This window comes from Streptomyces sp. NPDC008163 (assembly GCF_042956885.1).
Classification (GTDB): Bacteria; Actinomycetota; Actinomycetes; order Streptomycetales; family Streptomycetaceae; genus Streptomyces; species Streptomyces drozdowiczii_A.
The window spans coordinates 1-57,671 of sequence record NZ_JBIBHG010000011.1; the positions used below are offsets into that span (position 1 = coordinate 1).

Here is a 57,671-nt window from a genome sequence, read left to right on the forward strand (position 1 = left end):
TCCTCCACACCTACAACCACCACCGAAGCCACACCGCACTGAACGGCAAGCCACCCATCAGCCGGATTAACAACGCTGCGGGTCAATACACCTAGCTGCCGGTGCCGGTCCTGCCCCAGTCCGGGCCGACCGCCGCCCAGGCCCGGTCGATCCGTTCGTACCGCCGCCAGGTCATGCGCCGCAGGATCAGGCGCCGGACGCACTCGATCAGCAGCGCGGACAGTATCGCGGCCCCGAAGCCGGCGAGCGCGGCATGCGTGTGCGCCGTCGGTATGTCCATCGGCCGGAGCGCCGGGGCGCCTGCACGGTCGGTCCAGATCCGGACCCGGGCTCCCGGCGACGCGTTGCGCGAGGCGGTCGTCACCCTGGCCGTGCGGGCCGCGCCGTCCGGGGTGTGCCACCGGGCCACGACCTCGGTCCGCCGCAAGGAGTCGCCGGACATCTCGGGATCGGACGCATAACGGGCGCCGGCCACCCGCCGGACCACGACGGCCGTGGTGAGGTGACGGTCCGCCCGCTGGGCGCGCACCGACGCCTGGAGCGTCGCGTCCGTCCGGGCCCCGCAGAGCCAGCCCACCGCCGGGGCCGCCAGCATCAGCATCAGGAACGCGACCAGCGCCAGCCACGCCTCGCACCGGTCCGTCGCCCGGCGCAGCGGATTGTGGCGCCAGCGCCAGACGCCCGCCATCGCTCGCACAGTCCCCGCACCCCCTTCCGCACCCGTCACCGCCCGGTACGGTGCCGTCCACGCGCGGAGGCCGCACGGTCCGGGCGGCCCACCGTGCTCAACGCGCGGCACGCCCCCATGAGTTCCCGGCTCCCCCGGGCCGGGCACGTGGAGCACACCGAACGGCGCACGGACCCGTGTTGCCGGGGACCCCGCCCCGGGCCGTGCGCCGCCTGATCCGAGGGCCTAGTAGCCCCGGCCGCCCTGGTAGGGACGGCCGTACGGGTCCTCGTACGGGGACTGCGCGGGGGCGGGCCGGGCCGCGGCGGGGCGCATCGACTCGTAGCCGGACGTCGGCGCCGGGCGCTGCTGCTGCGGCGGGGCGGCCTGGTACATGCCGCGGCCACCGGCCGGCTGCTGCGGGATGTACGGCGCCGGCGCGTGCTGGAGCTGCGCGGGCTGCATCGGTGTGTAGCCCTGCTGGGCCGCCGGCTGGGGGTAACCGTAGGCCTGCTGGGGCTGGGAGGGGGCCGCGGGGAGCGCCGGCAGGGCCGACGGGAGCGCCGGCAGATAGCTGTTGCCGGTGTCGTAGGCGGCGGGCACTCGGATCGGAGCGATCTGAGGGGTGCCCCGCTCCGCGACGAGGGAGTCGTAGATCGGGGTGTCGGCAAACGACGGCGCGGCGTAGTAGCCGCCGCCGTAGGTGGAGCGGGGGGAGGTCATGACACCTAAGTTAAGCCCACGATGTGCAGATTGGGGAGTCCCAATTTTGTGGTCATCGGATTTACCCTCGCCCTACCCGTCTGACCTGCCGAAACATCGTTGTCTTCGCGGGCCCGTACCGACAGGAATCAGCCCCTTGATTCACCGCTGATCTACGGGGCTCGCCGTCGCTTCGTGAACCTCGCCGATTTCCCGGGCGCAATTCCGGTGCGCGCGCACCGGGCGCCAATGGGCGGGAGAGGGCAGGGGCCCGGCCCCGAGCCTTACCCGTCGTGGCTCGAAGGCGGCAACGCCGCAATCCCGGACAGCACTTACGGTGGATGATCCGGCGAAAGCCGCGTACACGCCGTTCGTTGACGCCAGGATGACGGCATGAATGAACACGGTGTGCGCCCCGCTGCCCGGCCGGTGCTGGTGAGGATTCCGGTGGAGCCCGTCGAGGCCGCGATCGAGGCGGACGCATTCGACGCGGCTTCCCGTAACGAACTGGCCGTCCGAGGACCGCTGTTCGGGGTAGCCACATGGTCCGAGGGCGACGGGCAGCGGTGGAGGGTGATCGCCCCGATCACGAACGGCTGCCCCCAGCAGGCCAGGGACGACCTGCAGTCCAAGCTGTGGTTCCGCGCCAAGGACGAGGCGGAGACCGAGGCGGAGCGGCGGGCCCTGCTCGGCGCGGTCGCCCGGCTGGAGACCGGGAAACCGTCCGAGGTCAGCGTCCTCGGCACGCGCTACCGCGTGGTGCGTGCCGAGGAGTACGCGGGCCTGGACGCCGACGGAGGCGTCGAACTGCCGCGCCCCACCGACCCCGAGCCCGCCATGCCCGAGTGGGACCGCATCACGGACACCGCCCGGGTCGACGACGGACTGGTCCTGGACCCCGACGCGCCCGTGACGCCCCTCCAGGCGGCGGAGATGCTGACCATGCGTTCCTTCGCGTACCAGGGGAGCCGGTATCCCGGCGGCGTCCTGCGCGACTCCGCGCGCGCCGTGGACAGCCATCCCGACGTCCTGCTCCTGCCGACCACCTTCATGATCGTGGAACGGACCGGCAACGCACGGTGGCAGGTCGGCGGCGGCCCGCACGCCACCCCGCAGGACGCCCGGCGCGCCCTCGACTTCTCGCTGACCTGGTTCAAACCCCGGCAGGCGGGCGTCGTCCCCGTCACCGCCGGGTCGGGCGTGGACGCGCGCAGCCTCGTCGCCGAGGGCACCCACCCCGACCTCGCCGACATGAAGGTCCTGGCCGACGCGGCCGACCGGCTGCGCGCGGGCCGGCTCAACGAGATCCAGGTCGACGGCACCGTGTACCGGGTCGCCCGCTCGCGGCGCCTGCTGCGCTGGGGGCCCGACGGCCCGGAGAGCCAACGGCCGTCCGACGTCACCACGGTGGAGCCGATGGCCCTTCACCCCCGCCTGGACGCGTACGGCGTCATCCACAACGGCGAGGAGGGCACACGGCCGGAGGACACCGACGCCGGCTGACCCGGGCAAGAGGGAGGCGGCGGCGGACGCCGGTACCGCACCTCGGTGGGGCAAGGGGCGGGGCTGGCATTAGGTTGACCCGGAAAGGTCTCGGAAGCGGACTCGTGATGGGGGCGAGCATGACCATGCAAAAGGGAACCAATGTCCCAGTGGCGGCCCAGGCCGTGCGTGTCGAGATGGGGTGGCGCACCGCCCCGGGGACACCCGATGTGGACGCCTCCGCGCTTCTCCTCCTCGGCTCGGGCAAGGTGCGCAACGACGGGGACTTCGTCTTCTACAACCAGGCGTCCCACTCCTCCGGCGCGGTGCGCCACGAGGGCAAGCGCACCGCCGGCGGCACGGCGACCGACACCCTCGCCGTCGACCTGGCACGGGTCGAACCGGCCATCGACCGCGTGGTGCTGGCCGCCTCGGCCGACGGCGGCACCTTCGGCCGGGTCAGCGGACTCCACGTACGCGTCCTGGACGCGATGAACGGCGCCGAGCTGGCCCGCTTCGACAGCTCCGACGCCACCGTGGAGACGGCCTTCATCCTCGGCGAGCTCTACCGGCGTCAGGGCGCCTGGAAGTTCCGTGCGGTCGGCCAGGGCTACGGCTCCGGGCTCGAAGGGCTCGCGACGGACTTCGGGATCTCCGTGGACGAACCCCAGCAGCCGCACACCGCCCCCCAGCCCGCCCCCCGGGTCACCACCCCGCCGGCTCCGCAGTACCCACAGCCGCAGCAGCCGACGCTCGCCGCGCCCATGGCGCCCCCGATGGCCCCTCCGGTTCCCCCGGCCCCTCCGGCACCGCCCGTCACCCAGCCCGTACGGCTGACCAAGGTGACGCTCACGAAGGAGGCGCCGTCCGTCTCGCTCACCAAGCAGGGCGGCACGTCCGGCGCCATGCGCGTCAACCTCAACTGGGAAGTGCGCAAGCAGTTCAAGGGCTGGGGCAGCAAGCTGGGACGCGCCGTGGCGAACCACTCGGACCTGGACCTCGACCTCTGCGCGCTGTACGAGCTGACCGACGGCCGCAAGGGAGTCGTCCAGGCCCTGGGGAACGCCTTCGGCGCGCTCCACCAGCCCCCCTTCATGCAGCTCGACGGCGACGACCGCACCGGAGCCGTCGCCACCGGCGAGAACCTGACGATCAATCTCGACCACAAGGCACAGCTCCGCCGGGTCCTGATCTTCGTCACCATCTACGAGGGCGCCCGCAGCTTCGCCGACCTGCACGCCACCGTCACCCTCCAGCCGCAGCACGGCGCGCCGATCGACTTCTCGCTGGACGAGTGCACGGTCCCCTCGACCGTCTGCGCGCTCGCGCTCATCACCAACACGGGCAACGACCTCACCGTGCAGCGCGAGGCCCGCTATCTGGTGCCGCAGCGCGGCGTCAGCCCGCAGCGCACCATCGACCACGCCTACGGCTGGGGCATGAACTGGACCCCGGGCCGCAAGTGACCGGGCCCGGGCAGCCCTGAGTCACTGATCCGGTGCGGCCTCGGGACGGGCGTACGTACGCCCCTTCCAGGCCGCACCGCGCCCCCGGTAGTGCTGCACCGCCGAATCGACGGTCATCAGCAGATACAGCAGCGCGGTGAACGGCAGCAGCGGAGCCAGCCACAGCGACTGCCGGTAGTAGCCCAGCATCGGCATGTACGTCCCCGCCATGACCGCCCACGCGACGCCCCCGGCCCACGCCGCGACCGCACTCCCGCCCAGCACTCCGGCGACCAGCGTCACCGGCGGCGCGAGATAGACCAGCGCCAGCCCGAGCACCGTGCCGGCCAGCACCAGCGGATGGTGCCGCAGCTGCGCGTACGCGCTGCGCGAGACCATCCGCCACAGATCCGCGAGGCACGGATACGGGCGCACACTGTCCACCCGGTCCGCCAGCCCCAGCCAGATCCGGCCACCCGAGCGGCGCACCGCCCGGGCCAGCGACACATCGTCGATCACCGCCTGCCGGATGGAATCCGGCACCCCCGCCCGCACCGCCGCCTCCGTCCGCAGCAGCACACAGCCCCCCGCCGCGGCGGCCGTCCGCCCCCGCTTCCGGTTGATCCACCGGAACGGATAGAGCTGCGAGAAGAAATAGACGAACGCCGGCACGACGAGCCGCTCCCAGACGCTCTCCACCCGCAGCCGCGCCATCTGCGAGACCAGGTCGAAGCCGCCCGTCTCCGCCGCAGCCACCAGTTCCCGCAGACTGTCCGGCTCATGCGCGATGTCGGCGTCCGTGAGCAGCAGATACTCCGGCTCCCGGGCCCGGGCCAGCGCGATCCCGTGGCGTACGGCCCAGAGCTTGCCCGTCCAGCCGGGCTCGGGCTCGCCCGGCGACACCACGGTCACCGGCAGCCCGCCGTACCGCACCGACAGCGCGCGGGCGACGTCCCCCGTGCCGTCCTTGCTGCAGTCGTCCACGAGGAAGACCTCGGCGGTCCCCGGATAGTCCTGCGCCAGCAGCGACGGCAGGCTCACCGGCAGCATCGCGGCCTCGTCGCGCGCCGGCACGACGACGGCGACCGAGGGCCAGCGCTCCGGGGCCGCCCGGCTCGGCAGCCGCTGGTCGGTGCGCCAGAAGAACCCCTGGCCCAGCAGCAGCCACACCCATGCGACAAGCGAACCCACGGCGATCCAGGCAACGGCGCTCATTGGCGGAAGTCTGCACCACTGAGCGGGGACCGCAAGGGCGGTCGACTATGGTGACCGGGTGAAGATCGCGCTCATGGACTCCGGAATCGGACTGCTCGCCGCCGCCGCCGCAGTACGCCGGCTGAGGCCGGACGCCGATCTGGTGCTCTCGTCCGACCCGGACAACATGCCCTGGGGCCGGGCCCCCGAGGGCGTGAAGGCCCACGCGCTCGCCGTGGCCCGGGCCGCCGCCGCGCACCGGCCCGACGCGCTGATCGTCGCCTGCAACACCGCCTCGGTGCACGCGCTGGAGCTGCTGCGGGCCGAGCTCGAACCGGGCCTGCCCGTCATCGGCACCGTCCCCGCGATCAAGCCCGCCGCCGCGGCCGGCGGCTCCGTCGCGATCTGGGCGACCCCCGCCACCACCGGCAGCCCCTACCAGCGCGGACTGATCGGCGAGTTCGCCGGGTCCGCCGCCGTCACCGAGGTGCCCTGCCCCGGTCTCGCCGACGCCGTGCAGTACGCGGACGAGGACGCCATCGGGAAGGCCATCGCCGCCGCCGCCGCGCTCACCCCGCCCGACGTCCGCGCCGTGGTCCTCGGCTGCACCCACTACGAGCTCGTCGCCGAGCGCATCCGCGCGGCCGTCGGCAGGCCCGGCCGGCCCCCGGTCGCCCTGCACGGCTCCGCCGGGGCCGTCGCCGCCCAGGCGCTGCGCCGGATCGGCGCCGAACCCGCTCCGTCGGCCGAACCCTCCTCGTCCATCGCGGTCATCCTCAGCGGACGCGTCTCGGAGCTGCCGCAGGCCGCCCTGGCCTACTCGGAAGGGCGCGGACTGGTCGCCGTCGGCTCCGTCCGCTGACCTCCCGACGGCCCGGCCGGAGCCTCGGCGCCCTCCCCGGACGCCCGTTCTTCAGTACGCTGCTCGGCATGAGGGAGCACCCCGGAGAACCGAAGCGCACCGGAGCCGGCACCCACTCGCAGGTCTGGGTCGGCCGGGCCACCAACCGCACCCAGTGGGTCCTCGCGGCCCTGGGCGCCGCCTGCCTGGCCCTGGGCATCCAGCTCGCCGTCAGCTCCAACTGGACCTCCGGCATCGCCCCGCTGCTGATGTCGGTGATCGGCTGCGTGGCCGCCGGACTGCTCATGCTGTTCGGCACCCTCGCCTTCGTGAACGTGGCCGTCCGCGTCGACGGCGACGCCCTGGAGGTGCGCTGCGGCCACATGGGGCTCCCGCGCCGCCGCATCCTGCTCACCCATGTGGTGGCCGCCGACTTCGCGCCCCACGTGAACCCCCGGCAGTGGGGCGGCTGGGGCTACCGCTGGCGCCCCGAGAAGGGCACGGCCGTCGTCGTGCGCCGGGGCGAGGGGCTGGTACTGCGGCTCGGTGACGGCCGCACGTTCACCATCACGGTGGACGACGCCGAGGCGGGCGTGCGGTTCATCCGGGCCCGGCTGCACCTGCCGTCCTCGGGCTTCCCGGCCGGGGCCTGACCCCGTCCGCCTCCCCGCCCTCCTTCCCGTCGGGCCCGCCGGGCTCGCCCGTGCCGATCGGCCGCCTGGCCGACGCGAGCCCGGCCAGCAGCCCCGCTCCCGCCGTCACCGGAGTGAAGCTCAGCGCGTTGCCCACGCTCGCCAGCACGGCCAGGGCCGTGAGCGCGGCCCCCGCCGCCAGGACCACCGCCGTGGGCCGGGGCGAGCGCCACAGCGCGTACAGCAGCCAGCCGAACGCGGCGCCCAGCAGCATCACCCCCACGAACCCCTGCTCGGCGGCCTGCTGCCACGGCGCCGAGTGCGGTTTCCCGTCCGAACCGAGGCTCTGCTGCGCCGTCGGGCTCAGCTCGTCGAACCGGCCGGGACCGATCCCGAACACCGGATGCTCCTCGGCCAGCCGCGCGGCGTCCTGCCACAGCTCGACCCGGTTCCGGGTGAGCTGGCCCTCCAGCGAGACCGAGAGCCCCTCGGGCAGCACCTCCTCGGCCATGGCCCACGAGGTACCGACGACCAGACCGGCCACCAGCGCGAGGCCGCCGAGCGCGAGCAGCCGGCGCCGCGTCCGGGCGGCCGCCAACGAGCACACCAGCACCCCGAGCGCCGCCGCGAACCCGGCCGCCGAGTCCAGGGCGAACGAGGCGCCGGCGGTGCCCAGTGCCAGCAGCCGCAGGGCGGTACGCACCCCCCGCCGCCCGGCCCCCGCCGCCGCGCAGCACGCCGCCCCGACGGCGAGGACCAGCAGTGCGGCGGCGCCACCGGTCTGCCCCGGCGTGTGCTCCGCGGTGGCCGTCGCACCCGGCATGCCGTGCCGCCAGAGCAGGGCGAGCAGCAGGCCCGTCAGCGCGGCGCAGGTCGCCGTCGCCACCGGCAGCAGCGTGCCGCAGATGCGCCCGCAGGCGAAGCCCGCCGCGACGGCGAGCAGAGCGAGCAGCACCCCCTCGGGCCGGGTCTCCCGGCCCGCCGCGCTGATCAGCGACCAGACCGCGCAGGCGGCGAGGATCAGCGCCCCGGCGGCATCGGAAGCGTTCCCCCGCTCGGGCCCCCGCCCCACTGATTCAGCCATCACGTCCGTCCCCCGGCCTGTGACCGTCCCGTACGCGAGGGCCGGAGCCGGTCCGTCGGCGGGGGACTGGCGCACAGGTTAACGGCCGCATCGGTCATATGGGCGGAACATGCGGAGAAATGATGCGGTGGTCGGGATTCCGCCATCGGGACGGGGCTCCCGTGCTGCCCGGAGGTCACCGTAGACTCCGCCGGGTGAGCACCACCATCGCCCAGGTCGGCGAACCGCAGAGCCCTGCCCCCGCCTCCCGGACCGGCGGGCTGCCGAAGCGCCTCGCGCGGCCCGCGGCCGCCGTCCTCTCCGGCGTGATGCTGTATCTCAGCTTCCCGCCCCGGCCCCTGTGGTGGCTGGTTCTGCCCGGTTTCGCCCTGCTCGGCTGGGTGTTGTACGAGCGCCGGGCCCGGGCCGCGTTCGGGCTCGGGCTGCTCGCGGGGCTCGGCTTCATGCTGCCCCTGCTGCACTGGACCGGCGAGGAGGTCGGCCCGGTGCCGTGGCTGGCCCTCGCCGCCGCCGAGGCGCTGTTCGTCGCGGTCGGCTGCATCGGCATCTCCGCCGTCTCCCGGCTCCCCGGCGGACCGCTGTGGGCGGCCGCGGTCTGGACGCTGGACGAGGCGGTCCGCGCCCGGGTGCCGTTCGGCGGCTTCCCCTGGGGCAAGATCGCCTTCGGCCAGGCGGACAGCGTTTTCCTGCCGCTCGCCGCGCTCGGCGGCACTCCGCTGCTCTCCTTCGCCGTGGTGCTCTGCGGCTTCGGCCTCTTCGAGGCGGTGCGCCGCTTCGCCCGCCACCGGTCCGCCGGTGAGTTCCGTCGCGGGGCGACCGCCGTCGCCGCGGCGGCCGTCCTCGTCCCCGTGGCGGCGGCCTTCGCGGCGCTGCCGCTCGTGGACGACTCCGCCGAGGACGGCACCGCGACCGTCGCCGCGGTCCAGGGCAACGTGCCCCGCCTCGGCCTCGACTTCAACGCCCAGCGCCGCGCGGTCCTGGACAACCACGCGAAGCGTACGGAGCAGCTGGCCCGGGACGTGAAGGCCGGCAAGGTCCCGCAGCCGGACTTCGTCCTGTGGCCGGAGAACTCCTCCGACCTCGACCCGTACCGCAACCCGGACGCCCGGATCGTCATCGACGACGCCGTCAAGGCGATCGGCGCACCGACCGTCATCGGCGCGGTGGTCGAACCCGACTCGGGCCCCCTGCGCAACACCCTCATCCAGTGGCAGCCGGACAAGGGCCCCGTCGCCACGTACGACAAGCGGCACATCCAGCCGTTCGGCGAGTACATGCCGATGCGTTCCTTCGTCCGCATCTTCAGCTCGGACGTCGACCGGGTGCAGCGCGACTTCGGCCCCGGCAAGAAGGTCGGCGTCTTCGACCTCGCGGGCACCTACACCGGGCTCGTCACCTGCTACGAGGCCGCATTCGACGACGCCGTACGCGACACCGTCGAGCACGGCGCCCAGCTGATCGCCGTCCCCAGCAACAACGCCACCTTCGGCCGCAGCGAGATGACCTACCAGCAGCTCGCCATGTCCCGGGTGCGCGCCGTCGAGCACAGCCGGTCCGTCGTCGTCCCCGTCACCAGCGGCGTGAGCGCGATCATCCGCCCGGACGGCACGGTGGCCGAGAAGACGAAGATGTTCACCCCGGACGCCCTGGTGGACGAGGTGCCGCTGCGCTCCTCGCTGACCCCCGCCACCCGGATGGGACCGCTGCCCGAGGGCATCCTGGTCCTGCTCGCGCTCGGCGCGCTCGGCTGGGCGGGCACCCTCGCGGTGCGCGCCCGGCGGGTCCGCTGAACGGGTGGCACCCCGCGTAGGGTCGTCCCATGGCGATTCCTGACTTCATCCGCGACATCCGTGCCACCGCCGGGCAGCAGCTGCTCCTGCTGCCCGGTGTCACCGCCGTCGTCTTCGACGACGAGGACAGAGTGCTCCTCGGCCGGCGCGCCGACACCGGCGAGTGGTCCGTGATCGGCGGCATCTCCGAGCCGGGCGAACAGCCCGCGACGACGGCGGAGCGCGAGGTGTACGAGGAGACCGCCGTGCGCTGCGTGGCGGAGCGGGTCGTCCTCACGCAGGCGCTGCCGCCCATCCAGTACGAGAACGGCGACCGCTGCCAGTTCCTCGACATCACCTTCCGCTGCCGCGCCACCGGCGGCACCGCCCGGGTCAACGACGACGAGTCGCTGGAGGTGGGCTGGTTCCCCGTGGACGCGCTGCCCGACCTGGCCGAGTTCGCGCTCTTCCGGATCAAGCAGGCGCTGACCGACGGTCCCACCTGGTTCGAGGCCACCGCCCCGCAGCAGTAGACACGAAGCGGGAGCGGGGCGGACCGCCCGGCTCCCGCTCTTTCCCGTGCCTGGATCAGACGGTGTGCGCGGCGTCCCGGGGCGCCTCGGCCTCCGGCCCCGCGACGGACCCCGGACCGACCTCGGCCAGATCCCGGTGGCGGGTCTCCTTCGCGCAGACCAGGGCCAGCACCGTGAGGAGCGCGGCGGCTATCACGTAGAGGGCGATGGGCGTCGAACTGTCGTAGTCGGCGAGCAGGGCCGTGGCGATGAGCGGCGCGGGCGCGCCCGCCGCGACGGACGAGAACTGCGCGCCGATCGACGCGCCCGAGTAGCGCATCCGGGTCGCGAACAGCTCCGAGAAGAACGCCGCCTGCGGCGCGTACATCGCCCCGTGGAAGAACAGCCCGACCGTGACGGCCAGCAGCAGGTTCCCGAAGCCGCGGGTGTCGATCAGCGCGAAGAACGGGAATATCCACAGACCCACGCCGACCGCGCCCACCAGATAGACGGGCTTGCGGCCCACCCGGTCGGAGAGCGCGCCCCACAGCGGGATCACGGCGAAGTGGAAGGCCGACGCGATGAGCACGGCGTTGAGCGCCGTCTGCTTGCTCAGGTCCGCCGCGGTCGTCGCGTAGACGAGGATGAACGCGGTGATCACGTAGTAGCTGATGTTCTCCGCCATCCGCGCCCCCATGGCGACCAGCACATCGCGCCAGTGGTGCCGCAATACGGCCACGACGGGCATCTTCTCGGCGGCCCCGGAAGCGGCCTTCCGCTCGTCGGCGCGGGCCAGGGCCTCCTTGAACAGAGGCGATTCATCGACAGAGAGACGAATCCACAGACCGAGGATCACGAGCACCCCGGACAGCAGGAACGGAATGCGCCACCCCCACGACTCGAACGCCGCGTCCGAGGTCAGCGCGGTGAGCGCGGAGAGCACCCCGGTGGCCAGCAACTGCCCGGCCGGCGCACCGGTCTGCGGCCACGACGCCCAGAACCCGCGCCGCTCGGCGTCCCCGTGCTCCGACACCAGCAGGACGGCCCCGCCCCACTCACCGCCGAGCGCGAACCCCTGCACCAGCCGGAGCAGGGTGAGCAGCACGGGCGCGGCCACACCGACGGTGGCGTGCGTCGGCAGCAGCCCGATCGCGAAGGTGGCCCCGCCCATCATCAGCAGGCTCAGAACCAGCAGCTTCTTGCGCCCGAGCCGGTCGCCGTAGTGGCCGAACACCAGCGCCCCGATGGGCCGTGCGGCGAAGCCGACCGCGTACGTCAGGAAGGACAGCAGTGTTCCGACGAGCGGTTCGGAGTCCGGGAAGAACAGCTTGTTGAAGACCAGCGCGGCCGCCGAGCCGTACAGGAAGAAGTCGTACCACTCGATGGTCGTGCCGATGAGGCTGGCGGCGACGATGCGCCGGAGGTGCGAGGGGGGCGGGGGAGCGGATGCTGCGTCGGCCATGGGTACCACTTCCGGGCGGGGACGGGGACGTGTCGCCACACCGTAGGAAGGGGCAGGTCAGGGGCGTATGTGGCGGGACACCACAGTTCTCGGGCGGGGTGTGCGTGGGGCCACTACGACAGATGCGTCCGGGCCGTTCCGGGAGCCGTGATGAAAGCGGGCCGGCTCCGCGAAACCCGGCGCGGCAGGGGCGTTGGTGAAGCGAGGAGGCATGTGGCCCATGGGAAACACGCGGCCTACGGGAAAGGTAATTCGTCCAATGCGCCCCCGCCGCGCATGGTCTGCTGGGATGCGACGGATGCGCCCGGAGGCGGTGCATCGCTCCCTCTGGCCCGCACGTGCTCCTCGCCGATGGGCTGGGCATGCGTGCCCGGCACCGCTGTCCTCTCTCGTGTGAAGGTGGGTGACCTGCCGCGATGCCGCTCCCGCCGACTCCGGCGCACCGAGCCGACTCCATTCTCGTCGGCAGGGGCGAGGAGCTTCGCCGGCTGACCGAGGCGGTGCTCCGGGCACCCGGCGTCGCCGTGGTCGAGGGAGAGGCGGGGATCGGCAAGACCCGCCTGGTCTCCGAACTCCTCGCCGACCCGCGTCTGGCCGGGCATCGCATCCTCACCGGTGCGGGCCGCCGCATTCGCGAACCCTTTCCCCTCGGACCGATCCTCGACGCCCTGCGCTCGGTCGGTGAACTCCTCGACGCCCACGACCTGTCACCCGTCACCGGTGCCCTGCGCCCGCTGCTCCCCGAACTGGCTCACCGGCTTCCGCCGGCACCCGAGCCGCTGGACGACCGCGCGGCCGCACGCCACCGAGTCTTCCGCGGTCTCACCGACCTGCTCGGCGCACTGGGCGACACCCTCCTGGTCATCGATGACGCCCACTGGGCCGACGAACAGACCGTCGACTTCCTCAGCTACCTCCTGGACGACGCCCCGCGCGGGCTTTCCGTGATCGTGACCTACCGTTCCGAGGAGGCCGACGCCACGCTGCGCACCGTGACCGCCCGCGTTCCCGACGGTCTCTTCCACGTCCATCTGGGGCTGCCTCCCCTGACCGCCGACGAGACCGGCGCGCTGGCCACCGCCCTGCTCGGTGCCGACCGGCCCATCACCGACGAGTTCGCCGCTTATCTGTGTGTACGTACGTCCGGCCTTCCCTTCGCGATCCGTGAGCTGATCGCTCTGCTCAGCGAACGCGGCACCCTCGTCCGGCGGGGCAGCGGCTGGGCCCGCCGCACCCTGGACGCCCTCGATGTTCCCGTGGGCGTGCGCGACTCGGTCCTGGAACGCACGGGGCGCCTCTCGCAGACGGCCCGCACCGTCGCGGAGGTCGCCGCGGTCCTGGGCGTGCCGGTTCCTCTGCGCACCCTGACCGCCGCCAGCCCGCTTCCGGCCGACGCGACGGCGGACGGGCTCACCGAAGCTCTGGCGGCCGGCCTGATAAGGGAGCAGGGTCCCCAGATCGCCTTCCGCCACTCGCTGGCCCTGCAGGCCGTCTACGACCAGATACCCCTGCCGCGTCGCCAGACCCTGCACGGCCGGGCCGCAGACGCGGTGGCCGAGCAATCGCCCACTCCTCTCGGTCAGTTGGCCCACCATCTGCGTGAGGCGCACCGGTACGACGTCTGGAGCGAGGTCGCCGAGCGCGCCGCCGACCAGGCAGCCGCGCTGGGCGACCACACGGCGGCGGCCCAGCTGCTGGAGGACGTGCTGCGCACCGCAGATCCCGAATCGGAGCGGCGTGGTGCGCTCACGGACAAGCTGGGGCAGTTCGCCATCATCGCGCGGCGCCCGCCCGACGTTCTCGACCTGCTTCAGCAGGCACAGGCTCTCGACCTGCCACGCGACGTACGAGGCCGCCTGCATTTCTGGGCCGCCCTCCAGCACGAGGCGGCCGGAGCCGCTCCGGAACTTCTCCGAGGAGAGCTGAAGGCGGCGGTGGAGAATCTCGGGGACCGCTCGGAGCAGGCCGCACACGCCATGGCCGGCCTGGGATTCCCGATCGGCGCCGACGTACCCGCCACTGAGCACGCCGCCTGGCTGGACCGGGCGTTGGCGTCGGCAGCGGTACTGGACGATCCGCGCGCCGCCACCCTGGTCCGCGGGAAGACGGCGATGCAGCTGGTGCTGCTGGGCGACCCGCGCTGGCGGGAGACCGCCGACCTGGTCCTGGCCCGCATTGACGGCTCTCCTGCCCATCCTGCCGAGGGCAGCGCACTGTATTCCCTGGGCGAGGCATGTCTGGCCGGCCACGACGATTTCGCGCGCCGGGTCCTGGCGATCGTGCCCGATGCCCGTATCGGCCCCCAGGCCGAACTGGCCCGACGGGCCATCACGCTGCTCCTGGACTACGCGTCGGGCACGTGGCAGGGCATTGACGACGAGGCCGCCGCACTGCTGGAGGACCTGCGCGGCCGCCGCTACATGTGGGTGGCGGCCGAGTCCGTGGCCGCAAGCCTGCGACTGGCCCGCTGCGGGTCGAGCGAGGTGCGGCCCCGCCTCGTGGAGGCGCTGGGCACGGCACTGTCCGCCAACGCCTTCGAGGTGGTCCCGCCGATAGTGACGGACCTGCTGCGCCTGGATGTGCTCCGACAGCGACCGCAACAGGGCGTGGACGACACCGCTGGGGCCTTCCGGCTCTGGGAAGTGAAGGCCCTGTGGCCGCTGGCGGTGCAGTCACTGCCCGCGCTGGTGCGCGCGCTGATCGCCGCGGACCGGACGGCGGAGGCGGATCGGCGGCTGCGTCGGTTCGCCACGGCCCTACGGCCTCTCCAGGCGCCCCTCGCCGACGCGGCGATCCAGCACGCCCGTGGCCTGCTGACCGCTCATGGCGGCGATCTCGCGACCGCGGCCCGTCTCTTGGACGAGGCGGCCCGGAGCTACGACGGATTCCCGAGACCGTACGCGGCCGCGCAGGTCCGGGAGGAGGCGGCCCGGATGTATCTGGCGACGGGCGATCCGGCGGGTCCGGCCCGGCTGGGGGAGGCGATCGCCGCCTTCGAAGCACTGGGCGCGCACTGGGACCACGACCGCGCCACGCAAGTGGCCCGCGATAACGGGCTGACCACGCCCCCGCGCCCCCGCCGCACCCGGCGTGGTTACGGCGACGGGCTGTCCCCGCGCGAGCAGCAGGTCGCCGAGCTCGCCACGACGGGCCGGACCAATCGGGAGATCAGCGAGGCGCTGTTCGTGTCGGTGCGCACGGTGGAGGGCCATCTGCGTTCCGTGCTCCGTAAGTTGGGCCTGCGCTCGCGCACCGAACTCGCCCATCACCTGGGCCGGACCGACGACGGCGGCGCGCGCACGGGAGCCGGCACGGCTACGAGCACGTAGCGCGGCACCAACAACACGTATTTTCGCGCGTGTTCGCACCCCCACGTGCGCTGCGACGCTGCAAGGCGTGAGCGATTCCACCACACCGTCCGAGGCATCCGGCCCTCGGAGCGGGACGACGACGGCCGCCTCCGCCGATCCGCCGGACGTCGCACCCGCCGACCACGGCCACACCATGGGCGACGCGTATGACCACGACGATCCGCCGGACGACGACGGCTGGGTGCCCGCCTGAACGGCGTCACCACCACTTCCCCCGAACCGTCTCCCCGCACCACGCACTCCGCGCAGGAAGGCAGGTACACCCACATGACCCGTCCCACCCGCTCCGCCCCGAGCGATCGTCATCGACCGGGACCGCACCGGCGGCTGATGGCCGGTGCGGTCACGCTCGCGGCCCTCGTCGCCGGGCTCCTCGCACCGCCCGCCGCGGGAGCCGGTGCGCCGACCCCGTCCCCGGGCGACGATGTGAAGACCTTCACCGGGGGACAGGCACCCAGAACCTGGAACGTCACCCTGATCACCGGCGACACCGTCCGCCTCACGCGTGATGCGACCGGGAAGTACGCCGTGACCGGCACGGAGAGACCTGGCGGCGGGATGCCGCTCTTCCGCACCCAGGCAGGTCCCGACGGAATCTTCGTCATCCCCGCCGGGGCCCAGCCGGCCGTCGACGCCGGAATCGTGGAGCGCCGGCTGTTCGACGTGCAGTACCTGGCCGAGCACGGGTACGCCGACAGCGCGACCGGTGAACTGCCGCTGATCGTCCGGTACTCGGGCAGGACCCCGCAGGCGACCGTCACCGCCAACGCGCGTGCACTGCCGTCCTCCACCGAGGAGAGGTCGCTGTCCAGCATCAACGGCGCCGCCCTGCGCCTGGACAAGGACGGGGCACAGGACTTCTGGAAGGCACTGGACGCCGGCACGGCTGCGTCCACCGGCCGCGACCTGCTTCCGAAGACCTTGAAGGGGGGCATCCGCAAGGTCGAGCTGGACGCCGAGGTCACGGTGAACCTCGCCGAGAGCGTCCCGCTGATCGGCGCGCCGGAAGCCTGGGGCAAGGGCCTGGACGGCTCCGGCACCACCGTCGCCGTGCTGGACACGGGGGTCGACGCCGGCCATCCCGACCTGGCCGGGAAGATCACCGCCAGCCGCAGTTTCGTGCCGGGCGAGGAGGTCGCCGACGGTCATGGCCACGGCACCCATGTCGCCTCCACCATCGCCGGCTCCGGGGCCGCCTCCGGCGGTTCCCGCAAGGGTGTCGCCCCCGGAGCGAAACTGGCCGTCGGCAAGGTCCTCGACAACTCCGGCTCCGGTGACACCTCGGGCATCATCGAAGGCATGCAGTGGGCCGTCCGCGACGCCGGCGCCAAGATCGTCTCGATGAGCCTCGGCGGCCAGCCGTCCGACGGCACCGATGCGCTCTCCGCGGCCGTGAACGAGCTGAGCGACTCCACCGGCGCACTGTTCGTGATCGCCGCCGGCAACGACGGTCCCGCCGCGGGCACCATCAACGCCCCCGGCGCCGCAGACGCCGCCCTCACCGTGGCCGCCACCGACAAGTCCGACCGGCTCGCCGACTTCTCCGGTCGCGGACCGCGCGTCGACGGCGCCCTGAAGCCGGACATCGCCGCTCCGGGCGTGAACATCACGGCGGCCCGCGCCCAGGGCACCGCGATGGGCGCCGTCGTCGACGAGAACTACACCACCGCCTCCGGTACCTCCATGGCCACCCCGCACGTCGCCGGTGCCGCGGCGATCCTGGCCCAGCAGCATCCGGACTGGACCGGCGCCCGGCTCAAGGCCACGCTGATGTCGACGTCCAAGGACGACGGCTTCACCGTGTACGAGCAGGGTGCGGGGCGGGTGGACGTGGCCCGCGCCACCGCGCAGCAGTTCGTCGCCACCACCGCCAACGTCGACTTCCGGTCCATCCCGGTCGGCGAGGGAGGTCCGGTCGAGAAACAGGTCGACTTCGCCAACAACGGGGACAAGGACGTCACCGTCACCCTCGCGCCGGAGCTGCGCAGGGTCGGCGGCGGCGCCGCACAGGGCGCGCTGACCGTCGCCGACCCCCGGCTGACCGTTCCCGCCGGCGGCACGGCCGGGACGACCGTCACCCTCGACCCGGCGGAGCTGCCCCAGGGGCGCTACACCGGCAGCCTGGTCGCCACGGACGACTCCGGCAGCCGGGCGGCCGTTCCGGTCGGCCTGGACCGCGGACCGAAGAAGGTGCCGCTCACCGTCCACGTCCTGGACCGCGACGGTGAACCCGCTGATCCGGCCCTGACCGGCATCGGCGCCTCAGCGGTCGACGTACCCGATGTGTACGGAGTGGTGGACTACACCTACGAAGGTGACGGCACCTACGTCATGCGGGCGCCGGCGGGCACGTACAGCGTCACCGGGTCGGTCATCATGAACTCCTCGGACGGCGGCCCCTTCGACGACTTCTCGATGCTCGCTCCCGAGGTCACCCTCCGCGACGGCGGTACCGAGATCACCCTCGACGCGCGCAAGGCCGCGCGGGTCGCCTACCGCACACCCCGTCCCGTCAACAAGGACTGGGTGCCCTACTCGACGACCACCGTGCGCACCGCCTGGGACGGCACGTCGATCCTGAGCGGCACCCTGGGTACCTCGTCGAGTCGCGAGTACGTCACGCCCACCCGCCGCGTGACCAAGGGTGAGTTCCTCTACTCGCGGCACATGATGTTCCTCAACCCGACGCTGTCCCTGACGGTGACCGGCCCCGAACGCACGAAGCTCCACACGTTCGACGGGACGACCCCGCCGTTTCCGGCGGGCAAGCAGAAGCGCGAACTGGCCTACGTCGGCCTCGGCAGCCCCGAGGAGATCGCCCGGGCCGACCTCAAGGGCCGGATCGCCCTGCTCGCCATGAGCCCCGACCCGGACGACGGGCCCTACTGGGGCTGCACCGTCGACAACGACCGGGTGGTGGCCGAGCTCAAGAGAGCCGGAGCTGTCGGGGTCGTTCTCTTCCCCAAGGTCGTCCACCCGGGCTGCACCCTGCCCACGTGGGAGGCGCACGGCAAGCCGACCGCGCTGCCGCTCACCCAGGTGCTGCCCGCCGAGGGCAACAGACTGCGGACCCGGCTGAAGTCCGGTCCCGTCAGGATCGAGATCGACAGCGACCCGGGCGTCGACTACCTCTACAAGCTGCTCGACTACGAGGAGGGCCGGATCCCCGAGGACCTCACGTACACGGTCCGCGACAAGGACCTCGCCCGCGTGCGCACCACCATCCATTCCTCCGAAGGGGTGAGTGAGAAGGGTGTGGTCTGGACGAGCTTCCACCCGCTGGAACCGGCGACGTTCGGCTCCGGGGTGCTGCTGCCGACCCCGGCGTCCTACACCGAATACCGAGGCGGTCTCTATCGCGACGTGCTGCGCGAGGAGACCGTGGGGGATCGGCGGGTGGCCCACGTCCTCGACCGTCCGGAACGCTCCTCCTTCGACTGGTATCTGCCCGGAGTCACCCCGGGCGTCCAGCGGGCACCGGACGTCCCGGGCGTGCGGCAGCGGTACCTGTGCTCCTTCTGCCGGCAGGGCGACATCTTCACGACCGGCTACACGCTGGTGACGGGTGACGGAACCGAGGCGGACCCGGGCGGCTACTACAACGCCGACGCCCGGTTGTTCGGCGCCGACGGCACCGAGATCGAACGCGTCACCACGCCCTATCCCGGTCTGCCGGCCTTCCGGTTGCCCGAAGAGGACGGTGCCTACCGCCTGGTCCAGAGCGGTGCGGGCAACACCAGTGACTGGACGTTCCACTCCCGCGGCCGGGACAAGCCGACCGTTCCCCGGCAATACCTGTGCATGACGGGGAACGACTCCGGCGCGTGCAACCCGCAGCCGCTGCTCTACGTCGGCTACGACCTGAGGGGCACGGTCGACACCTTCAACAAGGCTCAGGCCGGAAGAACACAACACTTCACGGTCAGCGTCGGCCACCCCCCGTCGACCGGGAGGATGCCGGCGGTCGCCGGTCTGAAGCTCGACTACAGCACCGACGGCGGCACCACTTGGAAGCGCGCCGCCCTGGCGAAGGGCAAGGCCGGCACGTACCGGGCCACGATCGACGTCCCCGGGCTCGACAAGACCTCGGGCTCCGTGGACCTGCGGGCCCAGGCGTGGGACACCGACGGCAACCGGGTCAAGCAGACCACGACGGGAGTCATCGCCCTCCGCTGACGTACGGCAAGTGAACCGCGTGTGCCCGGCCCGACACGTCGTCGCGCCGGGCACACGCGCGGGTGGGTTCTGCAGCCGCGCAGATGGTCGCCCCGAGGAAGCGGGCCGCCGCCGTCTCCGGGCGCGCCCCTCAGAAGCCCGCCGGGGAAGGGCTCTTCACCAGGTCCTCGTCGGCCGGCCGCCGGGGGCCCGCGCCGTGCATGAAGACCGAGGTGACGGCGGCGGCAGCGGGCTCCACGCCCAGCTTCGCGTGCAGGGCCTGACCCAGGGCGCCCTGGAGGAGCGCGCTGTAGAGGTCGAGGAGGGTCTCGGGGCCGAGGTCCGTGCGCCAGGTACCGTCGGCGGAGCCGCGGACGAACAGGGCGGTGAGGGGCGCCATGAGCCGGCGGGCGGTCTCGTCGGGCATGGCGGGCTTGCCGTGGATGCGCATCAGGGCCTGGTACTTGGCGGCCTGGCTCATCGCGATCCGGCTCACCCGCGCCACACCCTCGGGCACGGCGACGCGGTCCAGGCCGGCGTCCGCCAGCTTGCCGATCAGTTCGGCGCACGCCTCCTGGGACAGGGCGTCCAACAGGGTCTCGCGGCTGGGGAAGTGGCGGTACAGAGTGGTGCGGCCCACGCCGGCGGCCGCCGCGACGTCCGCCATGCTGACGCTCTCGCCCCGTCGGGCGAGCAGCATCGCCGCAGCGTCGAGGATCGCGACCGCAACGCGATCGCGCAGGTGCACGTTTCTTGTCATCAATCCAAAAGATACTGGCCTACCGGCGCTGGTACATTCATGTTCCACAACGGATCGCATGAATCCCGCCCGGTGAGTCGTCCGTCGTGGACCATGCCCCGGTGGAGCTCCGGCCGCCCGATGGAAGGGCGGATTCCGCATCCACGCCCGCCGGAGCGCACCGTTGCCACCAGCCGGAGGTCGCGGGGGGTGGACAGATCGAGCGGGCCCGGGTGGCCCCGCAGCTTCTCCGAAAGGTGAGTCATGACCACGTTGCAGAAGAATGAGTCGAGCCCTCCGGGGGGAGGTGGTGGCGCCTCCAGCGACAAGCTGGACAGCAAGGTCCTCCTCGTGGCCGGAGTGGTCGTGCTCGGCGGGATCATGTCGATCCTGGACATCACCGTGGTCTCGGTCGGACTGCAGACGTTCCAGAAGGAGTTCGAGGCGACCTCGGCCCAGGTCGCCTGGACGATGACCGGTTACACGCTGGCCCTGGCGAGCGTCATCCCGCTCACCGGCTGGGCGGCCGACAGGTTCGGGACGAAACGTCTCTATCTGCTCGCGGTCGCGCTCTTCGCGGCCGGGTCGGCGCTCTGCGCCGCGGCCAACTCGCTGGAGATGCTGGTCGCCTTCCGGGTGATCCAGGGCCTGGGCGGCGGCATGCTGATGCCGCTCGGTATGACGATCCTGACGCGTGCGGCCGGCCCCGAGCGGGTCGGCCGGGTGATGGCCGTGCTCGGCATTCCGATGCTCCTCGGCCCCATCTTCGGTCCCATCCTCGGCGGTTGGCTGATCGACATCGCCTCCTGGCACTGGATCTTCCTGATCAACCTGCCGATCGGCGCGATAGCGCTCGTGTACGCGGCGCTCGTGCTGCCCAAGGACCATGTCGAGCCGTCCGAGACCTTCGACTGGGTCGGCGTGCTGCTGCTCTCGCCGGGCCTCGCGTCCTTCCTGTACGGCGTCTCCTCCATCCCGGAGACCGGGACCGTCTGGGCCACCAAGGTCCTCGTACCCGCGATCATCGGTCTGGTGCTCGTCGCGGCGTTCGTGCCGTGGGCGCTGCGGCCCGCCAACATCCACCCGCTGATCGATCTGCGGCTCTTCCAGAACCGCGACCTGAGCGTCGCCGTCATCGCCATGTCGCTGTTCGCGATGGCGTTCTTCGGTGCCAGCCTGCTCTTCCCGCTCTACTTCCAGCAGGTGCGCGGGGAGTCGGCGCTCGACTCGGGCGTGCTGCTCGCCCCGCAGGGCATCGGCGCGATGATCACCATGCCGATCGCCGGCATGCTCGCCGACCGCATCGGCCCCGGCAAGATCGTCATCACCGGCATCGTGGTCATCACCGCCGGCATGGGCATGTTCACGCAGCTCACCGCCGACACGTCCTACGCGTACATCATCACCGCGCTCTTCATCATGGGCCTCGGCATGGGTGCCTCGATGATGCCGATCATGGCCTCGGCGCTGGCCACCCTGAGGGAGCACACGGTCGCCCGTGGCTCGACTCTGATGAACATCGTCCAGCAGGTCGCCGCCTCCATCGGCACCGCCCTGTTCTCGGTGCTCCTCACCAACGGCCTCAAGGACATCACCGCGCGGACCCCGGACGGCATCAAGGACCAGATGGGCGACGCGTTCGCCTCGGTGTTCCTGGTGGCGGCCGTCCTCATCGCGGTCTGCCTCGTCCCCGCCCTGCTGCTGCCCCGCAGGAAGGTCAAGGCGGCGGACCCGACCGCGATGGTCGGCCACTGAGCGAACGGCACAGCCCGGCGGACGCCGCCGGGCCGGAACGGCCTCGTGCCGTCTCCGGCCCGGCGGCGTTCCCGTGTGGCGGGGGAGACGCCCCCGGTGTCGCTTGATCGTCCCGGGGCGGGGTAGCGAAGTGGCATGGGCACTGAGAACACATTCGCCGGTGGGGGATACGTACAGCCCGAGGTCGACGTTCAGGCGTTGACCCGGGTGCTCGACGGGGAGTACGCCGGGATCCGCGATCTGGTCCGGAGCAATCTGGTGGCGTGCGCCTCCGTGCTGGAGGAGGCCGAGGAGCTCGGGACCGACGCCTACCGCGAGCGGGTGCGGGAGATCGTGGTCGAGATGGCCGCGACCGGGCAGACCGGGATGGGGTTCCCGAAGGAGTACGGCGGGGGCGGGGACGTCGGGGCGTCCATCGCCGCGTTCGAGACGCTTGCCTTCGGGGACCTGTCCGTGCTGGTCAAGGTGGGGGTGCAGTTCGGGCTGTTCGGCGGGGCGGTCCTCCAGCTGGGCACGGAGCGCCACCACGAGGCGTATCTGCCGGACCTGATCACCGGCCGCCTGATGGGGTCCTTCGCGATGACCGAGACCGGGCACGGCTCCGACGTGCAGTCGCTCGGGACGGTCGCGCGCTACGACCCCGGCACCCGGGAGTTCGTGCTGACCACCCCGGACGACGCGGCGTGCAAGGACTACATCGGCAACGCCGCCCGGCACGCGGAACTCGCGGTCGTCTTCGCCCAGCTGGAGGTCGGCGGACAGGCCGAGGGCGTGCACGCCTTCGTCGTTCGGGTCCGGCAGGACGGCGACGTCGTGCCCGGCGTCCGGATCGAGGACGACGGGCGCAAGATGGGCCTCAACGGCGTCGACAACGGCCGCATCCGCTTCGACGGGGTGCGCGTGCCACGCGAGGCGCTGCTCAACCGGTTCGCGGACGTGACCGCCGAGGGCGTCTACGAGAGCCCCATCGAGAACCCCGGGCGGCGGTTCTTCACCATGCTCGGCACCCTCGTGCAGGGCCGGGTCAGCGTCGCCGGAGCCGGGGTCGGCGCCGCCAAGGTGGCGCTCGCCGTCGCCACCAAGTACGCGCTGCGGCGGCGGCAGTTCGCGGCCGCCCCGGACACGGAGGAGCAGCTGCTCCTCGACTACGGACTGCACCAGCGCCGCCTGCTGCCGCTCCTCGCCCGTACCTACGCGCTGCACTTCGCGCAGGACGTCGTACGCACCCAGCTGCACGAGGTCTTCTCCGGCACCGGGGACGAACCGCAGGCCCGGCGCCTCCTGGAGTCCCGGGCCGCCGGCACCAAGGCGCTCGCCACCTGGCACGCGACCCGGGTCGTCCAGGAGTGCCGCGAGGCGTGCGGCGGCGCCGGCTACCTGAGCGTCAACCGGTTCGCCGCGCTCAAGGCCGACAGCGACATCTTCACCACGTTCGAGGGCGACAACCACGTCCTGCTCCAGCTCGTCGCCAAGGGCCTGCTCACCCATTACGCGAGTGAGTTCGAGGACCTCGACCAGCTCGGCACCGTCCGCCATGTCGCCGGGCTCGCCGTCGAGACGGTCCTGGAGAAGACCTCCGCCCACAAGCTCCTCGAACGAGTGCGGGACCTGCTGCCGGGCGGCGACGAGTGGGACCGCGAGGCCGGGCTGCTCGACCCGGAGTACCAGCTCGCCATGGTCCGCTTCCGCGAGGAGCACATGCTCGCCGGGGTGGCCCGCAGGCTCAAGCGCGGAATGGACGAGCACGAGGACCCGGGCGCCGTCTTCTCCCGGGTCCAGGACCACGTCATCGCCGTCGCCCGCGCGCACGTCGAACGGCTCGTCCTGGAGGCGTTCACGGACCGGGTGCGCGCCCTGCCCGAAGGCGGGAACAAGGAGGCGCTGCGGCTGCTCTGCGACCTCTTCGCCCTCTCCGTCATCGAGGCGGACCGGGCCTGGTTCATGGAGCACGGCCGGCTCACCGTCCAGCGCTCCAAGGCGATCAGCCGCGAGGTGAACGACCTCTGCCGCAAGGTCCGCCCGCTCGCGGCCGGCCTCGTGGACGCCTGGGGCATCCCGGACGAGATGCTGCGCGCCCCGGACCTGGTCGGCTAGGGGGTGTCTTGTCGATCAGGGCCGGATCAGGCCGCGGCGTCTGGTGCGGTGCATCGCAAGGCGCCGGAGCGTCTTGATAGCGGAGCTATTGGGGCGTTTCGGTAACGCCGCGAGGTGCCGTGCCAGGCGTCGCGGACCCGGCCATGATCGGCAAGACACCCCCTAGGGCCTTTCGTTCGGATCATGCTGGGCTCGCGGGGCGTGGCACGCGAGCCCAGCATGATCCAAACGAAAACGAGAGGGCCCGACGCGCACGGCGGTCGTCGCCAGGGTGACATACCGCATGGTGAAGCGGCCGCCCAGCGCGTCGATGGCCCCGCCCACCGCCGTCAGGATCTCCGCCAGTTGCTCGGGGCGGAGCCGGGTGAGGCCTCCGGTGGTCGGCAGCAGGTCCAGCCACTGGTCCCGGGTGTACGGGCGCTCCCAGTCGAACCGCCACTGCTCCGGTTCGTGGAACTGCCCGGTCGCGCGCATCTGTTCGGCGATCTTCGCGTACCCCGCCCGGTACGCCTCCAGCGGGCGCCGGGCCGGCTGACCGCTGAACGGCGAGTCCGGGGCCACCCGGCGGAAGGCCGCCGCGAACGGCTCCGCCACCTCGGCGGGCGGTTCGAAGACGTGGCCGAAGACCGCAAGGCGCCCGCCCGGCCGCAGCACCCGGGCCGCCTTGGCGGCGCCCACCGCCGGGTCCACCCAGTGCCACGACTGGGCGGCGGTCACCGCGTCGAACATCCGGCCCGCCGGGTCCCACGCCTCGAAGGTCGCCACCTCCACCCCGACACCGTGCGCGCGCGCCCACTCCGCCATCCGGGCGTCCGGTTCGACACCGAGCACCACGCAGCCGGCCGCCCGGAACTGGCGGGCCGCGATCCCGGTACCGCAGCCGACGTCGAGCACATCCGGCCCGGGGCTCCCGGCGGCGACGCGGGCCACCAGGTCGTCGGGATAGGCGGGGCGGGCCCCGTCGTACCGCCGTGCGTCCGCGCCGAAGGACTCGGCGGTCCGGCGGGCGTGATGAGGTTCTCGCGGTAGAGTGGGCATGCGTTCACCTTAGTGGGCAAGTGCCCACACGCCAAGGTGCGGCAGGGACGCGGACGACGTGAGGAGTGGGTACGTGCCGACCGGAGTGCACCTTCGCGACGCCCGGCAGCAGTTGTTCGACGCCGCCGAGCGCGTCCTGCTGCGGGACGGCGCGAACGGCCTGACCAGCAGGGCCGTCACCGACGAGGCGGGCTGCGCCAAGGGCGTCCTGCACCGGCACTTCGCCGACTTCGACGCCTTCCTCACCGATCTCGTGCTCGACCGGGCGGCGGACCTCGACGCGCGGGCGCGGACGCTGGGCGAGAGTGCCGGCACCGGCACCGTGGCGGGCAATCTCACCGACGCGCTGACCGCCCTCTTCGGGCCGGTGCCGGTGGCGATCATCCCCCTCATCACCTTCCGGGACGAGCTGCGGGCGCGGCTCAGGGAGGCGACACCCGGGGGCGGCATCGCGATTCTCGCCCAGATCACGACCGCCGTCTCCGGCTACCTCGCGCAGGAGCGCGCGCGGGGCCGGGTGTCGGAGGGCGCCGACATCGACTCGCTCACCCTGTCCCTGGTCGGGGGCGGGCATCTGCTCTTCGCGGACCGCGATCCCGGTCCGCCGGACGCGGCGGCGGTCGGCAAACTGGTGACCACGGTGCTCGCCGACGTCGTACGGCGGTGAGGTGCGGGCGGCGGGACCGTCCGGGTACCCACGGCGGATGAGTACCACCGCTCAGCCGGGCGGCCGTCCGGCGCGGAACGATGGAACTCCGCCCGAGCGAACCGGAGATCCCCATGCTCAGCCGTCTTGCCGGTCAACTGGTGCCCGCCTTCGGGCGGTTGACGCTCACCACCGACACGGACGCCGTGCTGCCCCCGGCCGGCATCATCGCCGCCAACCACACCTCGCTCGCGGACCCCGCGATCGTCCTGGCGGCACTGCGCCGCCTCGGTGCCCGGCCCGTCGTCATGGCGGCCGCCGGGCTCTGGCGCGTCCCGGTGCTCGGCCGCGCCCTCGCGCGTGAGGGCCACATCCCGGTGCACCGCGGCGACCCCCGCGCCGGCCGGGCCGTCGTCCTCGCCCAGGAGGCGCTGGAGCAGGGCCGGCACATCCTCATCTACGCGGAGGGCGGCCTGCCGGATCGCGGGGACGCGGCCGAGGCGGCGCCCGGCGCCTTCCACCGCGGGCTCGCCCGGCTCGCGCACCGCACCGGCGCGCCGGTGATCCCGGTGGGCCAGGCCGGGGCCCGCCGCGTCGTCTCCGGTCCGGCCGCCAAGCAGCTCGCGGGCCTGGCCACCGCCCCGCTGCGCCGGCCCCGGCTGCACGTCCACGTCGGGCCGCCGCTGCGACTCGACGGCGACGGCCCGGCGGCCACCGCCCAGGCCCGGCACGCGGTCACCGCCGCCTGGCGTACGGCGGCCGCCCGGCTGGGCGAACCCGCCGCCCCGACCGCGTGAACGGGCCCGGAAACGGGCGGCTCAGAGCTCGGTGCCCACCGCGCTGAGGAAGGTGCGGAACTTCGCTGCGGTCTCGGCGGTCTCGGCCTCGGGTTCGGACGCCGCGACGACGCCCGCGCCGGCGTACAGGCGCAGCGTGCGCTCCTCCGCCTCGGCGCAGCGGATGGTGACGACCCATTCCCCGTCGCCGTTCGCGTCGCCCCAGCCGACCATGCCCGTGAAGTAGCCCCGGTCGAACGGCTCGGTCTCGGTCAGCACCTGCCGGGCCGTCGCCGTCGGCGTGCCGCACACCGCCGGGGTGGGGTGCAGGGCGCAGGCCAGGGTGAGCGCGGAGGTGTCCGGGCCGGTGAGCGTGCCCGTGACCGTGGTGGACAGGTGCCACATGGTCGCGGTGCGGATCAGCGTCGGCCGGGGCGGCACGGTCATCCCGGAGCAGTACGGGGCGAGCGCCTGGTGCACGGCGTCCACGACGACGGCGTGCTCGTGGAGGTCCTTCGCGGACTCCAGGAGCGCGGCGGCCCGGCGGACGTCCTCGGCGAGGTCGTCGCTGCGCGGGGCGGACCCGGCGAGGGGATTGGCGACCAGCCGGCGGCCCCGGCGGGAGACCAGGAGTTCGGGGCTGGCGCCGATCAGGGTGCGGCCGGGGCCGGTGGGCAGCGCGAACGTGTAGCCGGAAGGGTCGCGGCGGGCCAGGCGCTGAAGCATGGCGGGCACGTCCAGCGGTGCGGGCGAGGTGAGTTCGAGGGTGCGCGCGAGGACGACCTTGCTGAACTCGCCGCGCCACATCCGCTCCACGGCCGCGGCCACGCCCTTGGCGTAGACCTCCGGCTCCGGGACCGGCCGGATCTCCCAGCCGGGCGAGTCCGCACCCGGCGAGGGCAGGGCGATGAGGGGGTCGGAGGCGAGCGGCGGCGCGGTGCGCAGCGCGGTGGGCACGCTCAGCGCGGCAGGCTCCGTGTGGTCGAACGGGATCGCGCCCATCACGACCGGCGCCCGCTGCCCGGCGTCGGCGGCCTGCGCCAGGGTGTCCGCCACGCGCCGGTCCACCGGCTGTGCGCCGTGCGGCACTTGGAGCGCGGCGCCCCGGGCGAGGAGGGTGCGTCTGGGGGTGGCGAGGAAGCGGGCGCCGGGCGCGTAGGCGTCCAGCAGAGAGGTGGCCGCCCCGGTGGCCGGATGGGCCGTGGGTATGGGCGTGGCGACTCGGGATGCCGTCGACACGGGGACTCCGTTCTCGATGGCCCCATGGGCGGGGCCAGGGATGAGGATGCGCTGAGGAGCTGCGCCGGGTTCGGCGCGGCGGCATGCCTGCGGCGGGTCTTCACCCGGAGCAGCACCTACGATAGGTTAGGTAAGGGTAACCTAAGTTAAGATGGTCGCGCAGGGAGGCGGTGGGGGTTCGGGTCATGGATCCGGGATCCGAACTTCCCTTTCCGGCGGGCTGGTTGATGGGGTGGGTGCTCCCGTCGTCCATGTCGATGTTAGGTTAGCCTTGCCTCACAAGGGGGGGCGGTGGTCGACTCCATCAGTCTTCGCCGCGGTCCGCCGTGCCCGCCGGTGGGCCGAGCCGCGCCCTCGCGCGCCCCGTGAACGGACCCGCTCCGGGCGGGTCCTCACGCGTGCGCATCAGCCGCGCCGCGCCCCGTAAGCACCGTCACCTTCGCTCCGACCCGTCGTCGGCGCTCACCCACTGAGGAGTACTCCGATGAGTCAGACCTTGTCGCCCGACCGTGTCAGGGCCGACATCGCCGAACTGCTGGGCTGCGAGCCCGGCGAGATCGCGCCCGACGAGAACCTGGTCGACCTCGGTCTCGACTCGATGCGGATCATGGTCCTGGTGGAGCGCTGGCGCGCGGCGGGGGCGACCGCGCTGGAGTTCCCGGACCTCTTCGAGCTGCCCGAACTCGGGCGCTGGCAGGCGCTGCTGGCGGGTGAGGCCGCATGAGCCGCACCGGCCACCGCGAGCGCCACCTGGACCGGATCGCCGAGGTGCGGGCCGGGCTGCACGCCGAGAAGGTCGGCTATCCGATCGGCATCCGGGAGGCCGAGGTCGTGCGCACGGCCGCCGTCGGCGCGGGCCTGGTCCGGGTGACGCTCGGCGGGTCCGGCACCGAGGGCTTCGAGGCCCACGCGCCCGACGAGCACGTGAAGCTGATCTTCCGGGAAGCGGACGGCTCTCTGCGTCTCCCGGAGCGGGACGGCGCGATGCTGCGCTGGCCGAGGCCCCTGCCCACCTCGCGCGAATACACCGTGCGCCGCTACGACTCCGTCACGGGCGAGCTCGACATCGACATCGCCGTCCACGAGGGCGGGCTCGCTTCCGACTGGGCCGGCAAGGCGCGGCCCGGTGACGTCATCCACGTCGCCGGACCGCCCGGCGGGCTGATCGTCCCGCACACCTACGACCGCTATCTGCTCGTCGGCGACCTCACCGCCCTGCCCGCCGTCGCGCGATGGCTGGAGGAGCTGCCGAGGACCGCCAGGGGCTGGGTGTTCATCGAAGTCGCGGACGCCGCCGAGGAGATCGAGCTCTCCGCGCCGGAGGGTGTCGAGGTGCGCTGGCTGCACCGCGACGGCGTGCCCGCCGGCTCCGGTGACGCGCTGCCCCGGGCCGCGATGTCCGTCACCGTGCCCGAGGGGGAGCGGGCGTATGTCTGGGTGGCCGGCGAGGCCGGTCAGATCAAGCCGCTGCGTCGCTGGGTCCGGGACGAACTGCGCCTGGACAAGGCCGATTACGACATCACCGGCTACTGGAAGCGCGGCGTCGCGGACTTCGACGAGGACCACGAGCACGGTCACGACCACAGCGACGACCACTGACCCATCGCGGAACCAGGGGGCGGACTACCTGCGAGTTGTCCCCCCGAAAGGCCATCAAGTAAGGTGAGCCTTACCTAAGTAGCAAGGAGCTTCGGAATGTCCATACGCAGATCGTCCGGCCTGGTCGGCGCCGTCGCGCTGGCCCTCGTCCTGGCCGGATGCGGGTCATCCTCGGACGGCGGATCGGACTCCGCCTCGGAGAAGACCAAGACCCGGGTGTTCACCGCGGACAACGGCAAGATCACGATCCCGGCGAACCCGAAGCGTGTGGTGGCCACCGGCTACGCCGTGCCCGCGCTGATCGAGGCCGACGCACCGCTGGTCGGCATCTCGTCGTGGAAGCGCGGCGAGCCGATGATGACCAAGGACGACCTCGCCACCTACAAGAAGCTCAAGAAGATCGCGGGCGAGCAGGCGACCGAGACCAACTACGAGGCCATCGCCGAGGCCGAGCCCGACCTGATCGTCATCGGTGTCCCCGCGCCCGTGCTCGGCGACATCGACATGAAGCGGCTGAAGTCGATCGCCCCCGTCGTCGCGATCGGCCCGAGCCTGCCGTCCGCCTGGCGCGACCTCTCCCGCAAGCAGTCCGACGCGGCCGGCGCGCTGAAGCAGTTCGACGCCCAGAAGAAGGCGTACGGCGACAAGGCCGCCGAGCTGGCCGCAAAGTACGAGGACGTCCTGCCGAAGCTGAAGCTCGGCCACGTCGGCGCCTACGGCGACGCCGCCAAGGGCACCTTCCAGCGCGAGTTCAACGGCTCCTGGGGCACCAACATCGCCGAGGACCTGGGCGCCACCTACTACGGCAAGGTCAAGAAGGCCGGCCCGGGGTCCGCGGCCGTCAGCGAGTACCCCTCCATCGAGGAACTGCCCGCCGCCTTCCGCGAGGCCGACGTCCTGACGTACTCGGTCAACGCCGACGGCAGCGTCCCGCCCTCCGTGAAGTACGTCCTGGACTCCAAGCTCTGGAAGAACCTGCCCGCCGTCAAGGCCGGCAAGGCGTTCCCGTACCGCTGCACCGAAGCCGCCACCTACGGTGAGGGCCTGTTGACCCTGGACGCGATCGACAAGTCGCTCGCTCCGCTGCTGAAGCCGTGACCGTCGCGGGCCGCGCGTCCGAGACGGCGGAAAAGAACCGGCGGGCCGTCCCGCAGACCGCCCTGCTCTTCGGCGGACTGATCCTGCTGGCCGTTCTCGCCGTACTCAGCATGGGCGTCGGGGCCCGCCACGTAGCCCCCGGCGAAGTCGTGCGCGCACTCTTCGACTACCAGGGCACCGACGACCACGTGGTCGTACGCGACGTGCGGGCACCGCGTGCGCTGCTCGCCGTCGCCGTCGGCGCGGCGCTCGCCGTGGCCGGCGCGCTCATCCAGACGCTGGCCCGCAACCCGCTGGCCGAGCCCGGCATCCTCGGGGTCACCGCGGGCGCCGGGTTCGCCGTCACCCTCGGGTCGGCGGCGGGCCTGGCCGGCGGGCAGGCCGGTGAACTCGGCTTCGCCGTCGTCGGCTCCGTGGCCGCGGCGCTCCTGGTCGCGGCGGTCGGCCGCACCTCACCGCTGCGCCTGGTGCTCACCGGTGTGGCGGTGACCGCGGTGCTCAACGGCGTCGCCCTCGGGCTGCGCCTCATGCTCCCCGACACCTTCGACCTCTACCGGTTCTGGTCGGTGGGGACGCTCGCCGGACGTGAACAGGCCTCCCTGGGGTGGCCGTTGGCCGCGATCGCGGTGTCCCTGGCCGGTGCGCTGCTGCTGAGCAAGGCGCTCAACGCCCTGACGCTCGGCGAGAACGTGGCCCAGACCCTGGGCGCCGATGTGGGCCGGGTCCGCGTCACCGCCCTCGTCCTCATCACCGTGCTCAGCGGCGCGGCGACGGCGGTGGCGGGCCCCATCCTGTTCGTCGGGCTGATCGTGCCGCACCTGGTGCGCAAACCGGCCTCCGGATCGGTGCCCTGGCTCATCGCCTACAGCATGGTCCTCGGCCCCGTCCTGCTCCTCGCCGCCGACATGGCCGCGCGAGTCCTGCTGCCCACCGGCGAGGTGCCGGTGGCCATCGTGACCGCGTTCCTCGGCGGCCCCATGCTGATCTGGGCGGTCCGCCGCTACGGGGCGGGGTCCCTGTGAACGCGCTGAGATTCCACGTCGAACGGCGTACGGCGATACTCGTCGCCGTCCTGGTCGCCCTGATGCTGGGCCTCGGCCTGCTCGGGCTGTGCTACGGGGCGTCATGGGCCCCGCCCGGCAAGGTGTTCGCCGTCCTCACCGGCTCCGAGCACTCCGTGGTGGTCCGGGACTGGCGGCTGCCGCGCGTCCTGGCCGGCCTCGTCTTCGGCGCCGCGCTCGGCGTCGCCGGCGCCCTCTTCCAGAACCTCACCCGCAACCCCATGGGCAGCCCCGACGTCATCGGTCTCGACGCCGGCGCCTACACCGGCGCCCTGGTCGCCCTCACCGTACTGTCGGGCACCTCCGCGCAGCTCGCCGTCGGCTCCGTGGCCGGCGGACTCGTCGTCGCGGCCGCCATCTACCTGCTGTCGCTCGAAACCGGCTTCTCCGGCCTCCGGCTCGTCGTCATCGGCATCGCCGTCAACGCGATGGTCACCGCGATCAACTCGTGGATCGTGCTCCGCGCCGACCTGGAGGTGGCGATCGCCGCCGTCGGCTGGAGCGCCGGCTCGCTCAACGGCGTGGGCTGGGAGGACCTCGGCATCCCGTTCACCGTGATCGCCGTCCTGCTGGCCCTCATCACCACCCGGGCCCACGCCATGCACCAGGCGGCGCTCGGCGACCCGGTCGCCGTGACCACCGGCGTCGGACTCGACCGGCTGCGGCTGCTCATGGTCCTGGTCGGCGTCGGCTGCACCGCCACGGTGACCGCCGTGGCCGGACCCATCGCGTTCATCGCGCTGGCCGCGCCGCAGATCGGCCGCCGGCTCGTGGGCGCCCCGGGCATCCCGCTGCTCCCGGCCGCGCTGACCGGGGCGGTCCTGCTCCAGGGCGCGGACCTGCTGGCGCAGATGCTGCTGGCCCCGGTGGCGCTGCCCGTGGGCGTCGTGAGCACGGCGATCGGCGGTTGCTATCTGATCTGGCTGCTGACCAAGGAGGTGAGGCGCGCATGACCGCACGCCTGACGGCGCGGGAGATCACCCTGCGCTACGGAGACCGCGTCGTGTCCACACGGCTCACCCTCGACATACCCGACGGCGCGTTCACCGCCATCGTCGGCCCCAACGCCTGCGGGAAGTCGACCCTGTTGAGCGCGCTCGTACGGCTGCTCAGACCGCACGCCGGACAGGTGGGGTTCGACGGCCGCGAGGTCGGCTCGTTCGGCACCAGGGCGCTGGCCAAGCAGCTCGGCTTCCTGCCCCAGGACCCCACGGCGCCGGAGGACATCAAGGTTCGCCAACTCGTCGCCCGGGGCCGCTTCCCGCACCAGTCCCTGCTGGCCCTGTGGTCGCAGGGCGACCAGGAGGCCGTCGACGGCGCGATGGCCGCCGCCGGTGTCGCGGACCTGGCCGACCGGCCCGTACAGGAGCTCTCCGGCGGGCAGCGGCAACGCGTCTGGATGGCGATGGTGCTGGCCCAGCAGACGCCCTACCTGCTGCTGGACGAACCCACCTCGTTCCTCGACATCACCCACCAGTACCAACTGCTCGGCCTGCTCGCCAGGCTGCGCAACGAGGGCCGCACCGTCGTCGCGGTCCTGCACGACATCAACCAGGCGTGCCGGTTCGCCGACCACTTGGTGGCCATGAAGGCCGGTGAGGTGGTCGCCGAGGGCGACCCCGCGGACATCGTGGACGCCACGCTGATCAAGGACGTCTTCGACCTCCCCAGCGTCGTCGTCCCGGACCCCGTGACCGGCACTCCGATGGTCGTACCCACACTGCGAGGAGAGTAAGTTGACCACCGCGAGCGTGTCCCCGGACGGCCTCCTTCCGCTGACCGGCGCCCAACTCGGCATCTGGAACGCCCAGCGCATCGAACCCGACTCGCCGTACTACGTGGTCGGCGACGTGATCGAGATAGCCGGCGAAGGACCCGTCGACACGGACGCGCTCGCGCAGGCCGTCCGGGCCACCACCGAGGAGGCCGAGAGCCTGCGGCTCAGGGTGTACGAGACGCCCGAGGGCCCCCGCCAGGCGGTCGGCGCCGACCCCGTCGCCCTGCCGTCGCTCGTCGACGTCAGCGCCGAGGCCGACCCGGTCGCGGCGGCCCAGGCGCTGGTCGACGCCGAACGCGCCCGGCTCGCCGAGGCATGCCGGGGCATGACGGACCGCCCGCTGTACTCCCGTACCGTCATCAGGCTCTCCGACCGCGAGGTCTGGTACACCCAGCTCGGCCACCACCTCGTCTTCGACGGCTACACCGCCGCCCAGCTCGCCCGCCGCACCGCCGCCCGCTACACCGCCCTGGTCCGCGGCACCGAACCGCCCCGCTCCACGTTCGGCGCCTTCGCGGCGCTCGTCGCCGAGGACGCCGCGTACCGCGCGAGCGACCGGGCCGCCGAGGACCGCGCCTACTGGGTCGAGCGCTTCACCCCGCTGCCCGACGTCGACGGCCACGACGGACCCGACGGCGCGCCCGCCCGCCCGCTCACCGCACGCGCCGTCCTGAGCGCCGACGAGACCGCCGCCCTGCGCGCCTTCGCGGACGCGGAGGGCGTCGCCTGGGGCGAGGCCCTGATCGCCTGCTACGCCGCCTTCCTGCACCGGATGCTCGGCCGCACCGACGTCGTCTTCGCCCTGCCCCTGATGTGCCGCACCGGCTCCGCCGCGCTCCGCACCCCGGCCATGGCGGTCAACGTGCTGCCGATGCGGGTCACCGTGCGCGGCGACGACGGGCTCGGCGCGCTCAGCCGCCGCGTGGCCACCGCCATGCGCGAGATGCGCGACCACCAGCGCTACCGGGGCGAGGACCTGCCCCGCGACCTCGGCGTGCCCGGCGCCGGAGCGCTGCTGCACGGACGCGGCATCAACCTCAAGGCGTTCGACCTCACCCTCGACTTCGCCGGGGCGGCCGGCGTCATGCGCAACGTCGCGGGCGGACCGCCCGAGGACATGGGCCTCAGCGTGCTGCCCACCCGCGACGGCGGGCTCCTGCTCGGCTTCGAGGTGGACGCCCGCGCCAAGGACCAGGCCGCCGTCGACAGCCTGATGACCGGGCTGCGCGCCCTGCTCACCGGGCTCGTCGAGGGCCTGCCCGTCGCCCGGATCGCGCTCACCGGCGACCCCGTCGCCCAGCTCGCCGAGTGGAGCCCGGCCGCCCTGCCCGGCACCCCCCTCGACGTGCCCGCCGCCTTCGACGCCATGGCTGCCGCCGGACCCGGCAACACCGCCCTCGTCTGCGGCGGCGAACGGCTGACCGCCGCCGAACTCGCCGACCGGGTGCACCGCGTGGCCCGCGCCCTGCGCGCCCGGGGCGTCGGCGCCGAGGACATCGTCGCGCTCGCCCTGCCGCGCTCGGCCGACGCCGTCGTCGCCCTGCTCGCCGTGCTGGACGCGGGCGCCGCCTTCCTGCCGCTGGACGCCGCGCACCCGCCCGAGCGGCTGCGCGAACTCATCGCGGACACCCGCCCCGTCCTCGTCCTCACCGACGGCACCGTCGACGGACTGCCCTGGAAGGCCCTCCTGGACGAGGCCGCCGACCTGTCCGGCGCCCCGCTGACCACCGCCGAACTCTCCCGGCCCCGCCACCCCGACCATCTGGCCTACGTCATCCACACCTCCGGATCGACCGGCCGCCCCAAGGGCGTGCTCGGCCGCGCCGGCGGGCTCGCCGCGCTGCTGCACCACCAGCGGTCCACGGTCGTCGCCGAGGCCGAACGCACCACCGGCCGCCGGCTGCGCGCCGCGCACACCTACTCCTTCGCCTTCGACTCCGCCTTCGAACACCTCATCTGGCTGCTCTGCGGGCACGAACTCCACGTGTACGACGCCGAGACGGCCCGCGACGCGGACGCCCTGCTCGCCTCGTACGCCCGCGACGGCATCGACGTCATCGACACCACGCCCTCGATGGCCGCCCCCCTCATCGACGCCGGGCTGCTCGACCTGCCCCCGGCGCTGCTGCTCCTCGGCGGCGAGGCGACCCCGCCCGCCCTGTGGCACCGCGTCGCCGCCTCCGGGATCGCCGCACGCAACATGTACGGGCCGACCGAGGCCACCGTCGACGCCACCTCCGCCCGCATCGACGGCGGCGACCCCGTCATCGGCCACCCGCTCGCGGGCACCCGGGTCTACGTCCTGGACAACGCCCTCCAGCCCGTCCCGCCCGGCACGGCCGGGGAACTCCACCTGGCCGGACCGCACCTGGCCCGCGGCTACCTCGGCCGGCCCGGGGCCACCGCCGAACGCTTCGTCGCCGACCCCTTCGGCGCCCCCGGCGACCGCATGTACCGCACCGGCGACCGCGCCCGCTGGGTGCCCGGCCGGGGCCTGGAGTACGGCGGCCGGGGCGACGGACAGGTCAAGATCCGCGGCCACCGGGTGGAGACCGGCGAGGTCGAGGGGGCCCTGGCCGCCCTGCCCGGGGTCACCGCGGCCGCCGCCCGGGTCCTGTCGTCCCGGCTCATCGGCTACATCGTGTCCACCTCCGTCACCGGCGACGAGGCACGCGCCCGGCTCGCCGAGCGGCTGCCCGACCACATGGTGCCCGCCGCCGTCGTGGTCCTCGGCTCCCTGCCCGTCACGCCCAACGGCAAGCTCGACCGCGCCGCCCTGCCCGCGCCCGCGCTGCCCGGCGGCGGCCGGGAACCGAGCACCGCACGCGAACGGCTGCTGTGCGGCGTCCTCGCCGACGCGCTCGACATCGAACGGGTCGGCGTGGACGACGACTTCTTCACCCTCGGCGGCGACAGCATCACCGCGATCACCGTCAGCAGCAGGCTGCGCGCCCTCGGCCTCGGCCTGCGCCCCAAGGAGCTGCTGGCCCGCCGCACCTTCGCCGCGCTCGCCGCCTCCGCCGAACTGCTGGACGGCGCGGCCGGCCCGGCGGACGAGCCGGTCGGCCCCGTGCCCGCCCCGCCCATCGTGCGCGCCCTGCTCGACCCGCACCCGGACATCGACACGGTCGCCGGATACGCCCAGTGGACCGCCCTGTACGTGGACGAGCTCACCCCGGACCGGCTGACCCGGGGCGTACAGGCCCTCCTCGACCACCACGACGCGCTGCGGCTGCGGGTGGCCGGCGAGCCGGAGGTCCTGCCCCGGGGCACGGTCCGGGCCGCCGTCGAGGAGGTCACCGGCGAGGAGGCCACCGCCCTCGCCCGTCGGCTCGCCGGTGACCTCGACCCGCGCACCGGCGACCTGGTGCGCGCCGCCCTCCTCCGCACGGACGACGGCACACCGGACCGGCTGGTCCTCGTCGTGCACCACCTCGCCATGGACGGCGTCTCCTGGCGCGTCCTCCTGCCTGACCTGCACACCGCCTGCTCCGGCGGCGCCCTCGAACCCGTCACCACCTCCTGGCGCCGCCACGCCCAGGTCCTCGCCGAACAGGGCAGGACCGGTGCCCGGCGCGGTGAACTCGCCCACTGGCGTACGGCACTGGACCCGGCGTCCCGGCTCGGAGCCCGCCCCCTGGACCCCGCGCGCGACACCGTGGCCACCGCGCACCGCTCGGTCACGACCGCCTCGCCCGAGGCCACCGAGGCCCTGCTCACCACGCTGCCCGCCGCCTACCGGGCCGGTGTGGACGAGGTTCTGCTCGCCGCCCTCGTCCTCGCCCTGCGCGGCTGGGGCCTGCGGGACGACTCCGTCACCGTGACCCTGGAGGGCCACGGCCGCGAACACCTCGACCTGGCCCGCACGGTCGGCTGGTTCACCAGCGAGTACCCCGTCCGCGTGCCCGCCTTCGACGACGTCCGCGCCACGCTGCGCGCCGCCAAGGAGGCCCGCCGCGCCGTGCCCGACAACGGCATCGGCTACGGGGTGCTGCGCCACCTCGACCCGGAGACGGCCCCGGAGCTGGGTGCGACACCGCCTCCGGACGTCCTGCTCAACTACCTCGGCAGGTTCGCCCCGCCTGCCGCCGAGGGCTGGCGGCTCCCCGAGCACGACGCGTTCTCGGTGACCGAGCCCGACGCCAAGTCCCTCGAACAGGTGCTGGCCCTCAACTGCTTCGTGCACGAGGGCGACGCACCCCGGCTCGCCGTCGAGTGGACCGCCGCGGGCGAGGTCCTGGGGCCCGACGCCCTGGCCGCCCTCCAGGACTGCTGGGCCGCCGCGCTCGACGCGCTCGCCGCGCACGCCCTGCACACCACGGGCGGGCTCACCCCCTCCGACCTGCCGCTGGTGGCCCTCCGCCAGGACGCGATCGACGCCCTGGAGAGCGCCGGCCGGGTCAGCGACGTGCTGCCCGCCACCCCGCTCCAGCTCGGCCTCTCCTTCCACACCCTGGTCCGCGAGGACACGGACACCGACGTCTACGTCGTCCAGGCCGTCACCACCCTGTCCGGGGAGCTGGACCCGGACCGGATGGCCCGCGCCGCCCATGAGCTGCTGTGCCGCCACCCCGCGCTCCGCGTCCACCTGGGCACCGTCGGGGACGACGTCGTGCAGGTCGTCCCGGCCGACGTCGCCCTGGACTGGCGGCAGGACGACGACTTCGCCGCAGCGGCCCGCGCCGAGCTGGCGCGCCCCTTCGACCCGGCGCGGACGCCGCTCATCCGCTTCCTGCTCTCCCGGGTGGGGCCCGCCGAGCACAAGCTCGTCATCACCAACCACCACGCCCTGCTCGACGGCTGGTCGATGCCCCTCGTCGGCCGCACCCTCCTCGCGATCTACGCGGAACTCGGCGGCGGCCCCGCCGCACCCGTCTCCCCGCCGCTGTCCGAGTACTTCCACTGGCTGGCGAGCCAGGACCGGGAGGCGTCCGTGGCCGCCTGGCGCGACGCCCTCGCGGGCGTGGACGACGCGACCCGGCTGGCCCCCGCGAGCACCGGGAACGCCGTGCAACGGCCGGGGCGGGAGACCGTCGAGCTGGGGCGCGAGTTCAGCGACCGGCTGCGGGCCTTCGCCCGGGAGCAGGGCATCACCCTGACCACGGTCCTCCAGACGGCGTGGGGCCTGCTCCTCGGCAGGCTCACCGGCCGCCGCGACGTCGTGTTCGGCTGCCCGGTCTCCGGCCGGCCCGCCGAGGTCGACGGCGTCGAATCGATGATCGGCCAGCTCGGCACCACCGTCCCGGTCCGCGTCCGGTACACCCCGGACCGCACGGCGACCGACCTGATGGCCCAGGTGCACGCGGAGAGCGTCGCGCTGGCCGAGCACCACCACGTCGGACTGCCCGGCATCCAGCGGGCCGTGGGCATCGGCGAACTCTTCGACACCATGCTGGTCATGGAGAACTTCCCGCTCTCCAGCCGCACCCGCACCCCCCTGGACCCCGGCCTCGACCTGACCGGCGTCGACATCACGGACGCCACCCACTACGCGCTCACCGTCATCGTGATCCCGGGCGACGAGATCACCGTCGGCCTCGGCTACCAGCCCGGCGCCTTCGACGCGGACACCGTGCGCGACTACGGCCGCTGGCTGCGCAACCTGCTCCACGAGATCACCGAGGACCCCGGCAGGCCTGCCGTCGCGCTGCCCGCCCTCGACGCCGGCGAGCGCGCCCGCATGCTGCGCACCGGCACCGAGACCGTCTCCGTCGAGGAACGCGGCCACTGGCTGGAGGAGTTCGCGGGATGGGTCCGGCGCAAGCCCGCCGGCGAGGCGCTGGTCTGCCGCGACCGCAGCCTCTCGTACGAGGAACTCGACCGGCGGGCCAATCGCCTCGCGCACGCGCTCATCGCACACGGCGTCCGGCCGCAGGACCCCGTCGCGGTCCTCATCGGCCGGGACATCGAGATGACCGTCGCCCTGTTCGGCGTCGCCAAGGCGGGTGCGGTGTACGTGCCGATGGACGCTGCCTACCCGCGCGAACGGCTCGCGTTCATGTTCGACGACATCTCACCGGTGGCCGTCGTGACGACCGGCGCCGAACTGCCCGTCGACCGCGAGATCCCCGTCCTGCGCCTGGACGACCCGGCCACCCTCGCCTGCGCACCCGACACCGACCCGGCCGGGGCCCGCGCCCGGCTCACCGACGACGCCCTCGCGTACGTCATCTACACCTCGGGCACCACCGGCCGTCCCAAGGGCGTCGGCGTCACCCACCGGGGCGTGCCCGACCTGATCGCCCTCCAGGAGGAGGTCGTCGGCGTCACCGAGCACGACCGCTATCTGCACTTCGCGTCGACCGGCTTCGACGTGGCGTTCTGGCAGACCATGGTGCCGCTGCTGTCCGGCGGCACGTCCGTGATCGCGCCCGAGGAGGTGCGGGTACCCGGCGACGAACTCCTCGACTACATCGCGGAGCACCGGGTCACCGGGGTGAACCTGCTCCCGTCGTTCCTCGCCGCGATGCCCGACGACCGCACCGTCGACCCCGACGTACTCTTCGTCGTCGGCGCCGAACGGCTCGACCCGCAACTGGCCCACCGCTGGGGCCGGGGCCGCCGCGCGCTGTTCAACGCGTACGGGCCGACCGAGGTCACCATCAACTCCACCACCTGGCACTACGACCCGGACGACGAGGGGCCGCTGCCCATCGGCCGCCCCGACCCGAACGTCCGCGCCTATGTGCTCGACGGCGGACTCCAGCCCGTCGGCGTCGGCGTCACCGGCGAGCTGTACCTCGGCGGCCCGAGCGTCGCCCGCGGCTACCTCGGCCGCCCCGGGCTGACCTCCGGCGCGTTCGTCGCCGACCCGTACGGCCCGCCCGGCACCCGCGTGTACCGGACCGGCGACCTGGTGCGGTGGCGCCACGACGGGCAACTGGTCTTCCTCGGCCGCGCCGACCACCAGATCAAGGTGCGCGGCTTCCGCGTCGAACTCGGGGAGATCGAGACCGCGCTCACCGGCCACCCGGACGTCCGCGCCGGCGCCGTCGTGATGCGCGAGGGCCGGCTCGTCGGCTACGTCATCCCGGCCGACGGCGCCGACCTGGACACCGCCGAGGTGCGCGCGTACCTCGCCGAGCGGCTGCCCGACCACATGGTGCCGACCGCGCTCGTACCGCTCGACCGGCTGCCGCTGAGCCCCAGCGGCAAGCTCGACGCCTCCGCGCTGCCCGCGCCGGCCACCGTCTCCGCCGCCCGGCGCGAACCGGCCACCGAGGCGGAGGCACTGCTGCTCGCCGTGTTCCGGGACGTGCTGGGCCGCGACGACATCGGCCCCGACGACAACTTCTTCGACGTCGGCGGCGACAGCATCGTCTCCCTCCAGCTGGTCTCCCGGGTCCGCCGCCAGGGCCTCGGACTGAGCCCGAAGGACGTGTTCGACGGCGAGACCGTCGCCGGCATCGCGGCCCGGGCCCGCGCCCTGGACGGCGAGGCCGCCCCGGCCGTCGGGGACGCCCCGCTGACTCCGGTCATGCGGGACCTGCTGCACCGCGCAGGGAAGGCCGCCGACGGCTTCTGCCAGTGGGTGGAGGTCTGCGTCCCGGCCGGCGGCGACGAGAGGAGCTGGCAGGCCGTGCTCGACGCCCTGCTGACCCGGCACGACGTGCTGCGCGCCCGCCTCGGCGACGACACCCTGCACATCCCGCCGGCCGGCGAACTCACCGGCGCCGACGTCCTGACCCGCGTCCCGGCGCGCGACGACCCGCGCGCCGCCGCCGACGCCGCGACCGCCGCCGCACGCGCGGCGATGGACCCGCGCACCGGACCGATGCTGCGCGCGGTCTGGGTGGACGCCGGGCCCGACCGCCCCGGCCGGCTCGTCCTGATCGCCCACCACCTGGTGGCCGACGGCGTCTCCTGGCGCATCCTCCTGGACGACCTCCGGCACGCCCACGACGGGGGAGAGCTGACCCGGCACGGGCAGTCCTTCCTCGGCTGGGCCCGCACGCTGCGCGAGGCCGACCGCCGCGCCGAACTCCCGCACTGGCGGCGGATGACGGCGACCGAGCCCCTTGCCCAGCCGCTCGATCCCGCCCGGGACACCGTGGCCACCGCCGCGCACCACGAGATCCGGCTCGACGCGGTCACCACCCGCGCCCTGGTCACCACCCTGCCCGCCGCGCACCGCACCACCCCGGACGCCGTGCTCCTGACGGCGCTCGCCCACGCGGTACGCGACTGGCGCGGCGTCCCCGAACTGCTCGTCGCCCTGGAGAGCCACGGCCGGCCGCGCGAAGTCGACCTCTCCCAGACCGTCGGCTGGTTCACCGCGATCCACCCCGTCCGGCTCGACACCTCCGACGAGGTGCGCGCGGTCCGGGACCGGCTGCGCGCCCAGGGCGACGGCCTCGGCCACTCCATCCTCACCACGGCCGGGCTGCTCGACCCGGTCCGCCCGGAACTCGCCTGGAACTACCTCGGCCAGTACCCCGGCGCCCCGGAGACCGAGACGCCCTGGCAGCCCGCCCCGGACGCCGACCCGCTCGGCTCCGACGCCTCCGGCCCGATGCCCCTGCCGTACAGCCTCATGGTCAACGCCCTGGTGCGCGACGACGCGCTCGGGGTGCGGTTCACCTGGCCCCGGGCGCTGTTCACCGGCGCCGGGATCGAGGAGCTGGCGGAACACCTGAGGGCCGCGCTGCTGCGGGTCGCCGCCGCGCCGGAGTCCGTCGCGCTCGGGGACCGGCCGGTCGCCGCCGTACAGCCGCTGAGCCCGTTGCAGGAGGTGATGCTGCGGCATTCGCGCACCGAGTGCCCCGACCCGTACACCGTGCAGTCGGTGGTCTCGCTCGCCGGACCGCTCGACACCGGGGCGCTGCGCGGCGCCGGTGACGACCTGCTGGCCCGGCACCCCAACCTGGGCGCGGTGTTCCCCGCCTCGCTCGCGGTCGTCCCGGACGCGCCCCGGCCCGCGTTCCGGGTCACCGACGCCCCGGCCGACGAGGTGCTGGCCGCCGACCTGGCCGAACCCTTCGACCTGGCACACGGCCCGCTCTACCGGATCACCGTGATCCGGCTCGGACCCGAGCGCGCCGACCTCGTCCTGACCAGCCATCACGCCCTGTCCGACGGCTGGTCCGCCCCGCGCATCCTGGGCGAGCTGTTCGCCCTGTACACCGCGCGCACCGAGAACCGCGCGCACGGACTGCCCGAACCCGTCCCGTTCGCGGACTACCTCGACTGGTGCGCGGAGAACGAGCCGGACCTCGACGCCTGGGCGGCCGAGCTGGACGGGCTGCCGGAGGGCGACTACCTCGGCGGCGACGGGAGCGGCCCGGCCTGGCAGGAGCCGGAGGTCATCACGTTCGACGCGGAGCTCGTGGCCGGGCTCACCCGGCTCGCCGCGCGGCGCGGGCTGACCCCGAACACCCTGGTGCAGGGCGCCTGGTCGGTGCTGCTGGCCCGGCGGTCCGGGCTGCGGGACGTCTGCTTCGGCGCCATGGTGTCGAGTCGGCCCCCGGCTCTGGAGGGCGTCGAGGAGATCATCGGCCTGCTCGCCAACACCGTGCCGGTACGGGCCCGGCTCACCGGCACCCTGGCCGCCGCGCTCACCGGTCTCCAGGCCCGCCAGCGCGACCTGGCCGAGCACCACCACGTGGCCCTGTCCGACCTGGAACGGCTCACCGGCCGGCGCAGGCTCTTCGACAGCATGGTGGTCTTCGAGAACTACCCGGTCGACCCGGACCGCCTGCGCGAACCGGCGCCCGGACTCACCGTGCTCGCCACGCGTTTCCGGGAGTCGACCCACCACCCCGCCACGCTGACCGTGATGCCGGACGGCGACGGCTGGACCGGTGTGCTCGCCCACCGGGCCGGCACCGACACCGACGGGCTCGCCGGCCAACTGGTGGACCTGCTGCGGAACATGGAGCAGCACCTGGACGCCGATGTGAGCGCCCTCCTGGGGGAACGATGACCGAGGCACCGGCCCCGCCCGCCGAGCGCGTGGACCGGGAACTGCTGCGGATCGCGTTCATCCTGGTCCTCGGCACGTTCATGGCCACGCTCGACGCCACCATCGTCAGCGTCGGACTCGACCGGCTCACCGAGGAGTTCGACGCGTCCGTCGCCGAGATCCAGTGGGTCTCCAGCGCATATCTGCTCGCCGTCGTCGCCGCCGTCCCCGCGTCCGGCTGGCTGGCCGGCCGGTTCGGCGGCCGGCGGGTCTGGCTCGCGGCCATCGGCGTCTTCCTGATCGGCTCGGTGCTGTGCGCGTCGGCCCGGTCGGCGACCGGCCTCGTCGTGTTCCGCGTCATCCAGGGGCTCGGCGGCGGCCTGCTTCCCGCGACCGGGCAGGCGCTGCTCGCCCGGGTCGCGGGCCCCGGCCGCACCGGCAGGGTGATCAGCGTCGTCGCCGTGGTCCCGCTGCTCTCCCCGGTGTTCGGGCCGCTCGCCGGGGGCTCCGTGCTCGCGGTCGCGCCGTGGCCCTGGCTGTTCCTGGTCAACCTGCCGATCGGTGCGGCGGCGGTCCTGCTGGCCCGCCGGTACGTGCCGGTGGTGCCCCCGGCCCCGCAGCGGACCGCGTTCGACCTGCGCGGGGCGCTGCTGCTCTCGCCGGGGCTCGCGGTGCTGGTGTACGGGCTGACCGAGGTCGCCCACGACCGTGCCGTCCCGGCGACGACCGGCGTGGTGGCCGGGGTGGTCATGCTGACCGCGTTCGCCGTGCACGGGCTGCGCACCCGGTCCACTCCGCTGGTCGACCCCCGGCTGTTCGCCAGGCCGCCCTTCGGGGCCGCCGCGCTCGCGCTGGTGGTGCTCGGGGCCTCGGTGTTCGGCACGACGTTCCTGCTGCCGCTGTACTTCCAGTCGGGGCGGGGGATGCCGGCCTGGGAGGCGGGCCTGCTGCTCGCTCCCCAGGGGCTGGGCGCGGCCGCCGGTTCGGTGCTCGTCAACCGGACCATCAGCACGCTCGCGCCGAGGACCCTGGTGGTGGCCGGCATCGTGCTGATCGTCGCCGGGACCGCCCCGTTCACCTGGCTGGGGCACGGGGTCCCGGACGCGGTGATCGCCTCGGCGCTGGTGGTGCGGGGCTTCGGGATGTCGATGGTCGGCGCGCCCGTGATGAACATCGTCTACAGCCGGATCGAGCCGGAGCAGCTGCCCCGGGCGGCCGGCGCGCTCAACCTCCTCAACACCGTGGGCGGTTCGGTCGGGACGGCCGCGGTGGCGGTGATCCTGGAGAACCGGCTCGCCGCGACGGGGGCGGACGTCCCCGCGGCCTTCGGTGCCACCTTCTGGTGGGTGCTCGGCTTCTGCCTGTTCGCCGCGGCCGCGGCGACGCGGCTGCCCCGTACCCGGCCCCGGAAGGGATGAGCGGCAGGACACATGGGTGTGCCCCCGGCCTCGGCCGGGGGCACACCCATGCACGGGATCAGGGGCGGTTGGTCAGGTAGCCGCCCATGGAGGTGAAGTACTCCGTCGCGGGCAGTTCGCGGCCGTCCTCGGTGCGGACCCGGGTGATGGCCAGGCCGTGGTTGCGGCCGGTGCGGGCATCGGCCCCGGCGACGACGACCACGCCGTCGCCCTCGCGGTAGAAGATCCGGCCGGGCGTCCCGCCGTAACGCCCCTCGGAGACCGCACTGGCCACGATCTCGATCCGCTTGCCCCGGTGGAAGGTGAAGGCGCTGGGGTACGGCGCCGACTGGGCGCGCACGAGGCGTTCCAGGTCCTCGGCCGGCCAGTTCCAGTCGATCCGGATGTCCTCCTCGGCGCGCTTGTGGAAGAAGGTGGCCTGCGAGCGGTCCTGCGGGGTGAACTCCGTCTGGCCGTCCGCGATCAGGGCCAGCGCCTTGGTGGTGACGGGGGCGATGAGGTCGACGGTCTTGTGGAAGAGGTCGGTCGCGGTGTCCTTCGGGCCGACCGGGACGGACTCCTGCCGGACGATGTCGCCGGCGTCCAGCTCGTCGTTCATCATGTGCGCGGTGACGCCGACCTCGCTCTCGCCGTTGATGAGCGCCCAGATCAGCGGCGAGAAGCCCGCGTATTTGGGCAGCAGCGAGTCGTGCACGTTGAGGGTGCCCCGGGTGGGGAGCGCGAAGATGCGCGGCGGGATCCACGTACGCCAGTTGTTGGCCACGATGACGTCGGGCTCGGCGGCCTTGAGGCGCTCGTACAGTTCGTCGTCGTCCGGGCGGTTGCGGATGAGGACCGGGACGCCGTGCTCCTCGGCGAGATCGGCGACCGAATCGCTCCAGATCTTCTCGTACGCGTGCTCGCTCCTGGGGTGGGTGACGACCAGCACCACGTCGTGCTCGGAGTCCAGGAGGGCTTGCAGGGTGCGGTGGCCCCAGGTCTGGTAACCGAACATGACGACCCGCATGGGGTTCCTCCTCGACGCAGAAACAGAGACAGGTAAGTAAAGCAAGGCTTACCTTATCTCGCAACGGAGGCGTGGAGTGTCCCAGTTGGGCGACCCCGGGCCAGCGGTGTCCGAATCGCGCCTATCGACAAGCGTTGACGGATTAGCTTAGGCTCACCTAAGTTCATCGGGTCGCTGTTGAGGCGTTCCCGTTCTTCGCCCGTTCCCCCGCATCCGACAGGCGGCTTCCCCGCACGATGGGAGTGACATGTCACAGGCTCGTCCTGGCGACGCAGCACCGGTCCACGACCTCATTGGAATCGGCTTCGGCCCGTCCAATGTGGCCATGGCGATCGCGATCAGCGAGCACAACGCGCGCTCCGGCACGCGGGAAGCGGTGACGGCCCAGTTCTTCGAGCAGCAACCGGCCTTCGGCTGGCACCGGGGCATGCTCATCGACGACGCCACCATGCAGGTCTCGTTCCTCAAGGACCTGGTGACGCTGCGCAATCCGGCCAGTGAGTTCAGCTTCCTCTGCTACCTCAAGAGCAAGGAACGCCTGATCGACTTCATCAACCACAAGAACCTCTTCCCGCTGCGGGTCGAGTTCCACGACTACTTCGAGTGGGCCGCCGCCCAGGTGGACGACCTCGTCTCGTACGACCACGAGGTCGTCGGGGTGACCCAGGTGGTCGAGGACGGGGTCGTGGAGTATCTGGACGTCACCGTACGGTCGGGCGAGGGGCTGACGGTCCACCGCGCCCGCAACCTCGTCATCGGCACGGGACTGCGCCCGCTGGTGCCCGAGGGCATCGAACGCGGCGACCGCGTCTGGCACAACTCCGAACTGCTGACCCGGGTCGGCGAGCTGGACGGCACCTCGCCCTCCCGCTTCGTCGTCGTGGGCGCCGGACAGAGCGCCGCCGAGAACGTCGCGTATCTGCACCGCCGCTTCCCCGGGGCCGAGATATGCGCGGTCTTCTCGCGCTACGGCTACAGCCCGGCCGACGACAGCAGCTTCGCCAACAAGATCTTCGACCCGGACGCGGTCGACGAGTTCTACGCGGCGCCCGAGAACGTCAAGCGCCGGCTGATGGACTACCACGGGAACACCAACTACTCCGTGGTCGACATCGATCTGATCGATGACCTGTACCGGCAGATGTACCAGGAGAAGGTCCTCGGCACCGAGCGGCTGCGCTTCCTCAACGTGTCCCGGCTCACCGCGGCCGAGGAGACGCCGGACACGGTGCGCGCCACCGTGAGGTCCCTCGTCACCGGCGAGGAGACCGTGCTCGACGCCGACGTCGTGGTGTTCGCCACCGGATACAGCCCGGCCGACCCGCTGGGCCTTCTCGGTGAGGCCGCCGAACACTGCCTGCGCGACGAGGCGGGCCGGGTCCGCGTCGAGCGCGACTACCGCATCGCCACGGACGCCGCCCTGAACTGCGGCATCTACCTGCAGGGCGGTACGGAGCACACCCACGGGATCACCTCGGCCCTGCTGTCCAACACCGCGATCAGGGTCGGGGAGATCCTGGACTCGCTGCTGGACCGGAGCGTCAAGTCCGCCCCCGACGCCGCCCGTCCGGTCGCCGGGGACGGCACCCGCTAGCAGGCCCGACCGCCGTCCGGGACCGGTGGGCCAGAGAGATGACGTACGCGGACATGAGCACAACTGCAGTGGAGCGCCCCATACCCGGGGGCGTGACGGTGGCCCGTCGCAGACGGGTCACCGGACTCGCCGCCCTCGCGGTGACGGTCCTGGTCGTGGGCGCGCTGTCGCTGATGATCGGGGCGCGTTCGCTGAACCCCGGGGAGGTGTGGCACGGCCTGTTCGCCGGGCCGGAGGCCGACCAGCGGCTCTCCGACATCCGGCTCGTCGTGCGGACCGTGCGGGTGCCGCGTACCGTGCTCGGCATCGTGGCGGGCATCGCGCTCGGGGCCGGCGGCGCCCTGATCCAGGGGTACACGCGCAACCCGATCGCCGACACCGGGCTGGTCGGGGTCAACGCCGGCGCCTCCTTCGCCGTGGTGTCGGTGATCGCCGTGTTCGGGTTCACCGACCCGCTCCAGTACGTCTGGTTCGGCTTCCTCGGATCGGCGGTCGCCGGCGTCGTCGTGTTCGGCCTCGCCAGCATCGGCAGGGGAGCGGGCAACCCGCTGACCCTGGCCCTCGCCGGACAGGGGGTCACGGTCTTCCTCGCCGCGATGACCACGGCCGTCGCCCTGTCCGACGTGAAGTCCCTGAACGCGCTGAGGTTCTGGAACGCGGGCTCGGTGGCGGGCGTCGGCTTCGACGTCATCCGGCCGGTCACCGCGTTCGTCGCGGTCGGGCTGGTCCTGGCCGCGGTCGTGCTGCCCTCCCTGAATCTGCTCAACCTCGGGGACGACGTGGCACGCGGACTCGGCGTCAACATCGCGCTGAGCCGGACGATCGGCATCGTCGCCGTCACGCTGCTGGCGGGCGCCGCCACCGCGGCCTGCGGTCCCATCGCCTTCCTCGGGCTCATGGTGGCCCACGTCGCCCGGTATCTGACCGGGCCCGACTACCGCTGGCTGGTGCCGTACGCGGCACTGCTCGGCGCGATCGTCCTGCTGGTCTGCGACATCGTCGGGCGCCTGGTGGTACGGCCCGGGGAACTGGACGCGGGGGTCGTCGTCTCGCTGCTCGGCGCGCCGTTCTTCGCGGTCCTGGTATGGCGAGGAAAGTTCAGGAGCGCATGAACGGCACGGAGTTGAAAGCATCGGTCACGCCGGGCGTACGCGTCGGCGGCGCCTCGTTCGTCTGGCGGCCCTGGCTCGTCCTGGTCACCCTGCTCCTCGCGGCGGCGGCCTTCCTGGTGTTCTGCCTGTCCATCGGCGTCGGTGACTTCCCGATCGGCCTGTCGCGGGTGATCGCCACGGTCCTCGGCGGCGGCGAGCAGGTCGACCGCTTCGTCATCATGGACCTGCGGATGCCGCGCGCCCTGGCCGGCGTCCTCGTGGGCGTCGCGCTCGGGGTGTCCGGCGCCATCACCCAGTCCGTCGCGCGCAACCCCCTCGCAAGCCCCGACATCCTCGGCATCACCGGGGGCGCCAGTGCGGTCGCCGTGTTCCTGGTGACGGTCTCGGGCGGTGCCGCCACGGCGATCACCGACTCCCTGGGCCTGTCGGCGGCGGCGCTCCTGGGCGGCCTCGGCACCGGGCTGCTGGTGTACTTCCTCGCCTGGCGGCGCGGGATCGACGGCTTCCGGCTCATCCTCATCGGCATCTCGGTGAGCGCGGCGATGGAAGCGATCACGACCTGGCTCCTGACGTCGGCCGACATCCGGGACGTGGCCCGGGCCCAGGCGTGGCTGGTCGGCTCCCTGGACAACCGGTCGTGGAGCGAGGTCCGGGTGGCGCTCTGGTGCACCCTGGTCCTGCTGGCCGTGGTGGTCTGCCTGGCCTTCCAGTTCAAGCCGCTGCACCTCGGGGACGAGGTCGCCGCGGGGCTCGGCGTCCGGTTCGGCCGGGTGCGGGCCGTCATGCTGCTGTGCGCGGTCCTGCTGGCCGCGGCGGCGGTGAGCGCGGCAGGCCCGGTGCCGTTCGTCGCGCTCGTCGCACCGCAGGTGGCGATGCGTCTGGCGCGCCACCCGACGCCGCCGATGGCCGCCTCGGGACTGGTCGGCGCGCTGCTGCTGACCGGGTCCGACCTGGTCGCGCGCACGGCCCTGCCCGACGGCCTGCCGGTCGGTGTGGTCACCGCCGCGATCGGCGGGCCCTTCCTGGTGTATCTGCTGGTCCGGGCGAACCTCAGGTAAATGACAGACGATTCGGACAACCCGAGCAGAGGAGGGCCAGTGGCCGCGCATCTCACCACCACCGCCGAAGCAGTCAGGGCGCCGGCCGGTGACACCCCACGGCTCGCCGCCAGGAGCATCAGGGTCGGCTACGGCGGACGGACCGTCATCGACGGTCTCGACGTCGAGATCCCGTCCGGGGTGGTCACCACCATCATCGGGCCCAACGGCTGCGGCAAATCGACCCTGTTGCGCACGCTGACCCGGCTGCTGAAACCGGCCGGCGGCGCCGTCGTGCTGGACGGCGAGGACATCGCCTCGCTCCGCACCAGGGACGTGGCGAAGAAACTCGGGCTGCTGCCCCAGGCGCCCGTGGCACCCGAGGGGCTGACGGTCTCGGACCTGGTCGCCCGGGGGCGGCACCCGCACCAGAGCTGGCTGCGGCAGTGGTCCTCGGACGACGCCGACATCGTACGGCGCGCGCTCGCGCTGACCGGGGTCGCCGATCTCGCGGACCGGCCCGTCGACTCGCTGTCCGGCGGCCAGCGCCAGCGGGTGTGGATATCGATGACCCTCGCTCAGGGCACCGATCTGTTGCTGCTCGACGAACCCACCACCTATCTGGACCTGGCGCACGCGATCGACGTGCTCGACCTGGTCGACGACCTGCACGAGTCCGGGTGCACGGTGGTGATGGTCCTGCACGATCTCAACCTGGCCACCCGCTACAGCGACAACCTCGTGGTGATGCGGGAGGGCTCGGTCCTGGCGCAGGGCCACCCCCGCGACGTGATCACCGCCGAGCTGCTGGAAGAGGCGTTCGGGCTGCGGGCGATGGTGATCGACGACCCGGTCGGCGACCGGCCGCTCATCGTGCCCATCGGCCGTACCCACGTACGTCTGAAGTAGTTCCAGAATCAAGGAACTGGCTGAGTAAGGCTAGGCTGGCCTCACTCGGCCAGGGTAAGGTTTGGCTGCCCTTATAAAGGGCCCAGAAGACTGTGTGAAAGCAAGGGATTCGGATGCTCCTCGACAGAACCACGCCCACCAGGTCGCGCCGGCGGCTCGCGGCGGTCATGACCGCGGCCGCCCTCGGCATCGGCCTCCTCGCGGGCTGCGGCTCCGACTCCGAGGACAAGGCGGCCGACAAGGCCCCGGCCGCCTCGGCCGGCGGCGCCTTCCCTGTCACCGTGGAGCACGCCTTCGGGTCCACGAAGATCACCGAGGCCCCGAAGCGGGTCGTCTCCGTCGGCTACACGGACGACCAGGACATCCTGGCGTTCGGTATCAAGCCGGTCGGCATGGTCGACCAGTACCCGAACCCCGAGGGCAAGACCCCCGACATCAACACCCAGTGGCCCTGGACCAAGGACAAGTGGGGCGACACCCGCCCCGAGGTCATCATGAAGAACGGTGACTCCGGCCCCAACTACGAGAAGATCGCGGCCCTGCGGCCCGATCTGATCGTCGCCGTCTACTCCGAGATCGACCGGGCCGCCTACGACAAGCTGTCGAAGATCGCCCCCACGGTCGCACGCACCAAGGGCGAGAAGGAGCCCTTCAGCGCCCCGTGGCAGGACAACGCGGTGCACATCGCCAAGGCCCTCGGCAAGGAGAAGGAGGGCAAGGAGATGGTGGCCGGCATCCAGGAGCAGCTGGACGCCGCCAAGAAGGCGCACCCCGAGTTCGCCGAGCAGACCGCCGTCTCCCTGTCCTGGTACGACAACTCGGTGGCGCCGTTCACCACCACCGACGTGCGCGGCCGGCTGCTGACCGGCATCGGCTACCAGGGCGACACCGAGATCGACAAGATCGCCGGCGGCAAGTTCTACACCAAGCTCTCCCCGGAACGCATGGACCTCGTCGACGTCGACCGCGTCTTCGTCATCAATGACAAGGCCGACACGGAGGCCCTGAAGAAGTCCGAACTCTTCAGCAACCTGAAGGCGTTCAAGGAGGGCCGGGTCACCTACCTGCTCGACAGCGAGGGCCCGGCGGTCGGCGCGGCCATCTCGCAGGGCACGCTGCTGTCCATGCCGTACGCGGTGGACGAGCTGGTGAAGGCGGCGGCCGCCAAGTGACCCTCGCCGCCCCCACCCTGCGTACGGCGACGGGCGGTGAGGCCACCCGCTGGCTCGTCTCCCACTGCCGAGCGGTGCCGTGGCTGACGGCCGCGACCCTCCTCACCACCGTGGCGGGGGCGGCACTCCAGGTGCTGCCCGTGCTGCTGCTCGGCCAAGTGGTCGACGGGGTCGTGGACGGCGAGTCCCGCACGGTGCTGGTTCGGGTCGGGGCGTTGATGGTGGCCGCCGTGCTGCTCGGCGCGGCGGCCACCGCGGCATCGACGTATCTCATCGGACGGCTCGGCGCCGACCTGCTCGCCACCCTGCGGGAAGGCGCCGTGCGCGCGGTGCTGGGCATGCCGAGCACCCGGCTGGAACAGGTCGGCCGGGGCGATGTGCTCTCCCGGGTCGGCGACGACGTCGCCGTGCTCTCCCGGGGCATCCGCAGCGCGATCCCCACCGTGTTCTCGGCGGGCGTGCTCGTCGCCATCGCCACCGTCGGCATGTTCGGCCTGGACTGGCGGCTCGGGCTCGCGGGCGCCGGCGCCCTGCCGGCGTACGCGCTGGCGCTGCGCTGGTATCTGCCGCGCTCAGCCCCCCTCTACCGCAAGCAGCGCGCGGCCCAGGCCGACCGCGCCCAGGCGCTGATCAGCGGCCTCAACGGGATCGACACGGTCCGGGCATACCGCCTGGAGGGCGCGTTCCGCGAGAAGGTCACCACCGAGTCCTGGCGGGTGCGCGATCTGGGCGTCGAGGTGTTCCGGTTCTTCGGCCGGTTCGTCGGCCGGGAGAACCGCGCCGAGTTCATCGGCCTCGTCCTCATCCTCCTGGTCGGGTACGCCCTGCTGGAGGGCGACGCGGCCACCCTCGGCGAGGTCGCGGCCGCACCGCTGATGTTCCACCGGCTGTTCACCCCGCTCGGCGCGATCATGTTCACCTTCGACGAGGCGCAGAAGTCGGGTGCGAGTCTGACCCGGCTGGTCGGGGTCCTGGGGGAGGACGCCGAGGAGAGACTGGTCGGCGACCCCGAGGTGACGCCCGCTCAGAACGTCCCGTATCAGGTGACGGTGGAGAGCCTGACCTATCGCTATCCCGGCTCCGAGGCGCCGGTCCTGCGCGAGGTGAGCCTGACGGTCCCGGCCGGCGGCTCCCTCGCCCTGGTGGGCGCCACCGGAGCCGGCAAGTCGACCCTGGCCGCACTGATCGCCGGCATCGGCACCCCGCAGTCGGGGTCGGTGCGCATCGGGACGACCGATCTGGCGGAGGTGGACGAGGCGGGCGCGCGGGCCCTGGTGAGCATCCTCACCCAGGAGACCCATGTGTTCTCCGGTCCGCTCGCCGAGGACCTGCGGCTGTCCGCGCCCGGGGCGGGCGAGGCCGAACTGCTGGACGCCCTGCGGACGGTGGGCGCCGCCGACTGGGTGGAGGCCCTGCCCGAGGGGCTGCGGACCGCCGTCGGCGAGGGCGGTGAGCGGTTGGACGTCACCAAGGTGGCCCAGGTCGCCCTGGCCCGTCTGGTGCTGGCCCGGTCACCCGTCGTGGTGCTGGACGAGTCCACCGCCGAGGCGGGCAGCGAGGGCGCCGCGGAGCTGGAGCGCGCCGTGCTGGCCGCCTGCGCCGGCCGCACCACGCTGTTCGTCGCGCACCGGCTGACCCAGGCGATGGCGGCGGACCGTATCGCCGTCCTGGACGCCGGGCGCGTGGTGGAGCAGGGCTCCCACCAGGAGCTGGTCGCTCTGGGCGGCCGCTACGCCCGTCTGTGGCGTGCGTGGCGCGAAGGAAGCTAGACCATCGTTAGTTAGGTTAGGCTCGCCTAAATGTCTCGGAGAGAAGCGGAGTCCTCGATGTCGGAACCGAGCGGTCACCACGTACGGCTTTCTCCCCAGGGACTGGCCGAACTGCGCCGCCGGACCGGCGACCGCGACGACCGGACCCTCGGCGAAGCGTGCGCCATCGGCCTCGCCCACTGGGCCGGCGGCCACAGCCCGGAGGGGATCGACCTGACCCCCGCCACCCTCTTCGCCGATGTGCTCGCCTGGGCCGACAGCGGCGGCACGGCTCCGGCCGGCTGGGAGACCGGCCCTGACGGCCTCATCGCCCTTCCCGAGGGCGTGGACCGGGACGACGCGCAGCTCGCCCTGGACGACCTCGCCGACTTCCCCGACCGGCCGCTCGGCACCATCGCCCCCTCGGGTCCGGCCGCCCGGATCGAGGAGCTGGCCCGCTGGAACGACACCGGCGCCGACCGGGACCGCCCCACGATCGTGGAGATGTTCCGCGAGCAGGCGCGGCTGCGGCCGGACGCCGTCGCCGTCGTGGACGAGCGCCGCTCACTGACGTACCGCCAGGCGGCTGAGCTGAGCGCCCAGTTGGCGCACGACCTCGTCGGGCGGGGTCTCACCGCCGAGCAGGTCGTCGGGATATCCCTCGGCCGCTCCGCCGAGATGGTCATCGGCCTGCTCGGCGCCCTCCAGGCGGGGTGCGCGTTCGTCCCGCTCGACCCGCTGTGGCCCGCCGCCCGGCGCGCCGTCGTCGCCGAGGACGCCCGGATCGCGCTCCAGCTCAACGCCTCGGGCGAGCGGACGCCGGGAGAGCCGGATGCCGTCGGCGTCGACCTGGACGACTGGGCCTTCGCCGCCCACCCCGCCGACCCGCCCGTCGTGGCCGTCGCGGGGGAGTCCCTCGCCTATGTGATCTTCACCTCCGGCTCGACCGGCCGGCCCAAGGGCGCGATGATCCGCCACAAAGCCATCAGCGAACGCCTGTTGTGGCAGTCCCGCGAGATCCTCGGCTTCGGCCACGACGACGCCTCGCTGTTCAAGGCCCCGCTCTCCTTCGACATCTCCATCAACGAGATCTTCCTGCCGCTGGTCACCGGCGCCCGGCTGGTGGTCCTCCGGCCGGGCGGCGAACGCGACCCGCACCACCTGCTGGACGTCATCGCCGAACACCGGGTCACCTTCACGTACCTGGTCTCCTCCATGCTCGACGTGCTCCTGGAGATGGCCGGCGACTCCGGCCGGCTCGACAGCCTGCGCCATGTGTGGTGCGGCGGCGAGCTGCTGACCCCCGAGCTGTACGAGCGGTTCCGCGCCCGCCTCGGCATCCCGCTCTACCACGGCTACGGCCCCGCCGAGACGACGATCGGCGTCTCGCACGTCATCTACCGGGGCGAGGCCGAGCGCCTGTCCACCTCCATCGGCAGGGCGAACCCCAACACCCAGCTCTATGTGCTGGACGACGAGCTGCGCCCGGTCCCCGTCGGCGTCGGCGGCGAACTCTACGCGGGCGGGCTCCTGCTGGGCCGCGGCTATGTCAACGCCTCCGGGCTGACCGCGTCCCGCTTCGTCGCCAACCCCTTCGCGCGGGACGGCTCCCGGCTCTACCGCACGGGCGACCTCGCCCGGTTCATGCCGGACGGCTCGCTGGACTTCCTCGGCCGCGCCGACAACCAGATCAAGATCCGCGGCATGCGGCTGGAGATCGAGGACGTGGAGGCGGGTCTCGCCGAGCACCCCCGCGTACGGCACACCTGTGTCGTCGCCCGGAAGAACACGGCGGGCGGCACCTACCTGGTGGCGTACGTGATCCCCGCCGCCGGACACGAGGAGCTGACCCCGGAGGATGTCCGGGCCTGGGCCGAGGCGCACCTGGTGGAGTACATGGTGCCCGCCCACACCGTCGTCCTGGACGCCTTCCCGCTCACCGCGAACGGCAAGACCGACCGGGCCGCGCTGCCCGAGCCGGTGCTCACCGGCGGCCCGGTCACCGCGCCCGCCACCGACGACGAGCGCACCGTGTGCGCGGCGGTCGCGGAGGTGCTGCGGCTGGACGAGGTCGGCACCGACCAGGACTTCTTCCGCCTCGGCGGCGACAGCATCCTGGCGATCTCCCTGCTGAGCACCCTGCGCAGGGCCGGCCTCCACGTCACCGCCCGCCAGATCTTCACCCACAGCGTCATCGGCGAACTCGCGGCGGTCGCGAGCCGCGAGGACACCGCCACGGCACGGGACGACGACGAGCCGACCGGCCCCGTCGCGGGCACGCCCATCGTGCGGTGGCTCGGCGACACCACCGACGCGATCGACGGATTCGTGCAGTCCGTGGTGGTGAACACCCCGGCCGGCCTGACCGCCGCGGCGCTGGACGACCTCCTCACCGCCCTCGTCCGCCGCCACGACATGCTGCGCGCCCGGCTGGTACGGGGCGAGCGGTGGAGCTTCGACATCCCCGGCGCGGACGGCGCCGTCGCCGCCTGGGAGGAGAGCGGCGCACCGCTCGACGCCTGCGTCGCCCGCGCCACCGCCGGACTCGACCCGGACAACGGCGTCATGCTGCGCGCCGTCTGGCGCCGCGAGGCCCGCCAACTGGTCCTGGTCGCCCACCACGTGGTCGTCGACGGCGTCTCCTGGCGCGTCCTGACCGAGGACCTGGCCACCGCCTGGGAGCAGTCCGTCTCGGGCGCCCCCGTCGAACTGCCCCGCGAGGGAACCTCGTTCCGCCGCTGGGCCGAACTCCTCGGCCGCACCGCCTTCGACGCCGACCGCGACCATGTCGCGCGCCCCCTGCCCGGCCCGGACGCACCGCTGGGCCGCCGCCCCCTGTCCGAGGACGACACGGTCGCCCGCGAGCGCGAACGGACCTTCACCCTCGGCCCCGCCACCACCTCCGCCCTGCTCGGCGAGATTCCCGCCAAATTCCACGCGGGCGTCAACGACGTCCTGCTCACCGGGCTCTCCGTCGCCCTCGCCCGGTGGCGGCGCGACCTCGGCCAGGACCAGACCTTCGCGCACATCGAGCTCGAAGGACACGGCCGCGAGGGCCGGGCGGTCGCGGACACCGCCGGATTCGAGCCCGACCTGTCCCGGACCGTGGGCTGGTTCACCACCCTCTTCCCCGTCACCGTGGACCCCGGCCCGGCCGCCGACCTCGCCGCCGCCCTCAAGGCGGTGAAGGAGGACCTCGCCCGCGTACCGCACCACGGCCTCTCGTACGGCGTCCTGCGCCACCTCCACGGCACGCCCGGCGCGTCGCCCGCACCGCAGGTGCTGTTCAACTACCTGGGCCGGTTCGACGCGGGCACCGGCGGGGACTGGCAGCTCGCCGGCACCACCGGGCAGCTGGGCGAGAAGCGCGACCCGCGGATGCGGCTGCCGCGCGCCCTGGAGTTCAACGCCATCGCCGAACCCGGTGCCAGCGGCGCGTACTCCCTCGCCACCACCGTCTCCTGGCCCGAGGGCATGTTCACCGACGAGGACATCGACACCCTCGGCGGATACTTCCAGGACGCCCTGACCGGCCTGGCGGCGCTCGACGGCGGCGGCCACTCGCCCAGCGACTTCGCGCCCGTCCCGCTCACCCAGGCCGACGTCGACGCGCTCGACGGACCGGCCCTGCGCGACATCCTGCCGCTGACCCCGCTCCAGGAAGGCCTGTACTTCCACTCCGTCTACGACGACGACTCGGCGGGCAGCTACGTCGAACAGCAACTCCTCACCCTGGACGGCGAGGTGGACCCGGAACGCCTCGCGACGGCGGCCACCCGGCTGCTCACCCTCTACCCGAACCTGGCCGCACGCTTCACGGCCCTCGCCGACGGCCGGGTCGTCTCCGTCCTGGAGAGCGGCACCGAGGCCCCGTTCACCGTCCTGGACCGGCCCGGCATCACCGACGGGGAGATCCGAGACCTCGCCGAGCGCGACCGCCGCGCCGGGTTCGACCTGGCCGCGGGGCCGCTCATGCGGTACACCCTCGTGCGGGGCGGCCCCGGCCGCACCGTGCTCGTACAGACCGTGCACCACATCGTCGCGGACGGCTGGTCCGTGCCACCGATGCTCCGGGCGCTGCTGGCCGAGTACCACCGGCCGGGCGCGGCCTACCGGGCGGGCGGCTTCCCCGACTACGTACGCCTGCTCGCCGGGCGCGACGACGAGGAGAGCGACCGGGTCTGGGGCGAGCAGCTCGCCGGACTGCCCGGCCCCTCCCTCGTCGCCGAGGGGCACACCCCGTCCGACACGTTCGCCGACACGGCCGTCGAGCCCGCCCACGACATCGACACGGCCGCCCGTGAGGCCGGGGTGCCGCTGAGCGTGGCCGTGCACAGCGCCTGGGCGGTGACGCTGGGCGGCCTGCTGCACCGCGAGGACGTGGTGTTCGGCTCCACCGTCTCGGGGCGGGACGCCGATGTGCCCGGCATCGCGGACATGGTGGGCCTCCTCATCAACACCATTCCGGTACGAGCCCGTTGGGACGCCTCCACCACCGCGGGGGACCTGCTCGCCTCCGTACGCGACCACCAGAGCGCGGTCCTGGCGCACCAGCACGTCTCCCTGGCACGGATCGGCCGGCTCGCCGGCACCGACGCCCGGTTCGACACCCTGGTGGTGTTCGACGTCGCCACCG

37 protein-coding genes (1 of these 37 running past the window's edge) are annotated in these 57,671 nt (G+C 73.0%); 28 read left to right on the forward strand and 9 right to left on the reverse strand.

Features of this window, described 5'->3' with window-relative positions:
* Positions 1–91 precede the first annotated feature (91 nt).
* Together ACFZAT_RS23525 and ACFZAT_RS23530 are read right to left on the reverse strand one after the other, a co-directional pair.
* Positions 92–688, reverse strand: a complete 597-nt coding sequence (locus ACFZAT_RS23525; RefSeq protein ID WP_391266682.1) for a hypothetical protein — start codon at positions 686–688, stop codon at positions 92–94.
* A 225-nt stretch (positions 689–913) separates the two neighbouring features.
* Positions 914–1,390 carry a DUF6643 family protein gene (locus tag ACFZAT_RS23530; protein ID WP_391266684.1) on the reverse strand — a complete coding sequence of 159 codons (477 nt, stop codon included), beginning with the start codon at positions 1,388–1,390 and terminating at the stop codon, positions 914–916.
* A 372-nt stretch (positions 1,391–1,762) separates the two neighbouring features.
* Here ACFZAT_RS23530 and ACFZAT_RS23535 point away from each other — a divergent pair, with 372 nt between their 5' ends.
* A complete protein-coding gene (locus ACFZAT_RS23535; protein WP_391266686.1) occupies positions 1,763–2,872 on the forward strand; it encodes a DUF5954 family protein in 1,110 nt (369 codons plus the stop codon).
* A gap of 107 nt (positions 2,873–2,979) precedes the next feature.
* A complete protein-coding gene (locus tag ACFZAT_RS23540) occupies positions 2,980–4,317 on the forward strand; it encodes a TerD family protein (RefSeq protein WP_391266690.1) in 1,338 nt (445 codons plus the stop codon).
* A gap of 21 nt (positions 4,318–4,338) precedes the next feature.
* Here ACFZAT_RS23540 and ACFZAT_RS23545 read toward each other — a convergent pair whose 3' ends face one another.
* The gene (locus ACFZAT_RS23545; RefSeq protein ID WP_391266693.1) at positions 4,339–5,511 is read right to left on the reverse strand and encodes a glycosyltransferase; all 1,173 of its coding nucleotides are present in this window, start codon (positions 5,509–5,511) and stop codon (positions 4,339–4,341) included.
* A gap of 58 nt (positions 5,512–5,569) precedes the next feature.
* Here ACFZAT_RS23545 and ACFZAT_RS23550 point away from each other — a divergent pair, with 58 nt between their 5' ends.
* Together ACFZAT_RS23550 and ACFZAT_RS23555 are read left to right on the forward strand one after the other, a co-directional pair.
* On the forward strand, positions 5,570–6,352 hold the full coding sequence (locus ACFZAT_RS23550; protein ID WP_391266695.1) for an aspartate/glutamate racemase family protein: 783 nt from the start codon (positions 5,570–5,572) through the stop codon (positions 6,350–6,352).
* A gap of 68 nt (positions 6,353–6,420) precedes the next feature.
* Positions 6,421–6,984 carry a hypothetical protein gene (locus tag ACFZAT_RS23555; protein WP_391266697.1) on the forward strand — a complete coding sequence of 188 codons (564 nt, stop codon included), beginning with the start codon at positions 6,421–6,423 and terminating at the stop codon, positions 6,982–6,984.
* Here ACFZAT_RS23555 and ACFZAT_RS23560 read toward each other — a convergent pair.
* Positions 6,932–8,047: an O-antigen ligase family protein gene (locus ACFZAT_RS23560; RefSeq protein ID WP_391266699.1), complete on the reverse strand. Its 1,116-nt coding sequence runs from the start codon at positions 8,045–8,047 to the stop codon at positions 6,932–6,934. The genes ACFZAT_RS23555 and ACFZAT_RS23560 overlap by 53 nt on opposite strands.
* A gap of 194 nt (positions 8,048–8,241) precedes the next feature.
* Between ACFZAT_RS23560 and lnt the strand changes: the two genes are divergently transcribed.
* Positions 8,242–9,837: an apolipoprotein N-acyltransferase gene (gene lnt / locus ACFZAT_RS23565; RefSeq protein ID WP_391266701.1), complete on the forward strand. Its 1,596-nt coding sequence runs from the start codon at positions 8,242–8,244 to the stop codon at positions 9,835–9,837.
* 29 nt (positions 9,838–9,866) lie between these two features.
* On the forward strand, positions 9,867–10,349 hold the full coding sequence (locus tag ACFZAT_RS23570; RefSeq protein ID WP_391266703.1) for an NUDIX domain-containing protein: 483 nt from the start codon (positions 9,867–9,869) through the stop codon (positions 10,347–10,349).
* Between the two features lie 55 nt (positions 10,350–10,404).
* On the opposite strand, the gene ACFZAT_RS23575 is transcribed toward ACFZAT_RS23570, so the two are convergent.
* Positions 10,405–11,790, reverse strand: coding sequence for an MFS transporter (locus tag ACFZAT_RS23575; RefSeq protein ID WP_391266705.1), 1,386 nt, complete (start codon positions 11,788–11,790; stop codon positions 10,405–10,407).
* 416 nt (positions 11,791–12,206) lie between these two features.
* On the opposite strand from ACFZAT_RS23575, the gene ACFZAT_RS23580 reads away from it, so the two are divergent.
* The 3 genes from ACFZAT_RS23580 to ACFZAT_RS23590 all read left to right on the forward strand — a co-directional run bounded on the left by ACFZAT_RS23580 (position 12,207) and on the right by ACFZAT_RS23590 (position 19,337).
* The gene (locus ACFZAT_RS23580) at positions 12,207–15,119 is read left to right on the forward strand and encodes an AAA family ATPase (protein ID WP_391266706.1); all 2,913 of its coding nucleotides are present in this window, start codon (positions 12,207–12,209) and stop codon (positions 15,117–15,119) included.
* Between the two features lie 67 nt (positions 15,120–15,186).
* On the forward strand, positions 15,187–15,354 hold the full coding sequence (locus tag ACFZAT_RS23585; RefSeq protein WP_391266708.1) for a hypothetical protein: 168 nt from the start codon (positions 15,187–15,189) through the stop codon (positions 15,352–15,354).
* Positions 15,355–15,428: 74 nt separating this feature from the next.
* Positions 15,429–19,337, forward strand: coding sequence for a S8 family serine peptidase (locus ACFZAT_RS23590; RefSeq protein WP_391266709.1), 3,909 nt, complete (start codon positions 15,429–15,431; stop codon positions 19,335–19,337).
* 130 nt (positions 19,338–19,467) lie between these two features.
* Here the strand turns inward: ACFZAT_RS23590 and ACFZAT_RS23595 are convergent, their stop codons facing one another.
* The gene (locus ACFZAT_RS23595; RefSeq protein WP_391266710.1) at positions 19,468–20,076 is read right to left on the reverse strand and encodes a TetR family transcriptional regulator; all 609 of its coding nucleotides are present in this window, start codon (positions 20,074–20,076) and stop codon (positions 19,468–19,470) included.
* 243 nt (positions 20,077–20,319) lie between these two features.
* Between ACFZAT_RS23595 and ACFZAT_RS23600 the strand changes: the two genes are divergently transcribed.
* Together ACFZAT_RS23600 and ACFZAT_RS23605 are read left to right on the forward strand one after the other, a co-directional pair.
* Positions 20,320–21,810, forward strand: a complete 1,491-nt coding sequence (locus tag ACFZAT_RS23600; protein WP_391266712.1) for a DHA2 family efflux MFS transporter permease subunit — start codon at positions 20,320–20,322, stop codon at positions 21,808–21,810.
* A gap of 135 nt (positions 21,811–21,945) precedes the next feature.
* A complete protein-coding gene (locus tag ACFZAT_RS23605; protein ID WP_391266714.1) occupies positions 21,946–23,904 on the forward strand; it encodes an acyl-CoA dehydrogenase in 1,959 nt (652 codons plus the stop codon).
* 162 nt (positions 23,905–24,066) lie between these two features.
* On the opposite strand, the gene ACFZAT_RS23610 is transcribed toward ACFZAT_RS23605, so the two are convergent.
* On the reverse strand, positions 24,067–24,942 hold the full coding sequence (locus ACFZAT_RS23610) for a methyltransferase domain-containing protein (protein WP_391266716.1): 876 nt from the start codon (positions 24,940–24,942) through the stop codon (positions 24,067–24,069).
* Positions 24,943–25,015: 73 nt separating this feature from the next.
* Here ACFZAT_RS23610 and ACFZAT_RS23615 point away from each other — a divergent pair, with 73 nt between their 5' ends.
* Together ACFZAT_RS23615 and ACFZAT_RS23620 are read left to right on the forward strand one after the other, a co-directional pair.
* Positions 25,016–25,609, forward strand: coding sequence for a TetR family transcriptional regulator (locus ACFZAT_RS23615; protein WP_391266717.1), 594 nt, complete (start codon positions 25,016–25,018; stop codon positions 25,607–25,609).
* Between the two features lie 113 nt (positions 25,610–25,722).
* Positions 25,723–26,385: a 1-acyl-sn-glycerol-3-phosphate acyltransferase gene (locus ACFZAT_RS23620; protein ID WP_391266718.1), complete on the forward strand. Its 663-nt coding sequence runs from the start codon at positions 25,723–25,725 to the stop codon at positions 26,383–26,385.
* Between the two features lie 21 nt (positions 26,386–26,406).
* On the opposite strand, the gene dhbC is transcribed toward ACFZAT_RS23620, so the two are convergent.
* Positions 26,407–27,603: an isochorismate synthase DhbC gene (gene dhbC, locus ACFZAT_RS23625; protein ID WP_391266719.1), complete on the reverse strand. Its 1,197-nt coding sequence runs from the start codon at positions 27,601–27,603 to the stop codon at positions 26,407–26,409.
* 484 nt (positions 27,604–28,087) lie between these two features.
* Between dhbC and ACFZAT_RS23630 the strand changes: the two genes are divergently transcribed.
* From ACFZAT_RS23630 to ACFZAT_RS23665, 8 genes are all read left to right on the forward strand, one after another.
* Complete coding sequence (locus tag ACFZAT_RS23630; RefSeq protein ID WP_391266720.1) at positions 28,088–28,327, forward strand: phosphopantetheine-binding protein; 240 nt, start codon at positions 28,088–28,090, stop codon at positions 28,325–28,327.
* Positions 28,324–29,202 carry an SIP domain-containing protein gene (locus tag ACFZAT_RS23635; protein ID WP_391266722.1) on the forward strand — a complete coding sequence of 293 codons (879 nt, stop codon included), beginning with the start codon at positions 28,324–28,326 and terminating at the stop codon, positions 29,200–29,202. The genes ACFZAT_RS23630 and ACFZAT_RS23635 overlap by 4 nt, the downstream gene beginning before the upstream one ends.
* Positions 29,203–29,298: 96 nt before the next feature.
* Positions 29,299–30,300, forward strand: a complete 1,002-nt coding sequence (locus tag ACFZAT_RS23640) for an ABC transporter substrate-binding protein (protein WP_391266725.1) — start codon at positions 29,299–29,301, stop codon at positions 30,298–30,300.
* Positions 30,297–31,322, forward strand: a complete 1,026-nt coding sequence (locus ACFZAT_RS23645) for an iron chelate uptake ABC transporter family permease subunit (RefSeq protein ID WP_391266728.1) — start codon at positions 30,297–30,299, stop codon at positions 31,320–31,322. The genes ACFZAT_RS23640 and ACFZAT_RS23645 overlap by 4 nt, the downstream gene beginning before the upstream one ends.
* Positions 31,319–32,314 (forward strand): iron chelate uptake ABC transporter family permease subunit, encoded by a 996-nt coding sequence (locus tag ACFZAT_RS23650; protein ID WP_391266729.1) that lies wholly within the window; start codon positions 31,319–31,321, stop codon positions 32,312–32,314. Before ACFZAT_RS23645 ends, ACFZAT_RS23650 begins: the two co-directional genes overlap by 4 nt.
* A complete protein-coding gene (locus tag ACFZAT_RS23655; protein ID WP_391266730.1) occupies positions 32,311–33,096 on the forward strand; it encodes an ATP-binding cassette domain-containing protein in 786 nt (261 codons plus the stop codon). Before ACFZAT_RS23650 ends, ACFZAT_RS23655 begins: the two co-directional genes overlap by 4 nt.
* Before the next feature lies 1 nt (position 33,097).
* Complete coding sequence (locus ACFZAT_RS23660) at positions 33,098–43,060, forward strand: amino acid adenylation domain-containing protein (protein ID WP_391266732.1); 9,963 nt, start codon at positions 33,098–33,100, stop codon at positions 43,058–43,060.
* Positions 43,057–44,457: a DHA2 family efflux MFS transporter permease subunit gene (locus ACFZAT_RS23665; RefSeq protein WP_391266734.1), complete on the forward strand. Its 1,401-nt coding sequence runs from the start codon at positions 43,057–43,059 to the stop codon at positions 44,455–44,457. Before ACFZAT_RS23660 ends, ACFZAT_RS23665 begins: the two co-directional genes overlap by 4 nt.
* A 58-nt stretch (positions 44,458–44,515) precedes the next feature.
* Here ACFZAT_RS23665 and ACFZAT_RS23670 read toward each other — a convergent pair whose 3' ends face one another.
* Entirely contained in the window at positions 44,516–45,463 is a 948-nt protein-coding gene (locus tag ACFZAT_RS23670; RefSeq protein WP_391266737.1) for a formyltransferase family protein, read from the reverse strand.
* Positions 45,464–45,710: 247 nt separating this feature from the next.
* Between ACFZAT_RS23670 and ACFZAT_RS23675 the strand changes: the two genes are divergently transcribed.
* The 7 genes from ACFZAT_RS23675 to ACFZAT_RS23705 form a co-directional block, all read left to right on the forward strand.
* Entirely contained in the window at positions 45,711–47,057 is a 1,347-nt protein-coding gene (locus ACFZAT_RS23675; protein ID WP_391266738.1) for a SidA/IucD/PvdA family monooxygenase, read from the forward strand.
* A 53-nt stretch (positions 47,058–47,110) separates the two neighbouring features.
* Entirely contained in the window at positions 47,111–48,169 is a 1,059-nt protein-coding gene (locus tag ACFZAT_RS23680; RefSeq protein WP_391266739.1) for an iron chelate uptake ABC transporter family permease subunit, read from the forward strand.
* Positions 48,166–49,227 carry an iron chelate uptake ABC transporter family permease subunit gene (locus ACFZAT_RS23685; protein WP_391266741.1) on the forward strand — a complete coding sequence of 354 codons (1,062 nt, stop codon included), beginning with the start codon at positions 48,166–48,168 and terminating at the stop codon, positions 49,225–49,227. The genes ACFZAT_RS23680 and ACFZAT_RS23685 overlap by 4 nt, the downstream gene beginning before the upstream one ends.
* Positions 49,228–49,266: 39 nt before the next feature.
* Positions 49,267–50,115 (forward strand): ATP-binding cassette domain-containing protein, encoded by an 849-nt coding sequence (locus tag ACFZAT_RS23690; protein WP_391266742.1) that lies wholly within the window; start codon positions 49,267–49,269, stop codon positions 50,113–50,115.
* A 113-nt stretch (positions 50,116–50,228) separates the two neighbouring features.
* Complete coding sequence (locus ACFZAT_RS23695) at positions 50,229–51,287, forward strand: ABC transporter substrate-binding protein (RefSeq protein WP_391266743.1); 1,059 nt, start codon at positions 50,229–50,231, stop codon at positions 51,285–51,287.
* Positions 51,284–53,056, forward strand: a complete 1,773-nt coding sequence (locus ACFZAT_RS23700; protein WP_391266744.1) for an ABC transporter transmembrane domain-containing protein — start codon at positions 51,284–51,286, stop codon at positions 53,054–53,056. The genes ACFZAT_RS23695 and ACFZAT_RS23700 overlap by 4 nt, the downstream gene beginning before the upstream one ends.
* 57 nt (positions 53,057–53,113) lie before the next feature.
* On the forward strand, positions 53,114–57,671 hold the beginning of the coding sequence (locus tag ACFZAT_RS23705; RefSeq protein WP_391267250.1) for an amino acid adenylation domain-containing protein. 6,317 nt of this gene lie beyond the right edge of the window; only the first 4,558 of its 10,875 coding nucleotides appear in the window; its start codon is at positions 53,114–53,116; its stop codon lies beyond the right edge, outside the window.

Coding starts and splice junctions, on each gene's coding strand:
- ACFZAT_RS23545 (WP_391266693.1), bottom strand. CDS start 5,511: ATGAGCGCCGTTGCCTGGATCGCCGTGGGTTCGCTTGTCGCATGGGTG.
- ACFZAT_RS23530 (WP_391266684.1), bottom strand. CDS start 1,390: ATGACCTCCCCCCGCTCCACCTACGGCGGCGGCTACTACGCCGCGCCG.
- ACFZAT_RS23675 (WP_391266738.1), top strand. CDS start 45,711: ATGTCACAGGCTCGTCCTGGCGACGCAGCACCGGTCCACGACCTCATT.
- ACFZAT_RS23555 (WP_391266697.1), top strand. CDS start 6,421: ATGAGGGAGCACCCCGGAGAACCGAAGCGCACCGGAGCCGGCACCCAC.
- ACFZAT_RS23580 (WP_391266706.1), top strand. CDS start 12,207: ATGCCGCTCCCGCCGACTCCGGCGCACCGAGCCGACTCCATTCTCGTC.
- ACFZAT_RS23575 (WP_391266705.1), bottom strand. CDS start 11,790: ATGGCCGACGCAGCATCCGCTCCCCCGCCCCCCTCGCACCTCCGGCGC.
- ACFZAT_RS23655 (WP_391266730.1), top strand. CDS start 32,311: ATGACCGCACGCCTGACGGCGCGGGAGATCACCCTGCGCTACGGAGAC.
- ACFZAT_RS23630 (WP_391266720.1), top strand. CDS start 28,088: ATGAGTCAGACCTTGTCGCCCGACCGTGTCAGGGCCGACATCGCCGAA.
- ACFZAT_RS23635 (WP_391266722.1), top strand. CDS start 28,324: ATGAGCCGCACCGGCCACCGCGAGCGCCACCTGGACCGGATCGCCGAG.
- ACFZAT_RS23525 (WP_391266682.1), bottom strand. CDS start 688: ATGGCGGGCGTCTGGCGCTGGCGCCACAATCCGCTGCGCCGGGCGACG.
- ACFZAT_RS23595 (WP_391266710.1), bottom strand. CDS start 20,076: ATGACAAGAAACGTGCACCTGCGCGATCGCGTTGCGGTCGCGATCCTC.
- ACFZAT_RS23670 (WP_391266737.1), bottom strand. CDS start 45,463: ATGCGGGTCGTCATGTTCGGTTACCAGACCTGGGGCCACCGCACCCTG.
- ACFZAT_RS23605 (WP_391266714.1), top strand. CDS start 21,946: ATGGGCACTGAGAACACATTCGCCGGTGGGGGATACGTACAGCCCGAG.
- ACFZAT_RS23560 (WP_391266699.1), bottom strand. CDS start 8,047: ATGGCTGAATCAGTGGGGCGGGGGCCCGAGCGGGGGAACGCTTCCGAT.
- ACFZAT_RS23680 (WP_391266739.1), top strand. CDS start 47,111: ATGAGCACAACTGCAGTGGAGCGCCCCATACCCGGGGGCGTGACGGTG.
- ACFZAT_RS23540 (WP_391266690.1), top strand. CDS start 2,980: ATGGGGGCGAGCATGACCATGCAAAAGGGAACCAATGTCCCAGTGGCG.
- ACFZAT_RS23590 (WP_391266709.1), top strand. CDS start 15,429: ATGACCCGTCCCACCCGCTCCGCCCCGAGCGATCGTCATCGACCGGGA.
- ACFZAT_RS23570 (WP_391266703.1), top strand. CDS start 9,867: ATGGCGATTCCTGACTTCATCCGCGACATCCGTGCCACCGCCGGGCAG.
- ACFZAT_RS23535 (WP_391266686.1), top strand. CDS start 1,763: ATGAATGAACACGGTGTGCGCCCCGCTGCCCGGCCGGTGCTGGTGAGG.
- ACFZAT_RS23665 (WP_391266734.1), top strand. CDS start 43,057: ATGACCGAGGCACCGGCCCCGCCCGCCGAGCGCGTGGACCGGGAACTG.
- ACFZAT_RS23600 (WP_391266712.1), top strand. CDS start 20,320: ATGACCACGTTGCAGAAGAATGAGTCGAGCCCTCCGGGGGGAGGTGGT.
- ACFZAT_RS23610 (WP_391266716.1), bottom strand. CDS start 24,942: ATGCCCACTCTACCGCGAGAACCTCATCACGCCCGCCGGACCGCCGAG.
- ACFZAT_RS23695 (WP_391266743.1), top strand. CDS start 50,229: ATGCTCCTCGACAGAACCACGCCCACCAGGTCGCGCCGGCGGCTCGCG.
- ACFZAT_RS23620 (WP_391266718.1), top strand. CDS start 25,723: ATGCTCAGCCGTCTTGCCGGTCAACTGGTGCCCGCCTTCGGGCGGTTG.
- ACFZAT_RS23685 (WP_391266741.1), top strand. CDS start 48,166: ATGAACGGCACGGAGTTGAAAGCATCGGTCACGCCGGGCGTACGCGTC.
- ACFZAT_RS23640 (WP_391266725.1), top strand. CDS start 29,299: ATGTCCATACGCAGATCGTCCGGCCTGGTCGGCGCCGTCGCGCTGGCC.